Annotated in this window: 56 protein-coding genes (1 of these 56 only partly in view); 32 read left to right on the plus strand and 24 right to left on the minus strand. The window is 73.9% G+C overall.

Annotated features, from left to right (window positions below; all coding sequences use genetic code 11):
• Positions 1-140: 140 nt before the first annotated feature.
• The gene (locus tag P3T35_RS29215; protein WP_218976635.1) at positions 141-749 is read left to right on the plus strand and encodes a hypothetical protein; all 609 of its coding nucleotides are present in this window, start codon (positions 141-143) and stop codon (positions 747-749) included.
• A 105-nt stretch (positions 750-854) separates the two neighbouring features.
• Here P3T35_RS29215 and P3T35_RS29220 read toward each other — a convergent pair whose 3' ends face one another.
• On the minus strand, positions 855-1,631 hold the full coding sequence (locus P3T35_RS29220; protein WP_101379165.1) for a lysophospholipid acyltransferase family protein: 777 nt from the start codon (positions 1,629-1,631) through the stop codon (positions 855-857).
• 282 nt (positions 1,632-1,913) lie between these two features.
• Here P3T35_RS29220 and P3T35_RS29225 point away from each other — a divergent pair, with 282 nt between their 5' ends.
• The 4 genes from P3T35_RS29225 to P3T35_RS29240 all read left to right on the plus strand — a co-directional run bounded on the left by P3T35_RS29225 (position 1,914) and on the right by P3T35_RS29240 (position 5,772).
• Positions 1,914-2,225: a thioredoxin family protein gene (locus tag P3T35_RS29225; RefSeq protein WP_280708407.1), complete on the plus strand. Its 312-nt coding sequence runs from the start codon at positions 1,914-1,916 to the stop codon at positions 2,223-2,225.
• A gap of 279 nt (positions 2,226-2,504) precedes the next feature.
• Positions 2,505-3,290, plus strand: a complete 786-nt coding sequence (locus tag P3T35_RS29230) for an electron transfer flavoprotein subunit beta/FixA family protein (protein WP_101379163.1) — start codon at positions 2,505-2,507, stop codon at positions 3,288-3,290.
• A 42-nt stretch (positions 3,291-3,332) separates the two neighbouring features.
• Complete coding sequence (locus tag P3T35_RS29235) at positions 3,333-4,295, plus strand: electron transfer flavoprotein subunit alpha/FixB family protein (protein WP_101379162.1); 963 nt, start codon at positions 3,333-3,335, stop codon at positions 4,293-4,295.
• Between the two features lie 73 nt (positions 4,296-4,368).
• Positions 4,369-5,772 (plus strand): acyl-CoA synthetase, encoded by a 1,404-nt coding sequence (locus tag P3T35_RS29240; protein WP_101379161.1) that lies wholly within the window; start codon positions 4,369-4,371, stop codon positions 5,770-5,772.
• Between the two features lie 185 nt (positions 5,773-5,957).
• On the opposite strand, the gene P3T35_RS29245 is transcribed toward P3T35_RS29240, so the two are convergent.
• Positions 5,958-6,467 carry a hypothetical protein gene (locus P3T35_RS29245; RefSeq protein ID WP_101379160.1) on the minus strand — a complete coding sequence of 170 codons (510 nt, stop codon included), beginning with the start codon at positions 6,465-6,467 and terminating at the stop codon, positions 5,958-5,960.
• Positions 6,468-6,971: 504 nt separating this feature from the next.
• Here P3T35_RS29245 and P3T35_RS29250 point away from each other — a divergent pair.
• Positions 6,972-8,039: an NUDIX domain-containing protein gene (locus P3T35_RS29250; RefSeq protein ID WP_101379159.1), complete on the plus strand. Its 1,068-nt coding sequence runs from the start codon at positions 6,972-6,974 to the stop codon at positions 8,037-8,039.
• A 189-nt stretch (positions 8,040-8,228) separates the two neighbouring features.
• Positions 8,229-9,017 (plus strand): DUF4184 family protein, encoded by a 789-nt coding sequence (locus tag P3T35_RS29255; RefSeq protein ID WP_180356337.1) that lies wholly within the window; start codon positions 8,229-8,231, stop codon positions 9,015-9,017.
• Between the two features lie 22 nt (positions 9,018-9,039).
• Here the strand turns inward: P3T35_RS29255 and P3T35_RS29260 are convergent, their stop codons facing one another.
• Complete coding sequence (locus P3T35_RS29260; RefSeq protein WP_101379157.1) at positions 9,040-10,404, minus strand: dipeptidase; 1,365 nt, start codon at positions 10,402-10,404, stop codon at positions 9,040-9,042.
• 241 nt (positions 10,405-10,645) lie between these two features.
• Here P3T35_RS29260 and P3T35_RS29265 point away from each other — a divergent pair, with 241 nt between their 5' ends.
• From P3T35_RS29265 to P3T35_RS29280, 4 genes are all read left to right on the plus strand, one after another.
• The gene (locus P3T35_RS29265; RefSeq protein ID WP_280708460.1) at positions 10,646-11,845 is read left to right on the plus strand and encodes a geranylgeranyl reductase family protein; all 1,200 of its coding nucleotides are present in this window, start codon (positions 10,646-10,648) and stop codon (positions 11,843-11,845) included.
• Positions 11,846-11,981: 136 nt separating this feature from the next.
• Positions 11,982-13,229, plus strand: coding sequence for a sensor histidine kinase (locus P3T35_RS29270; protein ID WP_101379155.1), 1,248 nt, complete (start codon positions 11,982-11,984; stop codon positions 13,227-13,229).
• Positions 13,226-13,897, plus strand: a complete 672-nt coding sequence (locus P3T35_RS29275; protein ID WP_101379154.1) for a response regulator transcription factor — start codon at positions 13,226-13,228, stop codon at positions 13,895-13,897. The genes P3T35_RS29270 and P3T35_RS29275 overlap by 4 nt, the downstream gene beginning before the upstream one ends.
• Positions 13,898-14,019: 122 nt before the next feature.
• Positions 14,020-14,280 (plus strand): hypothetical protein, encoded by a 261-nt coding sequence (locus tag P3T35_RS29280; RefSeq protein WP_143676738.1) that lies wholly within the window; start codon positions 14,020-14,022, stop codon positions 14,278-14,280.
• A gap of 106 nt (positions 14,281-14,386) precedes the next feature.
• Here the strand turns inward: P3T35_RS29280 and P3T35_RS29285 are convergent, their stop codons facing one another.
• Positions 14,387-16,057, minus strand: a complete 1,671-nt coding sequence (locus P3T35_RS29285; protein ID WP_101379152.1) for a hypothetical protein — start codon at positions 16,055-16,057, stop codon at positions 14,387-14,389.
• A gap of 186 nt (positions 16,058-16,243) precedes the next feature.
• Between P3T35_RS29285 and P3T35_RS29290 the strand changes: the two genes are divergently transcribed.
• From P3T35_RS29290 to P3T35_RS29320, 7 genes are all read left to right on the plus strand, one after another.
• Positions 16,244-16,483 carry a hypothetical protein gene (locus P3T35_RS29290; protein WP_280708415.1) on the plus strand — a complete coding sequence of 80 codons (240 nt, stop codon included), beginning with the start codon at positions 16,244-16,246 and terminating at the stop codon, positions 16,481-16,483.
• Positions 16,484-16,500: 17 nt separating this feature from the next.
• On the plus strand, positions 16,501-17,211 hold the full coding sequence (locus P3T35_RS29295) for a hypothetical protein (RefSeq protein ID WP_101379151.1): 711 nt from the start codon (positions 16,501-16,503) through the stop codon (positions 17,209-17,211).
• Positions 17,212-18,123 carry a hypothetical protein gene (locus tag P3T35_RS29300; RefSeq protein WP_101379150.1) on the plus strand — a complete coding sequence of 304 codons (912 nt, stop codon included), beginning with the start codon at positions 17,212-17,214 and terminating at the stop codon, positions 18,121-18,123. It begins immediately after the preceding gene.
• The gene (locus P3T35_RS29305) at positions 18,120-19,145 is read left to right on the plus strand and encodes a serine hydrolase (protein WP_101379149.1); all 1,026 of its coding nucleotides are present in this window, start codon (positions 18,120-18,122) and stop codon (positions 19,143-19,145) included. The genes P3T35_RS29300 and P3T35_RS29305 overlap by 4 nt, the downstream gene beginning before the upstream one ends.
• Before the next feature lie 145 nt (positions 19,146-19,290).
• Positions 19,291-20,070: an enoyl-CoA hydratase family protein gene (locus P3T35_RS29310; protein ID WP_101379148.1), complete on the plus strand. Its 780-nt coding sequence runs from the start codon at positions 19,291-19,293 to the stop codon at positions 20,068-20,070.
• A gap of 69 nt (positions 20,071-20,139) precedes the next feature.
• Positions 20,140-20,892, plus strand: a complete 753-nt coding sequence (locus P3T35_RS29315; protein WP_101379147.1) for an acyltransferase — start codon at positions 20,140-20,142, stop codon at positions 20,890-20,892.
• Positions 20,893-20,897: 5 nt separating this feature from the next.
• Positions 20,898-21,323 (plus strand): GNAT family N-acetyltransferase, encoded by a 426-nt coding sequence (locus P3T35_RS29320; RefSeq protein WP_101379146.1) that lies wholly within the window; start codon positions 20,898-20,900, stop codon positions 21,321-21,323.
• A gap of 7 nt (positions 21,324-21,330) precedes the next feature.
• Here P3T35_RS29320 and P3T35_RS29325 read toward each other — a convergent pair whose 3' ends face one another.
• The 4 genes from P3T35_RS29325 to P3T35_RS29340 form a co-directional block, all read right to left on the minus strand.
• A complete protein-coding gene (locus tag P3T35_RS29325) occupies positions 21,331-22,029 on the minus strand; it encodes a nucleotidyltransferase domain-containing protein (RefSeq protein WP_101379145.1) in 699 nt (232 codons plus the stop codon).
• On the minus strand, positions 22,026-22,511 hold the full coding sequence (locus tag P3T35_RS29330; RefSeq protein WP_101379144.1) for a HutD family protein: 486 nt from the start codon (positions 22,509-22,511) through the stop codon (positions 22,026-22,028). Before P3T35_RS29330 ends, P3T35_RS29325 begins: the two co-directional genes overlap by 4 nt.
• A gap of 18 nt (positions 22,512-22,529) precedes the next feature.
• Positions 22,530-22,850 carry a hypothetical protein gene (locus tag P3T35_RS29335; protein WP_180356336.1) on the minus strand — a complete coding sequence of 107 codons (321 nt, stop codon included), beginning with the start codon at positions 22,848-22,850 and terminating at the stop codon, positions 22,530-22,532.
• Between the two features lie 75 nt (positions 22,851-22,925).
• On the minus strand, positions 22,926-24,182 hold the full coding sequence (locus P3T35_RS29340) for an MFS transporter (RefSeq protein ID WP_101379143.1): 1,257 nt from the start codon (positions 24,180-24,182) through the stop codon (positions 22,926-22,928).
• A gap of 17 nt (positions 24,183-24,199) precedes the next feature.
• Here P3T35_RS29340 and P3T35_RS29345 point away from each other — a divergent pair, with 17 nt between their 5' ends.
• The 3 genes from P3T35_RS29345 to P3T35_RS29355 all read left to right on the plus strand — a co-directional run bounded on the left by P3T35_RS29345 (position 24,200) and on the right by P3T35_RS29355 (position 27,107).
• Positions 24,200-25,465 carry an ROK family protein gene (locus P3T35_RS29345; RefSeq protein WP_101379142.1) on the plus strand — a complete coding sequence of 422 codons (1,266 nt, stop codon included), beginning with the start codon at positions 24,200-24,202 and terminating at the stop codon, positions 25,463-25,465.
• Positions 25,466-25,603: 138 nt separating this feature from the next.
• Positions 25,604-25,888, plus strand: a complete 285-nt coding sequence (locus P3T35_RS29350; RefSeq protein ID WP_101379141.1) for an SHOCT domain-containing protein — start codon at positions 25,604-25,606, stop codon at positions 25,886-25,888.
• A 106-nt stretch (positions 25,889-25,994) separates the two neighbouring features.
• Complete coding sequence (locus P3T35_RS29355; RefSeq protein WP_101379140.1) at positions 25,995-27,107, plus strand: PLP-dependent cysteine synthase family protein; 1,113 nt, start codon at positions 25,995-25,997, stop codon at positions 27,105-27,107.
• A gap of 28 nt (positions 27,108-27,135) precedes the next feature.
• On the opposite strand, the gene P3T35_RS29360 is transcribed toward P3T35_RS29355, so the two are convergent.
• The 5 genes from P3T35_RS29360 to mscL form a co-directional block, all read right to left on the minus strand.
• Positions 27,136-27,933 (minus strand): DeoR/GlpR family DNA-binding transcription regulator, encoded by a 798-nt coding sequence (locus P3T35_RS29360; RefSeq protein WP_101379139.1) that lies wholly within the window; start codon positions 27,931-27,933, stop codon positions 27,136-27,138.
• A 51-nt stretch (positions 27,934-27,984) separates the two neighbouring features.
• A complete protein-coding gene (locus P3T35_RS29365; RefSeq protein WP_101379138.1) occupies positions 27,985-30,378 on the minus strand; it encodes a right-handed parallel beta-helix repeat-containing protein in 2,394 nt (797 codons plus the stop codon).
• Between the two features lie 78 nt (positions 30,379-30,456).
• Positions 30,457-31,314, minus strand: a complete 858-nt coding sequence (locus tag P3T35_RS29370; RefSeq protein ID WP_101379137.1) for an MOSC N-terminal beta barrel domain-containing protein — start codon at positions 31,312-31,314, stop codon at positions 30,457-30,459.
• A 163-nt stretch (positions 31,315-31,477) separates the two neighbouring features.
• Complete coding sequence (locus P3T35_RS29375; protein ID WP_101379136.1) at positions 31,478-32,050, minus strand: DUF6643 family protein; 573 nt, start codon at positions 32,048-32,050, stop codon at positions 31,478-31,480.
• A 194-nt stretch (positions 32,051-32,244) separates the two neighbouring features.
• Complete coding sequence (gene mscL, locus P3T35_RS29380) at positions 32,245-32,742, minus strand: large conductance mechanosensitive channel protein MscL (protein WP_180356335.1); 498 nt, start codon at positions 32,740-32,742, stop codon at positions 32,245-32,247.
• Between the two features lie 219 nt (positions 32,743-32,961).
• Between mscL and P3T35_RS29385 the strand changes: the two genes are divergently transcribed.
• Both P3T35_RS29385 and P3T35_RS29390 read left to right on the plus strand, forming a co-directional pair.
• A complete protein-coding gene (locus P3T35_RS29385) occupies positions 32,962-33,648 on the plus strand; it encodes a thiol:disulfide interchange protein DsbA/DsbL (protein ID WP_101379134.1) in 687 nt (228 codons plus the stop codon).
• A gap of 59 nt (positions 33,649-33,707) precedes the next feature.
• Positions 33,708-34,583 carry an alpha/beta hydrolase gene (locus tag P3T35_RS29390; RefSeq protein WP_101379133.1) on the plus strand — a complete coding sequence of 292 codons (876 nt, stop codon included), beginning with the start codon at positions 33,708-33,710 and terminating at the stop codon, positions 34,581-34,583.
• A 7-nt stretch (positions 34,584-34,590) separates the two neighbouring features.
• Here the strand turns inward: P3T35_RS29390 and P3T35_RS29395 are convergent, their stop codons facing one another.
• Complete coding sequence (locus P3T35_RS29395) at positions 34,591-35,748, minus strand: glycosyltransferase (RefSeq protein ID WP_280708428.1); 1,158 nt, start codon at positions 35,746-35,748, stop codon at positions 34,591-34,593.
• A gap of 68 nt (positions 35,749-35,816) precedes the next feature.
• Between P3T35_RS29395 and P3T35_RS29400 the strand changes: the two genes are divergently transcribed.
• Entirely contained in the window at positions 35,817-36,596 is a 780-nt protein-coding gene (locus P3T35_RS29400) for an aspartate/glutamate racemase family protein (RefSeq protein WP_101379131.1), read from the plus strand.
• Between the two features lie 531 nt (positions 36,597-37,127).
• Here the strand turns inward: P3T35_RS29400 and P3T35_RS29405 are convergent.
• Both P3T35_RS29405 and P3T35_RS29410 read right to left on the minus strand, forming a co-directional pair.
• Positions 37,128-38,132, minus strand: coding sequence for a polysaccharide deacetylase family protein (locus P3T35_RS29405; RefSeq protein WP_280708431.1), 1,005 nt, complete (start codon positions 38,130-38,132; stop codon positions 37,128-37,130).
• 155 nt (positions 38,133-38,287) lie between these two features.
• Positions 38,288-38,803, minus strand: a complete 516-nt coding sequence (locus P3T35_RS29410) for a PTS fructose transporter subunit IIA (protein ID WP_101379130.1) — start codon at positions 38,801-38,803, stop codon at positions 38,288-38,290.
• A gap of 247 nt (positions 38,804-39,050) precedes the next feature.
• Between P3T35_RS29410 and P3T35_RS29415 the strand changes: the two genes are divergently transcribed.
• The 3 genes from P3T35_RS29415 (at position 39,051) to P3T35_RS29425 (ending at position 41,804) form a co-directional block, all read left to right on the plus strand.
• Positions 39,051-39,248: a DUF397 domain-containing protein gene (locus P3T35_RS29415; protein ID WP_228718766.1), complete on the plus strand. Its 198-nt coding sequence runs from the start codon at positions 39,051-39,053 to the stop codon at positions 39,246-39,248.
• Between the two features lie 734 nt (positions 39,249-39,982).
• Positions 39,983-40,477 carry a hypothetical protein gene (locus P3T35_RS29420; protein WP_101379128.1) on the plus strand — a complete coding sequence of 165 codons (495 nt, stop codon included), beginning with the start codon at positions 39,983-39,985 and terminating at the stop codon, positions 40,475-40,477.
• A 142-nt stretch (positions 40,478-40,619) separates the two neighbouring features.
• Positions 40,620-41,804 carry an acyl-CoA dehydrogenase family protein gene (locus P3T35_RS29425; protein WP_101379127.1) on the plus strand — a complete coding sequence of 395 codons (1,185 nt, stop codon included), beginning with the start codon at positions 40,620-40,622 and terminating at the stop codon, positions 41,802-41,804.
• 24 nt (positions 41,805-41,828) lie between these two features.
• On the opposite strand, the gene P3T35_RS29430 is transcribed toward P3T35_RS29425, so the two are convergent.
• Positions 41,829-42,818 (minus strand): aminoglycoside phosphotransferase family protein, encoded by a 990-nt coding sequence (locus P3T35_RS29430; RefSeq protein ID WP_228718767.1) that lies wholly within the window; start codon positions 42,816-42,818, stop codon positions 41,829-41,831.
• A 656-nt stretch (positions 42,819-43,474) separates the two neighbouring features.
• Between P3T35_RS29430 and P3T35_RS29435 the strand changes: the two genes are divergently transcribed.
• The gene (locus P3T35_RS29435; protein WP_101379125.1) at positions 43,475-44,941 is read left to right on the plus strand and encodes a hypothetical protein; all 1,467 of its coding nucleotides are present in this window, start codon (positions 43,475-43,477) and stop codon (positions 44,939-44,941) included.
• 12 nt (positions 44,942-44,953) lie between these two features.
• On the opposite strand, the gene P3T35_RS29440 is transcribed toward P3T35_RS29435, so the two are convergent.
• Entirely contained in the window at positions 44,954-45,130 is a 177-nt protein-coding gene (locus P3T35_RS29440) for a hypothetical protein (protein WP_180356334.1), read from the minus strand.
• 182 nt (positions 45,131-45,312) lie between these two features.
• Complete coding sequence (locus tag P3T35_RS29445) at positions 45,313-45,672, minus strand: hypothetical protein (RefSeq protein ID WP_101379124.1); 360 nt, start codon at positions 45,670-45,672, stop codon at positions 45,313-45,315.
• A gap of 279 nt (positions 45,673-45,951) precedes the next feature.
• Here P3T35_RS29445 and P3T35_RS29450 point away from each other — a divergent pair, with 279 nt between their 5' ends.
• The gene (locus tag P3T35_RS29450) at positions 45,952-47,376 is read left to right on the plus strand and encodes a hypothetical protein (RefSeq protein WP_101379123.1); all 1,425 of its coding nucleotides are present in this window, start codon (positions 45,952-45,954) and stop codon (positions 47,374-47,376) included.
• A gap of 67 nt (positions 47,377-47,443) precedes the next feature.
• Here the strand turns inward: P3T35_RS29450 and P3T35_RS29455 are convergent, their stop codons facing one another.
• From P3T35_RS29455 to P3T35_RS29475, 5 genes are all read right to left on the minus strand, one after another.
• Positions 47,444-48,487 (minus strand): MerR family transcriptional regulator, encoded by a 1,044-nt coding sequence (locus P3T35_RS29455; protein WP_101379122.1) that lies wholly within the window; start codon positions 48,485-48,487, stop codon positions 47,444-47,446.
• A 55-nt stretch (positions 48,488-48,542) separates the two neighbouring features.
• Positions 48,543-49,403 (minus strand): biotin-dependent carboxyltransferase family protein, encoded by an 861-nt coding sequence (locus tag P3T35_RS29460; protein WP_101379121.1) that lies wholly within the window; start codon positions 49,401-49,403, stop codon positions 48,543-48,545.
• On the minus strand, positions 49,396-50,013 hold the full coding sequence (locus P3T35_RS29465) for an allophanate hydrolase subunit 1 (RefSeq protein ID WP_101379120.1): 618 nt from the start codon (positions 50,011-50,013) through the stop codon (positions 49,396-49,398). The genes P3T35_RS29460 and P3T35_RS29465 overlap by 8 nt, the downstream gene beginning before the upstream one ends.
• Before the next feature lie 188 nt (positions 50,014-50,201).
• Positions 50,202-50,978, minus strand: a complete 777-nt coding sequence (locus tag P3T35_RS29470) for a 5-oxoprolinase subunit PxpA (protein ID WP_280708437.1) — start codon at positions 50,976-50,978, stop codon at positions 50,202-50,204.
• A gap of 132 nt (positions 50,979-51,110) precedes the next feature.
• Complete coding sequence (locus tag P3T35_RS29475) at positions 51,111-51,695, minus strand: hypothetical protein (RefSeq protein ID WP_280708439.1); 585 nt, start codon at positions 51,693-51,695, stop codon at positions 51,111-51,113.
• Between the two features lie 139 nt (positions 51,696-51,834).
• Here P3T35_RS29475 and P3T35_RS29480 point away from each other — a divergent pair, with 139 nt between their 5' ends.
• The 3 genes from P3T35_RS29480 to P3T35_RS29490 all read left to right on the plus strand — a co-directional run.
• Positions 51,835-53,355 (plus strand): hypothetical protein, encoded by a 1,521-nt coding sequence (locus P3T35_RS29480; protein WP_280708441.1) that lies wholly within the window; start codon positions 51,835-51,837, stop codon positions 53,353-53,355.
• A gap of 212 nt (positions 53,356-53,567) precedes the next feature.
• Positions 53,568-54,419: a hypothetical protein gene (locus P3T35_RS29485; protein ID WP_101379119.1), complete on the plus strand. Its 852-nt coding sequence runs from the start codon at positions 53,568-53,570 to the stop codon at positions 54,417-54,419.
• Positions 54,420-54,482: 63 nt separating this feature from the next.
• A protein-coding gene (locus P3T35_RS29490; protein WP_101379118.1) for a hypothetical protein crosses the window boundary here: on the plus strand, positions 54,483-55,602 show its 5' portion. 3,434 nt of this gene lie beyond the right edge of the window; only the first 1,120 of its 4,554 coding nucleotides appear in the window; it begins with the start codon at positions 54,483-54,485; the stop codon falls past the right edge of the window.

Below are 55,602 nucleotides of genomic sequence, written 5' to 3' on the forward strand. Positions count from 1 at the left end.
GGAAGCTAAGCCTTACAGCGCCGATGGTACTGCAGGGGGGACCCTGTGGGAGAGTAGGACGCCGCCGAACAATTCTTCAGAAGAAGCCCCCACCGAATATTCGGTGGGGGCTTCTTCGTTTTTCTGCCACAATCCAGGCCGTGACCGAGAACCAGCTCATAGAGCCCAGTGAGTACGTCCGCAGCCTCCCCATCGGTGAGCGGATCCCCCTGCCGACCGACGGCATCCCGTTCTGGGAGGTCTTCCCGTACGAGGGCGACATCCAGATCAAGGTCCTGGAGCCGCCGGTGCTGCCCGAGCCGCCGCGGAACGGTGAGCACGGCACCGAGGACTGCTTCACCTGCAAGCGCGGTGAGGACGACCCGACGGTGATCTGGGCGAACGAGAACTGGATGGTCCGCACGGTCTCCGAGCCGGCCGCGCTGCCCGCGATGCTGATGCTGGTCCCGCGTGCTCACCACGACCTCGTCGATCTGCCGCCCGAGCTGGCGGTGGAGATGGGCGGGATGATCCAGCGGGTGGAGCGCGCGATCCTCTCTCTCGGCGGGATCGCCCGGGTGCACGTCAACCGGTGGGGCGACGGCGGCGCGCACCTGCACTGGTGGCTGATCGCCCGCCCCGAGGGCATGATGCAGCTGCGCGGCACCTGTCTGCCGCTCTGGGACGACGTGCTGCCCAAGCAGTCGCCCGAGGCCTGGGCGGAGACCAACCGCCGACTCGCCGAGGCGTTGGCGGCCGACGGCCGGTAGCGCGTGATCGGCAAGCGCACCAAGACGCCTGATGGCGTGTCACCAGTCGCGGTGACACGCCATCAGAACGGTGCTGAAGCAGCTGAAGGGCTCAAGCAGAGGCGTTCAACCGCTGACCGCGGCGGCCCGCCGCGCGGCCTTGGCGGTGGCCTCGGCCTCGTCCAGGGCCTCCGCCTCCTCCAGAGTGGGTGCCGTGCCCCCCAGGTGAGCCGGCAGCCACCAGGAGTCCTCGGAGCCCTTGGGGCGCGCCGGGTACTCCCGCTGGGCGCGGTCCAGCATCTCGCTCATCGCGGCCCGCAGCCGCCGGGTGACCATCACCGGCTTGTCGGTGGGCGCCAGGTGGATCGGCTCGCCGATCATGATGGTCACCGGCACGTGCCGCTTGGTGAGCGTCTTGGGCCGACCCTTGGTCCAGAGCTGCTGGGTTCCCCAGAGGACCACCGGCAGCAGCGGGGCGCCGGCGTCGGCGGCCATCCGGGCGGCGCCGGTCTTGAACTTCTTCAGCATGAACGAGCGGCTGATGGTGGCCTCGGGGAAGACGCCGACCACCTCGCCGGCCCGGAGCGCGCTCACGGCGGCGTCATAGGCGGGCTGCCCGTCCGTGCGGTCCACCGCGATGTGCTTCATGCCGCGCATCAGCGGGCCGGAGATGCGGTGCTTGAAGACGTCGTCCTTGGCCATGAAGCGGGTCTTGCGCTTGGCCACCTTGAAGGCGCCCATGCCGGCGAAGATGAAGTCCAGATAGCTGATGTGATTGCTCACCAGGACCGCGCCGCCAGTGACGGGGACATGCTCGGCACCCTGGATGTCGAACCGCACGTCCAGTGCCTTGAAAGCAGCCAGCGCTGTCCGGATCACCGGTGGGTACACGAATTCTGCCACGGTCAGCCCTACGTTCTTCCGACGGGCCCTGGCCCGGTGGGACGGCCACCCGGGTCGGTGCTGCGGCAGGCCGGGGCGCTGGGCCGCGGCACGCCGCGGCTGCCACGGGTGATTCTGCGATGAATAGTCCCTCGTGAAGGGGTGTCCTGTCACCCGAGGGGACAGGGCCGACGGGAGATTGTCGTCACACCCGTCGACACCGGCGTACCGTGACGGTGCAAAGGTGCGCTGGACAGGCGTGCGAAGGCGTCCTGGACGGGAGCGGGAGAGGGATCTGGCGTAGTGGAGCTGTCGGCCGCCGAACTCGGCGCAGGTGTCGTTCTGGGGGACCGGGCCACCCTGGTGCAGTTCTCCACCGCCTTCTGCCAGCCGTGCCGGGCCACCCGCCGGGTGCTCGCCCAGGTCGCGGCCCTGGTGCCGGGTGTGGCGCACGTGGACATCGACGCGGAGCGGCACCTGGAGCTGGTGCGCCGCCTGGAGATCCTTCGCACCCCCACCACACTGGTGCTGGACGCGCACGGCACGGTCGTCCACCGGGCCGCCGGGCAGCCGCGCCGGGCCGCCGTGCTGGCCGCTCTCGCGGACGCGCTCTGACCTGCGCTCCGACCGGGGAATTCCCGGTGGGTTGCCCCTTGTGGAGTGGAGAGCTTCGTCACAATGATCAGGGGATACGGAGCCCCGTTATTGCGGCAAGATATGGGCGACCGGTATTTAGATACTGACGAGTAACCAGAGCGGGATGCTGCCGAGTATGCTGCCGGAAGTGCCGGTCGGGGCAGCGGGAATGCGCTGTCCGAAGCGGGTGCCATCATGTGCGCTCCCGCCCGTTGCACCGCCGCAGCCGCCGGACGAGACCAGTACAGGAGACAGGCCGTGAGCTTGAGGATCGTTGTCTGTGTGAAGTACGTGCCCGACGCGACCGGGGACCGTAGCTTCGCTGATGACCACACCACCGACCGGGACGCCGTGGACGGCCTGCTGTCGGAGCTCGACGAGTATGGCGTCGAGCAGGCGCTGCGGATCGCCGAGGCGAACGAGGGCACCGAGGTGACCGTGCTGACCGTCGGCGGTGACGACGCCAGCGACGCGCTGAAGAAGGCCCTCTCCATGGGTGCCGACAAGGCCGTCCACGTCAACGACGACGACATCCACGGCTCGGACGTGATGGCCACCTCCGCGATCCTGGCCAAGGCCCTGGAGAAGACCGGCTACGACCTGGTCGTCTGCGGCATGGCCTCGACCGACGGTGGCATGGGTGTGCTGCCGGCCCTGCTGGCCGAGCGCCTGGGCCTGCCGCAGGTCACCCTGCTCTCCGAGGTGTCGGTCGAGGGCGGCGTGGTGAAGGGCCGCCGTGACGGCGACGCCGCCACCGAGCTGGTCGAGGCCGCGCTGCCGGCCGTCGTCTCGGTCACCGACCAGTCGGGCGAGGCGCGCTACCCGTCCTTCAAGGGCATCATGGCCGCCAAGAAGAAGCCGGTTCAGAAGTACGACCTGGACGACCTCGACATCGACGCGGACGAGGTCGGCCTGGAGAACGCCTGGACCGCCGTCGAGACCGTCACGGCGCGCCCGGCCCGCACCAAGGGGACCATCGTCACGGACGAGGGCGAGGGCGGCAAGCAGCTCGCCGCGTTCCTCGCCGAGCAGAAGTTCATCTGACCCGCCGTTCGGACCCCACGTTCCGTCAGGAGACAAAACATCATGGCTGAGATCCTGGTCCTCGTGGACCACGCCGACGGCGCCGTCCGCAAGCCCGCGCTGGAGCTGCTCACCCTGGCCCGCCGGATCGGCGAGCCGTCCGCGGTCGTCCTCGGCGCCGGTGCGGCCGCCGCCGACATCGCCGCCAAGGCCGCCGAGTTCGGTGCCGCCAAGGTCTACGTGGCCGACGGTGCCGAGTTCGCCGACTACCTGGTCGTGCCCAAGGTCGACGCGCTCACCCAGATCGCCAAGGCCTCCTCGGCCGCCGCCGTTCTGGTCACCTCCTCCGGTGAGGGCAAGGAGGTCGCCGCCCGCGTCGCGCTGCGCCTCGGCTCCGGTGTGATCACCGACGCCGTCGACCTGGAGGCCGGCGCGGACGGCCCGGTCGCCACCCAGTCGGTCTTCGCCGCCTCGTTCCAGGTGAAGTCCAAGGTCACCAAGGGCGCGCCGGTCATCACCGTCAAGCCGAACGCCGCCGCCCCCGAGGCCGCCCCGGCCGCCGGCGCGGTGGAGAACGTCACCGTCGAGTTCACCGGCAACGCCGCCAAGGTCACCTCGCGCAACCCGCGCGTCTCCTCCGGCCGCCCGGAGCTGACCGAGGCCGCGATCGTGGTCTCCGGCGGCCGTGGCGTCGGTGCCGCCGAGGGCTTCGGCGTCGTCGAGGAGCTGGCCGACGCGCTCGGCGCGGCCGTCGGTGCCTCGCGCGCCGCGGTGGACGCGGGCTGGTACCCGCACAGCAACCAGGTCGGCCAGACCGGCAAGCAGGTCTCCCCGCAGCTCTACGTCGCGGCGGGCATCTCCGGTGCCATCCAGCACCGGGCCGGCATGCAGACCTCCAAGACCATCGTCGCGATCAACAAGGACGAGGAGGCGCCGATCTTCGAGCTGGTCGACTTCGGTGTCGTCGGCGACCTGTTCGACGTGCTGCCGCAGCTGACCGGCGAGGTCAAGGCGCGCAAGGGCTGATCCCCGCGAAGCTGGTGCCGCAGGGCGCGCTCCCCATCACGGGGGCGCGCCCTGCGGCCGTTAGAGTGCCGCTGTGAACCTCTTGACGGCACTTCAGGACGGCCACGGCGACGCCGCCGACGCGCTGCGGATCGACGGCCGGGCGCTCAGCCGCGAGCAACTGCTCGGCGCGGCCGGCGCGGTCGCGGGCCGGGTGGGCGGGGCCCGGGCGCTCGCGGTGCTCGCCCGGCCCAGCGCGGAGACCGTGGCGGCGGTGGTCGGCGGGCTGCTGGCTGGGGTGCCGGTGGTGCCCGTCCCGCCGGACGCCGGGCCGGTGGAGCGGGCGCACATCCTGCGCGACTCCGGCGCCGAACTGCTGGCTGGTGCCGACGAGCCGTCCGAGGAGCCGGGCATCGAGGCGCTTGCGGTGGACCTCGGCGAGCGGCACGACTACGGCGGCCCCGAGCCCGCGCCGGAGCGCCCCGCCTTCGTGCTCTACACCTCCGGCACCACCGGCCCGCCGAAGGGCGCCCTGCTCTCCCGGGCGGCGGTCGCGGCCGACCTGGACGCCCTGGCCGAGGCCTGGGCCTGGACGCAGGACGACACGCTGGTGCACGGACTGCCGCTGTTCCATGTGCACGGGCTGGTGCTCGGCGTGCTGGGCGCGCTGCGGATCGGCAGCCGCCTGGTGCACACCGGCCGCCCGACGCCGAAGGCCTACGCCGAGGCGGCCGGCAGCCTCTACTTCGGGGTGCCGACGGTCTGGTCCCGGATCGCCGGTGACGAGGCGTCGGCCCGGGCGCTGGCCGGGGCCCGGCTGCTGGTCTCCGGCAGCGCACCGCTGCCGGTGCCGGTCTTCACCCGCCTGACCGAGCTGACCGGGCTGCGGCCGATCGAGCGCTACGGCATGACCGAGACCCTGATCACCGTCTCCACCCGCTGGGACGGCGAACGCCGGCCCGGCAGCGTCGGGCTGCCGCTGCCCGGCGTGGCGACCCGCCTGGTCGGCGAGGACGGCGCACCGGTGCCGGCTGACGGGGAGAGCGTCGGCGAGCTGCAGGTCAGCGGGCCGACCCTGTTCGACGGCTACCTCAACCGGCCGGCGGCCGACGCAGAGGTGCGCACCGCCGACGGCTGGTTCCGCACCGGGGACGTCGCCGTCATCGGCCCGGACGGGTTCCACCGGATCGTCGGCCGCGCCTCGGTGGACCTGATCAAGAGCGGCGGGTTCAAGATCGGCGCGGGCGAGGTGGAGGCCGCGCTGCGGGACCACCCGGGGGTCGCCGACGCCGCCGTGATCGGGGAGCCCGACCCGGACCTGGGCCAGGCCGTGGTCGCCTTCGTCATCCCCGCCGGGCCGGTGACGGGCGATCAGCTCACCGCGTTCGTCGCCGAGCGGCTCTCGGTGCACAAGCGGCCGCGCCGCGTGGTGCTGGTCGACGAACTGCCGCGCAACGCGATGGGCAAGGTGCTCAAGAAGCGACTGCTGGAGGGCTAGGCGTACCGCCCCTCTCCGGGCTCCGGCGCGGAAACGGCGTCGGTCCAGTGCAGCGGGTTGGCCACGGGGGTAGGAAGCCCAGCTGAGCGGCGTCGGCCCGTTGCCGCAGCTCGCGTACCAGCTCACGCCGGTCCTGCTCCTGGCCGATCCTGGCCCGCAGGCTCTCGGGAGAGGCCACGCCGAGTTCACCGGGCAGCCCGAGGAGCTGCGGATCGTTCAGCCAGGGGTGCAGGGTGGCGAGCGACCAGAGGGCCCAGCGAGGTCAGGAGCCAGCGCGGCCAGGCCACGGCCGCCGGGCGCACACGCGAGGCGAGGCTGCTGACCAATGCGAGCAGCAGGATGCCGATCGCGGCCGGCAGCAGGATGCGGCCAGCCGGGCTGAGCCAGTCGTCGTGGAAGTACTGCCCGTTGGAGGCGGCAGCGGGCAGGATGTGGCCCCGCAGCCGGTCGACGGTGGCCAGGCCGGCGGCCGCGTCGGCATTGGCCTGGTCCTGCCGCCGGGCCCGCCGGAACTCGTACCGGGCCCGGTCCGGTTCGCCGCGGTGCAGGTACGACTGCCCCTCCAGCACCCCTTTCGCGGCGATGTCGCGCTGCCGGTCCAGCTCGGCCAGCTCCTCGGCCACACACGGGTCCTCGCCGGGGCTGGGGAGCGCCGTGAGGATCGCCTTCGCCTGGTCGAGGTCGCCGTCGTCCACCTGCCGGTCCGCCGTCCGGCAGGCGATGGCGGCCGGGACGGGGGCGGGCGCGGTCGGTCGGGGTCGGGGTCGGCGGCCCGGGCGGAGCCGGGAAGGGCGAGCGCCACCGCGAGGGCGATCAGCAGCGCGAGGAGCAGCGCGGTGGCGCTCGGCCCTGGGCACGGCTGCCGGGCCGGGTGCGCCATGGCGGGCCTTTCGGGCGGGGACGGGCCGCGCGGGGACGGGGCCGCGGTTCTCCGACCCTAGGGGGCGGTGCGGGTGCGGGCCCGTGGGTGGCGGCGTCCGGGTGACTGATCGTCAGATAGGGTGCTCGGTCAGACGACGCAGGGGCGCGCCGGGGCGCGCGCCCGCGTGCGAGGCGGCGTGTGGCGCACGCGTGCCACTCCGGTGTGGCCGCGCATCGGATCGTCAGGTATGAGAAGTCGGGCGGTGGGGGTACCACCCGAACGGGTGCCGGGCTGCCCAGCAGTGGGGGACCGGGCTGGGCCGAGGTCAGGGGATGTCGTGATCGTCTGGGTCAATGGGACGTTCGGTGCGGGCAAGAGCAGTGCCTGCCGGGAGCTGGTGGAGCTGCTGCCGGGCAGCACGCTCTTCGACCCCGAGGAGGTCGGCTACGCCCTGAAGCAGTGGCTGCCGGCCCGGCGGCTGGCCGAGGTCGCCGACTTCCAGGACCTGCCGTCCTGGCGCCGCCTGGTGCCCGAGGTGGCCGCGGCCATGCTGGACGAGGCCCCGGGCACCCTGGTGGTGCCGATGACCCTGCTGCGCGAGGCCTACCGGGACGAGATCTTCGGCGCCCTCGCGGCCCGTGGGATCAGCGTGCACCACTTCGTGCTGGACGCTGAGGAAACGATCCTGCGCAGCCGGATCACGGCCTGCGAGGAGTACCCCGACAACCCGGAGGCCAGCGCCCGCACCCGCCGCTGGCGCCTGGACCACCTGCCCGACTACCGCGCCGCCCGGGACTGGCTGCACCGCGACGCCCACGTCGTGGACATCGCCGAACTGACGCCACGTCAGACAGCCGAAACCCTGGCCGCGTTGGTCAAGGACGGCACCGCACGGTGCCCGATCGTGCGCAGCTCCACGGCCCGCGGCGACACCGTGGCCGCCGCAGTGCTGCTCTTCGACGAGCAGGACCGGGTGCTGCTGGTCGACCCGGTCTACAAGCCGGCCTGGGAGTTCCCCGGCGGCGTGGTGGAGCTCGGCGAGGCGCCCACCGACGCCGGGGTGCGCGAAGTCGCGGAGGAGCTCGGCCTCGAACTGGAGCCCGCCGCCCTGCGGCTCCTCGCCGTGGACTGGGAGCCGGCCACCGACGGCCGGCGCGGCGGCCTCCGGCTGGTCTACGACGGCGGCCGGCTGACGCCGGGTCGGCGGGCCGCCCTGCGGCTGCCGCCCGACGAACTGCGGGCCTGGCGGCTGGTCAGCACGGCGGAGGCGGCGGACCTGCTGCCGCCGAACCGGCACCGCAGGCTGCTGGCGGCACTCGCCGCGCGCAGCGGCGACGCCCCGCAGTACCTGGAGGCCGGGCAACCGGCGGCGCTCGGCCTGCCCGCGGGGTCGACGGCGGGGTGAGGCGGGAGTGTTCGGCTGCCGCGTTCGGTGTGACTGCGGGGTCGCCGGTGGGGTGAGGCTGGGGCGGCGGTGGTGCGTTCGGCTGCCGCGTTCGGTGGGGCTGCGGGGTCGACGGCGGGCTGAGGCGAGGGTGTTCGACCGTGGGGTGAGGCGGGTGCGTTCGGCGGCGCGGTGGGCCACCATGGGGACGTGCCGTTCACCTTCAGCCATCCGGCCGCCGTGCTGCCCCTGCTGCGCGGGCTGCGGGGCCGGGGGCCGCTGATCGCCTCCGGCCTGGTCGCCGGCTCGATGGCGCCGGACCTGCCGTTCTTCGCCGCCTCCTGCCGCCCCGGGCTGTTCCGGCACGGCGCCCTGACCCACCGCTGGTGGGCGGTGCCCACGGTGGACGTCGCCCTGGCCGGTGCCATGGTGCTCGGTTGGCGGACCGCGCTGCGCCGCCCGCTGCTCGGCGCCCTGCCGATGCCCTGGGCGGCCGCCGCCATGGCCGCCACCGCCGACCGCGGCGAGCCGCCCCGGGCCGCCGCCTTCGCGCTGTCGGCGGCGATCGGCGCCGCCAGCCACATCGGCTGGGACTCCTTCACCCACCCCGGCCGGGCCGGTGTGCGCCTGCTACCCGCGCTGACCCGCCCGGTGGCGGGCGTGCCGCTCTGCACCCTCGCCCAGTACGGCGGTTCCGCCCTCGCCCTGGCCGGCCTGGGCCGCCACCTGGCCCGCGAACTACGCGCCCTGCCGCCCGCCGAGCAGCTGCCGCCACCCGCCGGCGGCCGTCGCCGCCGTGCCCTGCTCGGCGCGTCCGCCGCGCTGGGCGCCGGGCACCGGGTGCTGCGCGGGCGGCGCCTCCCCGGCCGGACGGGCCTCGACGACCTGGTGTCCGACCTGTGCTTCGGCGCCGGCGCCGGGGCGGTGGCCGGCGCCCTGGTGCTGAGCGCCGTCGACCGGGTGGGGCGCGGCCGGTACGTGCCGCGGGCGTTCGACTAGCCGCGCCCCACCCGGGATCGGGCTACTTCCCGAACACCTTCGGGTAGTCGCGCAGGAAGAGCGCCTCGGCCAGGGCCATGTGCTCCAGCTCCGCCGGGTCCAGGCTCTCGTTGAGCGCGTGGATCTGGGTGGTCGGCTCCTCCACGCCGATCAGCACGATCTCCGCGTCCGGGTAGAGGCCGGCCAGCGTGCTGCAGAGCGGGATCGAGCCGCCCATGCCGGCCAGCGCCAGCTCCGTGCCGTAGGACTCGCGCATCGCGCCCTTCAGCGCCTCGTAGGCGGGACCGGAGGTGTGGGCGCTGAACGCCGAGCCGATCGAGCCGGCGGTGACCGCCAGCTGGACCTGCCAGGGGGCGACCGACTCCAGGTGGGCGATCAGCGCGTCCTGCGCGGCCTTCACGTCCATGCCCGGCGGCACCCGCAGGCTGAGCTTGGCTCGGACGCCGGCCTGTACCGAGCTGGTGGAGCCGACCACCGGCGGCACGTCGATGCCGAGCACGGTGACCGCCGGGCGGGCCCACAGCCGGTCGCCGATCTCGCCGGTGCCGATCAGCTCGACGCCGTCCAGCACCCGCGCGTCCGCCCGGAAGCGGTCCTCGGGGTAGCTGACGCCGGGCCAGGTCTGGTCGCAGGGCAGGCCCTGGACGACGGTGCCGCCGTGCTCGTCGTAGAGCGAGTCGAGCATCCGGATCAGCGCGGCCAGCGGGTCCGGCGCGGCGCCGCCGAACTGCCCGGAGTGCAGGTTGCCCTCCAGCGCGCGGACCTCCACGGTGACGTCGCAGACGCCGCGCAGCGAGGCGGTGGCGGTGGGCTGCCCGGCCGCGAAGTTGCCCACGTCGCCGATGATGATCGCATCGGCGGTCAGCAGCTCCGGGTGGGCCAGCGCGTACTGCTCCATGCCGCCGGTGCCCTGCTCCTCGGAGCCCTCGACGATCACCTTCAGGTTGACCGGCAGCGCCCCGCCGGTCTCGCGCAGCGCCCGAACCGCCGTCAGGTGCATCAGGATGTTGCCCTTGCAGTCGGCCGCGCCGCGCCCGTACCAGCGGCCGTCGCGCTCGGTCAGCTCGAACGGCGGGCTGGCCCAGCCGGCGGCGTCCAGCTCCGGCTGCACGTCGTAGTGGGAGTACAGCAGCACCGTCGGAGCGCCGGGGGCGGCGAGCAGCTCACCGTAGACGGAGGCGGTGCCGTCCGGGGTGTCCAGCAGCCGAACGTTCGTCAGGCCCTCGGCCCGCAGCGCGTCGGCCACCCACTCGGCGGCGGCCCGGCACTCCCGCTCCAGCCCGAGCTGGGGGTCGGCGATCGACGGGAAGGCGACCAGCTCGGCCAGCTCCTGGCGGGCTCGGGGCATCAAGGCCCGGACGGCGGCGGCGAGATCGGGTTCGGTCATCGGGGTCTCCGGATAGATGAGGGGTCCAACTGCCCGTCGAGCATAGGTGGCGCTCGCACGGGTGCGCGGGCCGTGGTGGGGTGGACTGCCGTGTCGGCGCATAAGATGACTCGACGTGAGAGATTCCGGTTACGCGCCCGAGCCAGAGCACACCACGCCCGCCGACCAGACCGGCGACGATCGAAGCGCGGCCGGCGACACCGAACCCGATCCGCTGGACGGCGACACTGCCAGCGATCCGCTGGGCGGCGACACCGAGCCCGATCCGCTGGCCGGCGTCTGGGACGTGGTGGTGGTCGGTTCGGGTCCGGCCGGCTCCTCGGCGGCCTACGCGGCCGCCGGGCAGGGCCGCCGGGTGCTGCTCCTCGACAAGGCCGAGCACCCGCGCTACAAGACCTGCGGCGGCGGGATCATCGGGCCGTCCCGGGACTGCCTGCCCGACGACTTCAAGATCCCGTTCCAGGACCGGGTGAACGCCGTCACCTTCGCGCTGAACGGCCGCTACAACCGCACCCGGCGCTCCCGGCGGATGCTCTTCGGCCTGGTCAACCGCACCGAGTTCGACCAGCGGCTGGCCGAGGCGGCCCAGCAGGCGGGCGCGGTGCTGGTCACCGGGGTGACCGTGACCGGCGTCGAGCAGGGCGGCCCGGACCGGCGCACCGTCGCGGTGACGCTCGCCGACGGCCGCTCGGTGCGGGCCCGCGCGGTGGTCGGCGCGGACGGCAGCGCCAGCCGGATCGGACGGCACGTCGGGGTGACCTTCGACCAGATCGACCTGGGCCTGGAGGCCGAGATCCCGGTGCCCGAGCGGGTGGCCCGCACCTGGGAGGGGCGGATCCACCTGGACTGGGGACCGCTGCCCGGCTCCTACGGCTGGGTCTTCCCCAAGACCGACTCCGGCACGCTGACCGTCGGCGTCATCTCGGCCCGTGGCGACGGCGAGCAGACCAAGCAGTACCTGGCCGACTACATCCGCCGACTGGGCCTGGCCGAGTTCCGGCCCGCCGTGGAGTCCGGGCACCTGACCCGCTGCCGCGCCGAGGACTCGCCGCTCTCCCGGGGCCGGGTGCTGGTCGCCGGGGACGCGGCCGGGCTGCTGGAGCCGTGGACCAGGGAGGGCATCTCGTACGCGCTGCGCTCCGGGCGGCTGGCCGGGGAGTGGGCGGTGCAGGTGGCCGAGGCGGGCGTGCCCCAGGAGGTGCGCCGGCAGGCCCTCAACTACGCGTTCGCGGTGAAGGCCGGGCTGGGCGTGGAGATGCGGGCCGGCAAGGTGATGCTGGCCGCGTTCGAGCGCCGGCCGCACCTGTTCCACCTGGCGATCTGCCTGATCGGGCCGGCCTGGCGGGCGTTCGCCCAGACCACCCAGGGCCACACCACCTTCGCCCAGATCCTGCGCCAGTACCGGGCCGCGCGGCGGCTGTCGGCGTGGGCGGCGCGCTGACCACTGGTCGCGGGTACTCCCCAGGGAGTACCCGCGACCACCCCGGCGGGCTGATGCCGGGCCGGGGCGACCTCGCCTAGCCTGCGCACATGAGCACCTCGGACGTCCGCAACCCGAGCGACCCGGACCGTGCCGGATGAGCGGCGAGCAGCCCTGGCGCGGGCCCGGCCCCTGGCACGGGCGCGGCCCCTGGCGGTTCCCGTGGGTCCGGGCGGGCTGGCCGGTGCTCTCCTCGGTGGTCATCGCCGTGATCCAGGTGGCGGGCAGTGGCGCCGCCGCACGCCACCAGGTGCCGCCGCGCCATGCGCTGGACGCCTTCGGGTACCTGCTGCTGCTGGCCGGGCCGGCGCTGCTGGTGCTGCGCCGGCGCCGGCCGGTGGTCGCGGTGGCCGGCACCGGGGTGGTGCTACTGGTCTACCTGGCGGCCGGGTACCCGTACGGCCCGGTCTTCGCCAGCTTCGCGGTGGCCTACTGCGTCGCCGTCCGGCTCGGGCACCGGCGGGCGGCCTGGGCGACCCTGGGCGGCGTCTACCTCGGGCATCTGCTGCTGACCTTCGCGATGCCGGCGGGCTGGCTGCCCGGCACCGGGCACGGCGGCTGGTGGCAGGAGCTCGGCGTCACCGCGCTGGCGCTGCTGCTCGCGGCCGTCGCCGAGCTGGTGCGGTTCCGCTTCGAGCAGATCGTGGCCCGTCGGGCCGCCGAGGAGGCCGCCGTGCGGCGCCGGGCCGACGAGGAGCGGCTGCGGATGGCCCGCGAGCTGCACGACATCCTGGCGCACAGCATCTCGCTGATCCATGTGCAGGCGGGGGTGGCGCTGGAGCTGATCGACGACCAGCCGGAGCAGGCCCGCTCGGCGCTGGTCACCATCAAGGCGGCCAGCAAGGAGGCGCTCGGCGAGGTGCGGCAGGTGCTCGGCACGCTGCGCGGGCCCGGCGCGGCCGCACCGCGCCGGCCGGCGCCGGGGCTGGACCGGCTGCCGGAGCTGGTCGAGCAGGCGGCGCACGCGGGGCTGACCGTGACGGTGCGCAGCAGCGGCACGGCGCGGGCGCTGCCCGCCGGGGCGGGGCTGGCGGCGTTCCGGATCGTCCAGGAGGCGCTGACCAACGTGATCCGGCACTCGGCCGCCCGCCGGGCCGAGGTGCTGCTCGACTGGACGGTGCCCGAGGGGCTGACCGTGCGGATCGACGACCCGGGCCCGGCCGCGCAGCCCGAGCCGGCCGAACCGCCGGGCGGCGGCAACGGGTTGGCCGGGATGCGCGAGCGGGCCGAGGCGCTGGGCGGCACCCTGGCGGCGGGGCCGCACCAGGGCGGCTTCCGGGTGCTGGCCTGGCTGCCGGCGGGACGGACGGCTGACGGATGGCGACGGGACGAGGCTGACCGATGATCACGGTGCTGCTGGCGGACGACCAGGTGCTGGTCCGGGCGGGCTTTCGGGCACTGCTGGACGCGCAGCGCGACATCACCGTGGTCGGCGAGGCCGACGACGGTGAGGCGGCGGTGCGGCTGACCGCCGAACTGCGACCTGACGTGGTGCTGATGGACATCCGGATGCCCGGGACGGACGGCCTGGAGGCCACTCGGCAGATCACCGGCCGGCCCGAGCTGGCCGCGGTCAAGGTGGTGGTGCTGACCACCTTCGAGTTGGACGAGTACGTCTTCGAGGCGCTGCGCGGCGGCGCGGCCGGCTTCCTGGTGAAGGACACCGAGCCGGCCGACCTGCTGCGCGCGGTGCGGGTGGTCGCGGCCGGCGACGCGCTGCTCTCGCCAGGCGTCACCCGGCGGCTGATCGGCGAGTTCGCGGCCCGTTCCAAGGCGCCGGCGGGGACTGCGGGGCCCTCGCTGGACGTGCTGACGGAACGCGAACGGGAGGTGCTCACCCTGGTCGGGATGGGGCTGTCCAACGACGAGATCGCCCGCCGGCTGGTGGTCAGCCCGCTCACCGCGAAGACCCATGTCAGCCGCACCATGGTCAAGCTGGCTGCCCGGGACCGGGCCCAACTGGTGGTCCTCGCCTATGAGTCGGGCTTGGTCAGGCCCGGATGGCTCGGCTGACGGGGCGCGCGGCGCGGGCTTCGCACCGGAACGCCATGTACATGGCTGGCGACGGAAGGTAGTCTCGGGTCTGCGATCGCCGGAGGACTCTGCCACGGCAGCCTTGCTGAAGGAGAGCACTTATGGAGCGCAAAAAGGTCCCAAGAGTGATCGAGGGCACCCACACCTTCGTCATCGACCCCTCTGACGTCGAGGTGCTGGACGTCGACGCACTGGACATCGACGCGTTGGACGTCGATGCGTTGGATGTCGACGCGGACGACGTCGACACGAGGCACCTCGGTGCGAGCGGCCTCGGTGCGGGTGACCTCGGTGCGAGCGGCCACGGCGCGGCCGGCCGCCGCTCGGAGGACGCGGCCGACGACGACGGCTCGGCCGCCTGACGGTCCGTCGGCTCCCCGCCTCCCCCCTGTGGGCGGGGCGCCGACGACCCGGCCGACCGCTCCGACCCGGCGCGGCCCGGTGGCCGGGTGGCCGGGCAGCCCCGGCTCAGCAGGCCGAGCCGCGCGGCCAGCTGTAGCGGCCGTCGATCCGGTACCGCCCGGGCGCGGTGGTGGTCAGCCTGGTCCAGTCGCCGTCCTGGCGGAGGCAGGCGCCGGCCGGGCCGTGCGCCACCAGCCACGGCGACCAGGGGATCCGCACCGTGACCGAGCCGGCCGCCGGCACCGTCAGCGCCACCTCACCGTCGTCGGCGTGCTCCACCGCGGCCGGGGCCGGCACCATCGGCTGGGCGTCGGTGAACCGGAACAGCTGCCAGTGCTGGTCCTGCCAGACCGGCTCCAGCCACGCGGGACGGGCGCGCACCACCGCGCCCTCCTTGGTGCCGGCCACGTCCAGCCGCCCGGTGGGCAGCACCACGTACCGCACCGACCACTGCTGCAGCCAGTCGTGGTAGCGCGCGGCGGTCAGCGAGCCGTCGTAGAAGAACGGATTGCGCTCCACATCCGCCTGGCGGTTCCAGCCGCGGGCCAGCTCCACCGTGGGCAGCAGGCGCCAGGACTCCCAGTGGTCCAGCCTCGGCACCGCCTCCACCCGGGCCTGCTCCGCGTGCAGGGCGCGCAGCTCGATGAGCAGCCCGTCGGCCTGGTTCGCGGGCGGTGCCTGCGGGATGCCGACGACGTCCGCGTTGACCGTCCAGCCCAGGGCGAGCACGCAGGTGACCGCCAACGCCACCCGGCGCGGGCGTCCGGCTGTGCCCCAGGTGTCCGAGCAGACCATGGCGAGCAGCACCACGCCGCCGAACAGCAGCCCGAGCCGCTGCACGTTCCCGCCGATCGGGCTGGTGACCAGGGCGGTCAGCACGGTGCCCGCCGCATAGAGCCAGCTGCCGATCCGCACCGCGCGCCACCCGGCCGGGCTGAGCAGCGCGATCGCGACCGCGAACAGGGTGGTGACGATCACCGTTGAGAGCGGGATCGGGTAGACCCCGTCGAACGGGAACGCCAGGCTCGGACCGATCACCAGCACCGGCGGCGGCACCCCCAGCGCCACCGCGACCCGGCGCCGCCCGCTGAACAGCAGCGCCGCCGCCAGCACCTCGACGAACAGTCCGGCCACCGGGCTGCCGATGGTGGCCAGCGCCGCCAGGGCGGCCACCCCCGCCAGCCGCCACCTGCCGACCGCGCGGCCGGGCCCGGGTAGCGCCGCCACCGCCGCGGCCACCGCGAACGCCAGCCCCACCGCGAAGGTGACCCGCCCCGCGATGACGTTCGCCGCCATCGCGAACGCACCCCAGAGTGCCACCGGCAGCGGCCGGCGCACCGCGGGCATCCGCCGCACCAGCACGGCCAGCAGCGCCGCCGCCCCGACCGCGGCGGCCACCCCGACCGCCGGCACCCCGACGGCAGCCATCAGATACGGCGTCAGCGCGCTGTACGAGACCGGGTGCACGCCGCCGTACCAGCCGAAGTCATAGGCCGCGCCGGGGTGCCGGGCCGCGAAGTCGGCCCAGGCCCACTGGGCGGAGAGATCTCCCACCGGTCCGGCCAGCCGGCAGGCCCACCCCACCCCGAGCAGCAGCGCCAGCGCCGCGGCCGCCCAGACCGGAGTCCAGGCCCGGCGGGTCGGGGCAGCGCCCGGCGGCGCCTGGCGCTGGGTTGGCACCGGTGCGCCCGGGGGCAGTCCGGCCGGCGCGGTCGCGGCACTCTCGTCGTTGATCACGGCCAGAACGTTACGTGGTCGACGGCGCGGGCCGTGGCGCGGTCCTGATGGTCAGTCAGGTCGGTCTCTCGCGCCGGGGGCTGCCGAGCCGGCATACCCGAATGGCCTAACAGGAGAGCCCAGCCCCGGCTCGTTCGGCGCAGCGTGGAAGTACCGGACCCGACTTTGCCCAAGGAGGTAAACGGTATGTCTGTCCTGGAAACCTACGACTTCGTGGTCCCTGGTAAAGGGGACCAGGAGGCGGTGCGCCACCTGGTCGCCACCAGCGAGGCCTCCAAGTCCTACGGCCCCGGCTCCGCCGATGGCCTGGCGCTGCTCCTGATCGCGGCCGCCCTCCTGCTGGAGGCTGACCCGCGGAAGAAGGAGCCGGTCGAGGACGCCTTCGTCGGCTCGGTCCAGAACCTCGCCTGCGCGGCGGCGTTCTAAGAGGACCCGGAAGCCCCGTGCCCATCAACCACGAGACGGTGTCTGGCGCGGTCGACTCGGCCGCCCAGGCACTGGCCGCCGACCTGGTCGAGGCGATCAGCGGCACGGCTGACCCGTTCAGCCTGTACCGCAAGATCGCCCAGCAGCCCGAGCAAGTGCCAGCGCTGGCCGCCATCCGGGTACTCGGTGCCGATGTGCTCAGCGTGTACCTGCTGGCCGGCCACGCGTTTCCGGCCGCCGACGCCCAACTGGTTCACGCCGCCGTCGGCGCCTTCCCCGCACCGCCCGGCACCGACCCCGACGGCGCCCTCTGGGCGCTGCGCGATCAGGCGCTGAGCGCCGCACTGGCCGAACTCGGCGTGGCCGCCGACGGCTGGCCCGGGTTGGCCGGGACCGCGGTGGCGCCGACCGAGGTGCCGCACTGGGCCGCCTGGTCCACCGAACTGGTCCGCTGCTCATCGCTGGCGCTCCCGCCGGTGGCCAGCCCGCTGCGAGAGCAGGCCCGCCGCCGCCGGCTCGACCTGGTGCGCGGTGTCAGCCGCGCGCTGCTGCGCCGCGACTACCCGAGCGCCGCCAAGCTGGCCCGCTGGCTGGCCCTGGACGAGCAGCAGGCCCCCGAACCGCTGCTGGCCCCGGCCCTGGAACACCTCGAATTCCTCGCCGCCGACCAGCCGCGCACCATGCTTGACGTCGCGTTGGCCCGCCGGTTCGCCCGAGGGGAGAGCTGAATGGACGTCACCACGGTCCGTCAGGCCCAGCACGTCGCCGACCAGGCGATGGCCTGGCTCGGGCGGATGCGCGCGAGCTTCGCGCTGCCTCGGGACGTGCCGTACTGGGAGATACCCGGCAACTCCCTCAAGGCGCTCGCCGAAGTGGCGATGGCCGCGGCGGTCGTCCGTCGCGAGGCGGTGGCCGGACCGGAGACCGCGCGGACCGCCGAGGAACTACTGGACTTCGCCTGGCGCGAGTACGGCGACGGTGAACTGCTCCACACGATGCAGCGGCACACCCCGCCCGCCACCCACCCGCTGGAGATCTACTCCAACTTCGCCATGGCGGGCCTGCACCACCCGCCGCTGGAACGCTTCGTCGCCCATCTGGCGGGTCTGCGTGCGGCCGCCGTGCCCGAGCACGTGCCCAACCGGCGCCTCGCAGTGGTGGCGGCCCAGCGGCGGATCGGTCTGCCGGACCGTGATGACGTGCCGGCCCTGGTCGCACAGACCTGGTTGGGCGGTACCCCCGAACCCTGGATGCTCGACACCTACAACGCCTACGGCGTCACCCACACCGTCTTCCACCTCACCGACTGGGGCAGGAATCCGGACGGCATCGACCCGCGGCTGCAGGAGTACCTGCACCGCTGGCTGCCGGTCTGGGTGGAGGTGTTCACCGAGACCCGTTCCTGGGACCTGCTCGGTGAGCTGCTGGCTGTGGACGTCTGCCTGTCCGAGCCCGACTGGTATCCGCAAGCCTGGGAGCAACTCGCGGCAGGGCAGCGGGAGGACGGGATGCTGCCCAACGGCATCACCCGCCCGTCCGACGACCCGCTGCATGCCTTCACCAACCACAACCACCCGACCATCGTGGCCGCCGTCGCCGGCACCCTGACCGTCTCCCGGGCCCTGGCGGTGGCGTCATGACCGCCGCCACCGGTGCCGGCCTGGCCGACCTGCTGGCCGGGCAGACCGCCGCGCTGCTCGCCGAACGGCAGGTGCCCGGGCTGGCTGCGGCCGTCGTCCAGGGCCCGGAGCAGGAGCTGCTCACCGCAGGCTGGGCGGCGGCCGGGCGGCTGGTCGGCCCCGGCACCACGTTCGCTCTCGGGTCGCTCACCAAGACCTTCACCGGACTGCTGCTCGCCGACATGGCCGAGCGCGGCGAGGTCCGCTACCACGACTCGATCTCCGTCCACCTGCCCGGTTACGCGGCGCCGGCCACGACGGTCACCCTGCTGGAGCTGGCCACCCACACCGGCGGCCTGCCCAGGGTGCCGCCCAGCCTCTACCGGCGCGCCGCCCGGCACTGGTTGAGCAACCCGTACCGCCGCTACCGCCTGCAGGACCTCTACCACGACGCCGCACGGCTGCACTCCAGGCGGCGGGGCCAGGTCCGCTACTCCACCTTCGGCGTCGGCCTGCTCGGGCAGCTGCTCGCCAACGCCGCCCGCACCGACTACGCGACCCTGCTGACCGAACGGGTACTGCGGCCGCTGGGCATGCGGGACACCCTGGTCGCCGGGCCGCACGAGCTGCTGCCAGGGGCGGCCACCGGCTACCACCACGGCCGCGCCGTCGAGCACTGGACGTTCGACGCCCTGGTCGGCGCCGGCGCGATCTACACCAGCGGCCCCGATCTGCTGCGCTTTCTGCAGGCCCAGCTGCGGCCCGAGTCGGTGCCGGAGCTGACCGCCGCGCTGATGGCGAGTCAGCAGGAGCGGGCGCGGCCGGAGCACGGCGCCAACCAGGTGGCGCTGGTGTGGAACCGGCGGGAGACGGACGGCCGGACCCTGCTCTGGCACACCGGTGGCACCCGCGGTTTCACGGCCTACCTGGGGTTCAGCCCGGACGCGCGGGCCGGTGCGCTGGTGCTGGCCAACGCCGGGCCGACACTGCCGCAGCCGGTGGTGCGGGCCGGACGCCGACTGCTGAAAGCCGTGGTGTTCTGAGCGGGGTGCGGTCCGGTTGACCATGGTCTTCTGAGCCCGGTGTGGTCCAGTCGACCATGGTGTTCTGAGCCGGGGCATGCCAGAGTCTTTCCAGTTCGTCCGACCCACCCTCACATCGGATTACTGGAAGGCAGGTCCCACCCTGATGACCAGCGCACCCGCAGGCCCGCTCGTCCGCGTCAGCACGGCCGGCTCCGTCACCACCCTGGAGCTCGACTCGCCGCACAACCGCAACGCGCTCTCCACCCGGTTGATGGCCGAACTGACCGAGGGCCTGGCCCGGGCCGCCAAGGACCCGCAGGTGCGGGCCGTGGTGCTCGGCCACACCGGCAAGGTGTTCTGCGCGGGCGCCGACCTGTCGGAGGCGACCGGTGACGATCCGACCGTCGGGCCGCGCGGCTTGGTCGACCTCCAGCGCGCCATCGTGGAGTGCCCCAAGCCGGTGATCGCCTACGCCAACGGGCACGTCCGGGCCGGCGGGCTCGGCCTGGTCGGCTCGGCGGACCTGGCGATCGCCGGACCGGCCTGCACCTTCGCGTTCACCGAGGTGCGCCTCGGCCTGGCTCCCGCGGTGATCTCGCTGCCGCTGCGGCCCAAGCTGGAGCCGCGCGCCGCGGCCCGCTACTACCTGACCGGGGAGACCTTCGACGGCGCCGCTGCGGCCCGGATGGGCCTGGTGACGATCGCGACCGACGAGCCCGAGCAGGCGCTCGCCCAGGTGCTGGACGCCCTGCGGCTGGCCTCCCCGCAGGGGCTCGCCGAGACCAAGCGCTTGGTCAGCGCCGAGGTGCTGGCCTCGTTCGAGGCCGACACCGAGGCCCGGGTGGCGCAGTCGGCGCGGCTGTTCGGCTCACCCGAGGCCCAGGAGGGGATGCGGGCGTTCCTGGAGCGCCGCCCCGCGCCGTGGGCGGTGCCCGGCGCCTGACCCAGTGACCTGCTGTGATGTTCGTCCCCCGGCGCTCGGGCGGGTGCCGGGGGCGGCTACGGTGTGCGCATGCCCTTTGCCGCCCGCCTGCTCGCCACCGTCCGCACCCGGGCCCGCCACGCCACCGGGCGGGCCGTGCACCGGGGCTGGCGCTGGGTGCAGACCCGTGGCGCGGTCAGCAGCGCCAGCCCGGGCCCGTACCGGTTCGGCGAGTTGGGCGACGGCAGCACCCTGGCCTTCCCGACCGGCACCATATTCAACGAGAGCTCGATCAGGATCGGCCCGTTCTGCATCATCGGCGAGCGGGTCACCCTGTCGGCGGGCTTCCTGCCCGGCCTGGACCTCGGCCCGGAGCCGGTGATCACGATCGGCGGCGGCTGCGTGATCGGCCGGGGCAGCCATCTGGTGGGCCATCAGTCGATCGTCCTCGGTGACGACGTCTGGACCGGCCCCAATGTCTACATCAGCGACCAGGCGCACGAGTACCGGGACACCACGCTGCCGATCGGCAAGCAGTGGCCGCGCAACGAGTCGGTGGAGATCGGCTCCGGCAGCTGGATCGGCACCGGCGCGGTGATCCTGCCGGGTGCCCGGCTGGGCCGCAACGTGGTGGTGGCCGCCGGCTCGGTGGTGCGCGGCGAGATCCCCGACTACAGCGTGGTGGCCGGCGCCCCCGCCAAGGTGGTGCGCAGCTTCTCCGACGTCGACGGCTGGCAGCCGCCGTTCCGGCACGCCGCGCCCACCCCGCTGCCGGACGGCATCACCGCCGAGCAACTGCGGGCCCTGGTCGGCTGGGACCTGCGGCCGCCGACCGGGGAGTGAGCACGATGACGAGCAGTGTCGAGCTGCGGCCCGCCGAACTCGGTGACCTGGAACCGATCGTCGAGCTGCGGGCCGCGGTGATGCGCCCCGACCTGGAGCGCCTGGGCCGCTACGACCCGCACCGGGTCCGGCAGCGGATGCGCGACGCCTTCCAGCCCGAGCACACCAGCGTCATCCTGGTGGACGGCGCCTTCGCCGGGAGCGTCGCACTCCGTCCGGCCGACGACGGCCACTGGCTGGAGCACTTCTACCTCGACCCGACGCTCCAGGGGCGCGGCATCGGGACGGCCGTGCTGGCACGCGTCCTGGCGGACACGGGACTGGTCCGCCTCAACGTCCTGCAGGGCAGTCCGGCCCGCCGGCTCTACGAGCGCTTCGGCTTCGCGCAGGAGCGGGCGGACCCGGTGGACGTGTTCATGGTGCGGGGCTGAGGAGCCGTCAACTCGCTTGCCAGGGGCGGTAATAGCCCTCCCGCAACGGGCCACCGACTTGGTCCAGCACTTGGCCGGCGTGCTCCAGGAAGGCGGCCGGGTCGGTGGCGGCCGTGCGGCGCGCGGTGAGTAGCGCGGTGCCCAGCTGCGGGTCGGCGGCGCGCAGGCGGCGGGGGAGCCACTTGCCACTGCCGGTCCAGGCACGCCGGTGGTCGCAGAGCAGGTCGGCCGCTTGGCACAGGGCGTGGTCGGCGAGGGTGCCGCGTTCGTCGGGGTCGGCGGCATCGTCGAGGTCGTCGAGTACCTCGGTGAGGGCGTAGCGGAGGGCCTCGCGCTGAGCGGCGGTGAGCGGTGACGGGCCGGCGGATAGCTCGGCTGCGGCCGCCGCCTGGAACTGGGCGACCTGGCCGCTCGGGTCGAGGAGCACCACGCCCTCGGCGTACATCCGCTGCATCACCCCGCGGCGGTCTGCCCGCCCGGCTGCGAACAACTCCGGTAGGACCTCCGGGGTGTGGGCGAACAGCTCGATGACGCGGCCCTCGAAGCGCAGGGTCTGCCGGTAGCTGGCCCCGGTCACCAGCACTGCCAGGTCGAGGTCGCTGGTGGCCGTCTCTCGTCCCTGCGCGGCCGAACCGGCCAGCACGGCGCCAACTGCCTTGACGACGTGGGTGCTGATGAAACGCCGGGCCTGGTCGATGGCGGTCACAGGGTGAGCACCGCGCAGGGGCCGGCCGGGGTGGGGGTTGGGGTGGTGCTGGGGTGGGTGATCAGGGTGGCGTCGAGGGTGGTCAGGTCGATGGCGAGGTGGGGGCGGCCCGGGGCGGGGTGCAGGGTGGCCGGCGGGTGCAGGGTGATGGCGGGGTCCGGGTGGCGGGTGATCAGGTTGAGTGCGGTGACCGGGCCGCCGAGCAGTCGGCAGGCGGTGGCCGCGCCGCCCGGGAAGGCGAAGGGCTGCAGCGGCGGTACCACGACCGGCGGTGCGTCCCCGATGGTGAGCTCGATGCCCTCGCCGGACAGCACCGTGAGGATCCGCTGCTGGTCGGGGAAGGCGGAGAACGGGCCGTCGGCGGCGATCTCCGCGAGGCTGACGCGCGAGAAGTCGGTGCTGACGACTTCTCGCGTCACCCCGCCGCCGTTGCGCCAGGGGGTGGGGTGACGGTCGGCCGCACGCAGGTGTTCAACAGGCATAGCGGGCACCTTAACCGGCTACCCCCGCCACCAGTGGCGCAGGCGGGCGATGGGGCGCAGGCGGGAGGGCCGGGCCGCTCCCTGGCGGAGCATGGCGAGGCCGTTCCACCGCGGGTCGTCGGGGGAGAGGGCCGGCGTCCGGCGCTGCGCCTGGGCGCGGATCTCCTGGTGGGCCTCGTAGGAGGTGACGCGCATCGAGTGCTCGAAGGCGACCAGTGCACCCTGGAGCGCCGAGCCCGCACTCCCGCGCCGGCGCACCACACCCCGCAGCCAGGTCAGGACGCCCAGCAGCGCGAGCAGCGCCCCGAACACGATGAGGTCGGGTAGTAAGTCGCTCATGCCCGCTCAACTCCTCAGCGTGCGACCGAGTTCCGCGAACCGGCCGGGCCGGCCGCGAGGTTGTCGCCGCAGCGGTCAACTCCGGGTGGCCTGCGGGCGGTTGACCACGAGGGAGAGGCCGGCCGCGCCCGCGCCGGCGGCGGCCACGGTGGTGAGGGCGAGTGGCAGGCCGGCGGCGTCGGCGAGGAACCCGATCACCGGCGGACCGATCAGCATGCCCCCGTAGCCGAGCATGGAGGCGGTGGCCACGCCGCCCGGGCCGCCGGTCTCGCCGGCCCGGGCGATGGCGAGCGGGAAGAGGTTGGAGAGCCCGAGGCCGACCAGGACGAAGCCCAGCAGCACCACCGGCACCGACGGGGTGAGTGCGGCCACCAGCATCCCCGCCCCGGCGAGCAGGCCGCCCGCGACCATCAGCCGGGCCGGCCCGAACCGGATGGACAGCCAGGTCCCGGCCAGCCGGCCGGCGGTCATCGCGAACGCGTAGGTGGCGTAACCGAACGCGGCGACGGCGGCACTCGCGTGCGCGTCGTCGGTCAGGTGCAGAGTGGCCCAGTCCGCCAGCGAGCCCTCGCCGTAGGAGCTGCAGAGCGCGGTGAGGCCGAGCAGCAGCACCAGCAGGCGGGCATGCGGCACTCGGACGCCAACGTCGACCCGGTCGACTTCCCGTGCGCCAGCACGCGTGCCCGCGCCCGGGTCGGCCGCAGCCCCCGGTGCCCCGCGCAGCAGGACCGCCCCCGCGAATCCGGTGACCAGCAGCCCCAGCAGGCCGCTCAGCGTCAGTGCCCAAGTGGCCGTCAGCGGCCCGGCGAGCAGCCCGCCGACCGCCGCGCCGAGCAGCCCGCCGAGGCTGTAGCCGGCGTGGAAGCTGGGCATGACGGGCCGTCGCAGCTCGGCGACCAGCTCCACGGCGGCGCTGTTCATCGCGACGTTGGCCGCGCCGTAGCCCGCGCCGAACAGCAGCAGCACCGCGCCGAGCACCGGGACCGAGTGGGCGTGCGGCGGCAGCATCACCGCGGCGCTGAGCAGCGCGAGCGAAGCCACGGTGGTGGGCCGGGTGCCGAACCGCAGGCAGAGCCGGCCGATCAGCGGCATGGTCGCGACCGCGCCGGCCGAGACGCAGAGCAGCGCCAGCCCGAGGGCGGAGTGCGAGGCGTGCACCTGGGCGCGCACATCGGGGATGCGCACCACCCAGGCGGCGAACAGAAAGCCGTCGACGGCGAAGAACGCGGTGAGCGCGAGCCGCGCAGCCGTCCTGGCCGAGGGGTCCGCTGAGCCGTTCGGGTGAGATTCGAGGGGGTGAGAGCGGGCGGGCTTTTTGTTTAGGAGCGGCACAAAGTCAGAATAGAGGAGTGCCGAACACCTCGACAAGCCGATTCGAGCCGGTCCGCCGGACCGCTCCGGACCGTGGCCGCAGCCTGCTCGGGCCGGCCCTGGAGCTGATCCACACCGGCCGGGCCCCCACCCGGTCGGCGCTCACCGCCGCGCTCGACGTCACCCGCGCCACCGCCGGGGCGATCGCCGCCGAGCTGGCCGCGCTCGGCCTGGTCACGGTCGACGCCCACCCGATCGGCAGCGGGCGCGGCCGCCCCTCGCACCGGCTGGCCCCGGCGCCCGACGGACCGGTGGTGCTGGCCGCCCAAGTGCACGCCGACGGGCTGTCGGTCGCACTCAGCGGGCTGGGCGGCGTGCTGAGCGGGCGCGGCGGCACGCTCGGCGAGGCCGTCTACCACCCGCTGCCTGCCAGCACCGAGCCCGAGCAGGTGCTCAGCGCGATCGCCGCCGCCGGCGCCGAACTGGTCCGCGCCGACCGCCGCCGCTGCCTGGGCGCCGCACTCGCCCTGCCCAACCCGGTCCGCGAACCCGAGGGCACCGCCCTGGCCGCGCTGACCTTCGGCTGGCCCGGCGGCACCCCGGTGGCCGAGCTGTTCGCCACGGCGGTCAACGCACAGGACCTGGGCCTGAGGGCCCGCCACCCGTTGCCCACCGCCGTGGGCAACGACGCCAACCTGGTGGCGCTCGCCGAGCACCGGCACGGCGCCGGTCGGGACGCCCGCCACCTGCTGCTGGTCACCTCCGGCCACCGCGGGGTCGGCGGCGCCCTCGTGGTGGACGGGCGGCTGCACACCGGCAGCGCCGGACTCGCCCTGGAGGTGGGGCACTTGACGGTGGATCCGCTCGGCCGGCCGTGCCCGTGCGGCAACCGGGGCTGCCTCAACGTCGAGACGGACCCGGAGGCGCTGTTCGCCGCCGCCGGCCGCACCCCGAACCCGTCGCTGCCGCTGCTCGACCAGGCCCGCGAGCTGGCCCGTTCGGCCGACCGGGACCAGGCGGCCCGGGCAGCCGTGGACCGGGTGGTGGACCGGCTGGGGCTCGGCCTCGCCGGCCTGGCCAACATCCTCAACCCCGACCGGATCGTGCTCAGCGGGCTGCACCAGGACCTGCTGGAGGCGGCCCCCGAGCGGCTGCCCGAGGTGGCCATGCGGCACAGCCTCTGGGGGCGCTGCGACCAAGTACCGCTGGTCGCAGCGCAGTTGTGCCACGCCGGACTGCTCGGTGCGGCGGAGCTGGCCTGGGAGCCGTACCTGGCGAACCCCCAGGAGGTACTGGCGAAGTAGCCGGACACCGGCTCGCGTACTCCCCGGGTGGTAGTCGCACTGCCGCCGCCGAGGCGACGCGCCAAGGGGCGGGTCGGCGGGACGCTCAAGGGGACAGGTCCGGTGGAGGCCGGGCCGACCCCGAGGAGATGGATCCCCATGCACACGACCGCCGCAGCCACGGTGCTGGCCACGCACGCCTGGCACCCGTGGTTCCTGTTCTTCCCGTTCTTCTGGCTGCTGTTCCTGGTGATCGTCTTCGTGGTGCTGCGCCGCACCGTGTGGCGCCGGGGTGGCTGCTGGGGGCCGTACCAGGCCGGCCGGCAGGGCCCGCTGGCGGTGCTCGGTGAGCGCTATGCCCGCGGTGAGATCGACGAGGAGGAGTACCGGGCCCGTCGGGCCGTGATCATCGAACGGCCGAGGGAGGGTGACGGAGAGCGATGAGGCCGGTGGGGCGGCGGGGCAGCGCCCCTGTCGCCCCTCACGCGCCGTGCTCTATAAGCGGAACCACTACCCCTCAGAATGACTACTTTCCGTTACAATAGATCACATGACAGAAACCCTGGGAAGCGCCCTGGACGTCGACCGCTCCGACGCCGACTACCGCCGCTGGCTCAAGGAGGCGGTACGCAGGGTGCAGGCCGACGCCAACCGCTCCGCCGATACGCACCTGCTGCGCTTCCCGCTCCCGTCCGACTGGGGCATCGACCTCTACCTCAAGGACGAGTCCACCCATCCGACCGGCAGTCTCAAGCACCGGCTGGCCCGCTCGCTCTTCCTCTACGGGCTGTGCAACGGCTGGATCAGGCCCGGCAAGCCGGTGATCGAGGCGTCCAGCGGCTCCACCGCCGTCTCCGAGGCCTACTTCGCCAAGCTGGTCGGCGTCCCGTTCATCGCGGTGATGGCCCGCAGCACCAGCCGCGCCAAGATCGAGCTGATCGAGTTCCACGGCGGCAGCTGCCACCTGGTCGACAACCCGGGCGAGGTCTACGAGGTCTCGGCCCGCCTGGCTGCCGAGACCGGCGGCCACTACATGGACCAGTTCACCTACGCCGAGCGGGCCACCGACTGGCGCGGCAACAACAACATCGCCGAGTCGATCTTCGCCCAGCTGAGCCTGGAGCCCCACCCCGAGCCCAGCTGGATCGTCGCCACCGCCGGGACCGGCGGCACCTCGGCGACCATCGCGCGCTATGTGCACTACCAGCAGTTCGACACCCGGATCTGCGTCGCCGACCCCGAGAACTCCTGCTTCTTCGACGGCTGGGTCAACCACGACCCGGACGCCAGCGTGGCCACCGGCTCCCGGATCGAGGGCATCGGCCGCCCCCGGATGGAGCCCAGCTTCGTGCCCGGCGCGATCGACCGGATGATGAAGGTGCCCGACGCCGCGTCGATCGCCACCATCCGGGTGCTGGAGCGGGTGCTCGGCAAGCGGGCCGGCGCCTCCACCGGCACCGGCCTGTGGAGCGCCCTGCGGATCGTCGCCGAGATGCGCCGGCGCGGCGAGCGGGGCAGCGTGGTCACCCTGATCTGCGACCCCGGCGACCGCTACCTCGACAAGTACTACTCGGACGCCTGGCTCGCCGAGCAGGGCCTGGACATCGCGCCCCATCAGGAGGCCCTGGAACGGTTCCTGGCCGGTGCCGCCTGGTCGGAGTGACCGCAACTCGGGCCACGGCCACGCCCGTTCAGGCGATGACCAAGTCCCGGATGTACTCCCGGGCCGACTCCGCCGCCGTCTCGGGCAGCTCCGAGTCGGTCACCCAGGTGTCCACCTCGGCCAGTTCGGCGAAGGTGGAGAGCCCGACCACGCCCCACTTGGTGTGGTCGGCGACCACCACCACCCGCCGGGCCGAGGACACGAAGTTGCGGTTGGTCTCGGCCTCCGCCAGGTTCGGCGTGGAGAGCCCGGCCTCCGGGGCGAGCCCGTGGGTGCCGAGGAACAGCAGGTCGAAGTGGAGCGAGCGGATCGCCCGGTCGGCGATCGGCCCGACCAGCGAGTCCGAGGGCGTGCGCACCCCGCCGGTCAGCACCACCGTGGTGCCGCCCGCCTCGCCCTGCCGCTGGGCCCGCTCGAAGACGTCCGCCACCCGCACCGAGTTGGTCACCACCGTCAACTGACCCACCGCCACCAGGTGTTGGGCCAGCGCAAAGGTGGTGGTGCCGCCGGAGAGCGCGATCGCGCTGCCGGGCGCCACCAGCGCCGCGGCGGCCCGGGCGATCTCCTCCTTGGCGGACAGCTCCAGCGAGGACTTCGCCTCGAAGCCGGGCTCATGGGTGCGGGCCTCCTCCACCGGCACCGCGCCGCCGTGCACCTTCTCGATCGCGCCGACCTTGGCCAGGGCGTCGAGATCCCGGCGGATGGTCATGTCGGAGACGTTCAGCCGCCGGGTCAGCTCATTGACCCGGACTCCACCACGCCGGCGAACCTCGTCCAGGATCAGTGCCCGGCGCTGCTCGGCCAGCAGGTTGCTGTTGTCGGCCACGTCCTATCGCCCCGCCTCGTAGATCTTTCAATGGGATCATCCTGCCACGACTCAGGCCGGGTGCGGATGCGGGAGCGGGAGGTCGGCCGGAACCAGGAGTTGGAGGTCCTCGGTGGACGGGTCGGGCAGCTGCGCCACCCGCATCGCGTGCCGCTCCACCATGGTCTCGAAGACCTGCCGGGCGGTCCGCCCGTTGCCGAAGCTCGGGCCGCGGTCCAGGGTGGCGAAGTGCTTCAGCAGCGCTCCGGCCGTGGCCTCGGCCAGCTGGTACTGGTGCTCCACGCACTGGGTGCGGGTGATCTCCAGCAGCTCGGCATCGGTGTAGTCGGGGAACGCGATGGTGCGGGAGAACCGCGAGGACAGGCCCGGGTTGGCGGCGAGGAAGCGCTCCATCTCGGCGGTGTAGCCGGCCACGATCACCACCACCTCGTCGCGGTGGTCCTCCATCAGCTTCACCAGGGTGTCGATCGCCTCCCGGCCGAAATCCCGGGCGCCGTCCTCGGGCGCCAGCGTGTAGGCCTCGTCGATGAACAGCACCCCGCCCCTGGCCTGGTCGAACGCGGCCTGAGTGCGGATCGCGGTGGAGCCGATGTGCTCGCCGACCAGGTCCACCCGGGCCACCTCGATCAGGTGCCCGCGCTGCAGCACCCCGAGCGAGGCCAGGATCTCGCCGTACAGCCGGGCCACCGTGGTCTTGCCGGTGCCCGGGGAGCCGGTGAAGACCAGGTGCCGGCGCAGCGAGGGTGCCTTGAGCCCGGCCTGCATCCGGCGCCGTCCCACCGAGATCAGGTCGATCAGCGTGCGCACCTCCTGCTTCACGGTGGCCAGGCCGATCAGCGCGTCCAGTTCGGCCAGCGCCTCGTCGGCCGGGCGGCAGTCCGGGATCGGCGAGATCTGGGGCGGGGCGACCAGCGGCGGGGCGGCCGAGGTCAGCTGGGCGGCGCGCTGGGCCGGCAACTCGGCGGGCGGCGGCGGGGCCACGTCGTCCGAGGTGCAGCCCTCGGCGATCGGGCCCGGCTCGGAGAACTCGAAGCCGGCCCGGCGGTTCTGCTCGGCACGGCAGCGGGTGAGCACCGTCCGGCAGCCGTCGATCACATGGAAGCCGAAGCCCCGGCCCTGGATCGCCCGGCACTCCTCGAAGCTGCCCCGGCCCTGGGCCGAGACGTAGACCGCGGCCTCCGCGCTGCCGCGCACCACGCAGCCGCGCAGCACCGGATCGGCGCCCTTGGTGACGATCACCCCGGTGGCCACCTCGGCGATCTCGCAATCGGTGAGCCGGCCGCCGCTGCCGTGGTCGCGGAACCACAGCCCGGTCCCGGCCTCCTGCACCCGGCAGCGGGCCAGTTCCACCGTGGCGCCGGAGCTGACCGACACCGCCGAGCTGCGGATCCGGCTGAACGAGGTGTCGGTGACGGTGGCCCGGGAGTCCCGGTCCAGCACGAAGAGCGCGTCCGGCAGGTCGTGCAGCGCGCAGTCGGTCAGGGTCAGCTGGGCGCCGTCGCTGACCCAGATCGCCGGGTAGTCACCGGTGCTGTCCTCGATCTCGCAGCCGGTGGCCGCCACCCGGGTGCCCGGGTCCCAGATCGACAGCGCGCCGCGCCCGAACGCCCGCACGGCGCTGCGCTCCATGGTCAGCGCGGCCCGGCCGCGCAGGTCGGCGGCGTTCTCCGGCAGGTCGTGCAGCCGGCACTCGGTCAGCTCCAGCTCGGCCTCGGTGTCCAGGGTGAGCCCGTTGCCGGTGACCCGGTGGATCTCGCAGTCCGTCAGCCGGCCCACCGCCCGGGACTCCGCCTGCACGCCGCTGCCCCGGATCTCGAAGATCTCACAGCCCGTCAGCTCGGCCAGGCTGCCCGCGTCGCTGAGCAGCACGCCGGCCCCGGCCGCATGGTGCAGCCGGCAGCGGTGCAGCCGGGCGCCGGAGCCCTCCAGCACCGCGAGCCCGGCCTGCCCGGCGGCCGACACCTCGCACTCCTCGAACCGCGCCACCGCCTCGCCGCGCAGCCGCAGGCCCAGGCCCGAGGGGTTGGCGACGGTGCAGCCGGTGAGCAGCACCTCGGCCTGGTCGGTCACCTCGATGCCGACCGCGGCATGCCCGTCCACCCGGCAGCCGACCAGGCTGGCGGTGGCCTTCGGTCCGGCGATCAGCACCGCGGGGGCCGAGCTGTCGCAGCCCTCGATCACCAGGTCGCGCACGGTGGCGCCGGCGGTCACGGTGAGTGCGGTGCCGGACGGCGGGTCGATCCGCACGGTGCCGGGGCCGTCAGCCGTGACCACGTGCACCGGCTTGTCGAGCACCACGTTCTCGCGGAACACGCCCCGGCGCACGGTGACCGTGTCACCGGGCTCGGCGACGGCCAGCGCCTCGGTCAGCGTGGCATATTCCCCGGCGCGCCGCCGCCAGCGGGAGCCGCTGTCCTGCGTGACCCGGACCCGGTTCTCACTCATGACGCTCGGTCGTCCCGCCTTCCCGCTGCTCGACCTGTGCTTTCGTCCGGCCCACCGTAGCGTGCTCGGCTGAGTCGGCTATGCCGCCGGCAATCGCTCGCCGCGGGACAGCACGGTCACTTCGTCGCCCAGCCGGAGGGTGCCGAGTGCGTCGCCCGTCACCCCGTCGGGTCGCTCGGGGATCAGGTTGACGCCGAAGGCCGCCTTCTTGTCGAACCGGCGGCGCTTCTGCAGGGTGCGCAGCGGCTCGGCGCCGCGCCGCTCGCCGACCTCCTGGTCGGTGGTGGTGACCACGCAGCGGCCGCACAACTTGACGGCACGGAAGGTCAGTTCGCCGATCCTGAGGCGGCGCCAGTGGTCCTCCTCCCAGGGCTCGGTACCGTCGATCACCACATTGGGCCGGAACCGGGAGACCGGCAATGCCTCGCCGCCGCCGGCCACCAGCCAGTCGTTGAGGGCCGCCAGCGAGGCGGTGGTGACGGCCAGCAGCGGGTAGCCGTCGGCCATGCTCACGGTTTCGCCCGGCTCGCCGAACGCCGGGTCGATCGGCCGGGCCCGCGGGTCGGACAGGTGCAGCAGGCGCAGCTCGGGGTCGTCGAGCCGCTCCCGGAACCAGAGTTGGGCCTTCTCGTCGGCCTCGGCGGCGGCGAAGGCCCAGCCGAAGACCTCACCGCGGACCGATGGCGTGCGGGGCGCGGGCACGTGCAGGGTCGCGCCGTCGGGGTCGGTGATCAGCAGGCCGCCGTCCTCCGCCGGCTCGGGGCGGAAGCCGGCCAGCGCGGGCAGGTCCCGCTGGGTGACGGCGAGACCGGAGGGTCGGGCCAGCATCCAGCGCCGGTCGCCGCGCAGGCCCCACGGCTCGACCACCGCCTCCCGAGGGCTCAGCCGGTACAGCGACTTGACGGGGTATCGGTGGAGTCCGAGCAGTGCAGGCATGTCGACATCCTGCCAGGCTAGGCTCGCCGAGTCGTCGTCGGGTAACGCGCGTAGCGGACCCGGCAGGGTGCCCAGATGCGAGGACCGCCCGGCAGGCCCGTGGTGGCGTGCCGGGCGGTCCGTCGATGACCGTCCCCCTCGGTCGGCTGACCGTGTCGCTCGGTCAGTAGACCTGTCCCGGGTAGGGCTGCTGCTGCTGCGGGTAGGGCTGCTGCTGGCCGAACTGCATGGTCGGCTGCGGCGGTTGGGGCTGCTGCTGGCCGGGCTGCTGGAAGAACTGCTGCGGCGGCATCGGCCGCACCGGGGCCATCGGCGCCTGGCCGACGGGCGCGGCCGGGCGGAACTGGCCGGGCTGCTGGTCCCAGGGCTGCGGCGCGGCCGGCTGCGGATAGCCGGGCGGCATCGGCGTACCCGGCACCCGCGGGGCGGGCACGTAGCCCTGGCCGGGGTAGCCGGGCGCGGGCGGGGCGGGTTGGTAGCCGCCACCGGTGCCCGGGCCGAGCGCGAGGCGGGCCGGCGGCAGCGCCGGCAGCAGGCTGGTGGACTCCATCGCCGGGGCGTAGGCCTGGGCATAGGAGGGGGTCGCGGCCGGAGCCGGCGGCAGGGCGGCCGGCACGTTGATCGGCGCGATCTGCGGGACTCCGCGCTCTGCGACCAGACTGTCGTAGATGGGCGTGCCCGACGAGAAGGACGGAGGGTAGTAGCCGCTTCCGTCGTAGGAGCGGGGCGAGGTCATGGGGCATACCGTAAGCCCAGAATGCGCCCCTGAGGAGACTGGGAGGGGTGGTAGTTCGAGATGTTTACGCACTCTTCGCCAGTGCAAACTCCTCGAATGGCCGGAGATCGGACATATCGGCAGCGCTTTCCGGACATTCTATGAATTTCCTGGGAGTGTGCGCCCCGCGCTCCGGGGCGCACACCGGCGCGCGATCAGCCGCGCTGAGCGGTCTGAGCAGGCAAGCCCGGCAGCCCCGCCACCTCGGAGGTGCAGAACGAGCAGCGCACCGCCGCGGCCGGAATCCGGCTCAGGCACTGCGGGCAGTCGACCTTGGCCGGATCGGCGGCCCTGGGCTTCTCCAGCCTCGCCTGAAGCTTCGTCACCGGGACCACCACCACGAAGTAGATGACCGCCGCGACCAGCACGAAGCTGATCAGCGCGTTGAGGAAGGCGCCGTACGGGAAGGTGGTGCCGACCAGCGTGAAGGACTCCTTCGAGAAGTCGCCCACCGCGCCGGAGGCGACGCCGACCAGCGGGGTCAGGAACGCGGTGACGAACCCGGTGACCACGGCGGTGAAGGCCGCCCCGATGACGATACCGACCGCCAGGTCGACCACGTTTCCACGCAGCAGGAAGCTGCGGAACCCTTTCAGCACGGCTCTCTCCAGGGGTCTGTGCGGGCCGACGGCCGCCCGCTCTGCAGCGGCCATCCTGGCCACCTCCGAGACGCCCGGTCCACCCGATGTCACTCGTACCAGTGGTTCCTGAGTACCGAAGTTGACGGTCTGTCGGATGCTTTGGACACGCACGCGCCGGACCGGCCACCGGCGTCGCCGCTGTCCGGCGGTCGGGCGGATCGGCTGCCCCGTTCGGGGGAACCCCGGAATGTCGGCTGGAGCCGCTCGCGGGCGGTTTGACACGGTGCGCCCATGACACCTGTTGCTCGTGCCGCCGCCGTGCTGGTCACCGCGGTCATCGGTCTTGCCGGGGTTCCGACCCAGGCCACCGCCGACGGCACCTACGCCCCGCTGAACCACCCCCAACCCGTCACCCAGGCCAACACCCGTGAGGTCGTCGAGTTCTTCTGGTACGGCTGCAGCCACTCCCAGGCACTGGAGAAGCCGCTGGAGGACTGGGCCGCCAAGCAGCCCAAGGACGTCGTGCTGCGCCGGATTCCGGCGGTCTGGTCGAGCGCGCCGGACCAGGACGTGGAGCGTGCGCACGCCCGCCTCTACTACACACTCGAACGCCTCGGCCAGGTGGACCGGCTGCAGCTCTCGGTCTTCCAGGCGGTGCGGGACCAGGGCCTGGACCTGACCACCGAGGGCGCGGCCGCCCAGTGGGCCGAGCAGCACCAGGTGGACCGCGGTCAGTTCACCGCGGCCTACGAGTCGCCCCAGGTGGCCCAGGAGGTCGAGCAGGCGCCGCAGGAGATGGCCCGCTACGAGGTCAACGAGATCCCGGCCGCCATCGTGCAGGGCGCCAACCAGACCACCCCCAGCCGGACCGGCAGTGCCGAGCAGATGGTGACCGTCGTCGACCAGATGGTGTCCCAGCTGCCGGCGCAGTCCGACAAGCACCAGGTGCCGATGAAGTCGGGACTACCGCCTAAGTGATTTTTGATGGTTAGATTCGAGATGTCAGGACGACGCTCGAATCCAAGGGGGCGGCCACCATGGCCGAGTTGCGGATACCGCAGGTCCACCACCGTTTCGCCGAGGTCAACGGCTTGCGGATCTTCTACCGGGAGGCGGGGGAGCCGACGGCGCCCACCCTGTTGCTGCTGCACGGGTTCCCGGCTTCCTCGCACCAGTACGCCCGGTTGATCGACGCACTCGGCGCGGACTACCACCTGGTCGCCCCCGACTACCCGGGCTTCGGGCACAGCGACTGCCCGGACCCGGCCGAGTTCGACTACCGGTTCGACAGCCTGGCGGACGTGATCGAGGGCTTCTGCAAGGCCCTCGGCCTCGACCGGTTCGCCCTCTACGCCTTCGACTTCGGGGCACCGGTCGGCCTCCGGCTGGCCGTCCGGCACCCGGAGTGGATCACCGGTCTGGTGGTCCAGAACGGCAATGCCTACCTGGAGGGCCTGTCGCCCGCCGCGCAGGCCATGACCGCCAACCGCCCCGGCGTGCCCGGGGCGGAGCGGGCGGTCCGGCAGATCCTCACCGCGGAGGTCACCCGCGACCAGTACGAGGGCGGCACCGGCGACCCGTCGCTGGTCAGTCCCGACGGCTGGACCATGGACCAGCACTTCCTGGACCTGCCCGGCCGCAAGGAGATCCAGGTCGAACTGGCCCTGGACTACCACAGCAACCTGGCGCGCTATCCCGAGTGGCAGCAGTGGCTGCGCACCCACCGGCCGCCGGCGCTGATCATCTGGGGCGTTGGCGACCCGTTCTTCGTCGAGGCGGGGGCCCGCGCCTACCTGCGGGACCTGCCGGACGCCGAGCTGCACCTGCTGGACACCGGCCACTTCGCGCTCGAGGAGAAGCTGCCCGAGATCGCCCCGCTGGTGGCCGCCTTCCTGGACCGGCTGCCCCGCTGACGGACCGTCAGTAGGTGCGCCCCTTCCAGGCCGCGCCACGGCCGCGGTAGTGCTGCACCGCCGAGTCCACCGTCATCAGCAGGTAGAGCAGGGCGGTGAACGGCAGCAGCAGCGCGGCCGGGGCCGGGCGGTCGTAGTAGCGGGTCATCGGCAGATACGTCCCCGTCATCAGCAGCCAGGCGGCGGCGCCCGCGAGCAGCACCGGCAGCTGACCGGTGGCCAGGCCGACCGCGGTGGCGACCGGCGGGACCAGGTAGATCAGCGCCAGGCCGAGCACCGTCCCCAGCAGCAGGGGCGGCGAGTGGCGCAGCTGGGCGTAGGCGCTGCGGGAGATCATCCGCCACAGCGGCCCGAGCCCGACATAGGGCCGCACGCTGCGGACCGTCAGCTCCGGGTCGCGCTCGGCCAGCCCCAGCCAGGTGCGGCCGCCGGAGCGCTTGACCGCCCGGGCCAGCGACACGTCGTCGATCACCGCGCCGCGGATCACCGCCACCCCACCGGCCCGCTCCAGGGCGTCGCGGCGGACCAGCGAGCAGCCGCCGGCCGCCGCGGCGGTGCGGGAGCCGGGCCGGTTGCTCCAGCGGAACGGGTAGAGCTGGGCGAAGAAGTAGACGAACGCCGGCACGACCAGCCGCTCCCAGCCGGTCTCGGTGCGCAGCCGGGCCATCTGCGAGACCAGGTCCAGCCGCTGGGTCTCGGCGCCGGCCACCAGGGCCGCCAGCACGCCGGGGCCGTGGGCGATGTCCGCGTCGGTGAGGAAGAGCAGCTCCGCCTCGCCGGCCAGCTCCACCCCGTGCCGCACCGCCCACAGCTTGCCAGTCCAGCCGGACGGCAGCGGCGGGGGCGTGGTCACGGTCAGCGGCAGGCCGCCCGCCTCGGCCAGCCGGCGGGCCGTCTCGGCGGTGCCGTCGCTGCTGTGGTCGTCGACCAGGATCACCCGGGCCCGGCCGGGGTACTTCTGCGCCAGCAGGCCGGGCAGGCTGCGGGGCAGCACCTCGGCCTCGTCGCGGGCCGGGACCACCACGGCCACGTCGGGCCATCTGTCGGGGTCGATCCGGTGCGGCGGCAGGCGCTGGTCGGTGCGCCAGAAGAAGCCTTGGCCGACGGTCAGCCAGCACCAGCAGGCCGCGGACAACAGGGACACGATGATCCAGAACGGCGTCACTCCCGCAGTCTGCCGCAGCGGCGCGGCCCGGATGGGCCACATCGCCGGATCGGCTAGGGTCAATCACTGTGAAGATCGCACTGATGGACTCAGGAATCGGGTTGCTGCCCGCCACCGCGGCCATTCGTGAGCTGCGCCCGGACGCCGACCTGGTGATCTCCAACGACCCGGAGGGCATGCCCTGGGGCCCGCGCACCGTGGCGGACCTGACGGAGCACGCGCTGTTGTGCGCCCGCGCGGCGGCGGCGCTCGAACCCGATGCGCTGGTGGTGGCCTGCAACACCGCGTCGGTGCACGCATTGGACGCCCTGCGCGCCGAACTGGAGCCGCGGATTCCGGTGATCGGGACGGTGCCGGCCATCAAGCCGGCCGCCGCGTCCGGTGGCGCGGTCGCGATCTGGGCCACGCCGGCGACCACGGGCAGCCCCTACCAGCGCGGCCTGATCGCCGAGTTCGGCGGCACCGCGGACATCACCGAGGTGCCCTGCCCGGGCCTGGCGGACGCGGTCGAGGCAGCCGACGAGGCCGCCATGGACCGCGCGATCGCCGCCGCTGCCGCGCTCACCCCGGTCGGCACCACCACCCTGGTGCTCGGCTGCACCCACTACGAACTGGTCGCCGACCGGATCCGCGCCGCGCTGGCCGGCATCGCCGTGCCGGACCTGGTGATGCACGGCTCGGCCGCCGCGGTGGCTGCCCAGGCGCTGCGCCGCCTGTCGGCCGAGACGCTGGCCGACACCGGCGGCGGCACCCTGACGGTGCTGGCGAGCGGCCGCCCCGGCGCCCTGCCCGCCGCGGCCGCAGCCTACGCCGAGGGCCGGGCCCTGCTCGCCGTCCCGGTGCGCTGACGCCTACGCCGCGCGGCGAAGGGGGCTTGGCTCCGCGCTGAGCTGCGAGGCAGCTCCGGTGGCTGACCCGTGCGGTGGCCTCGGGGGCCGCTTCGGCGGGTTGGCCGTGCGCTGACCCTCAGGGACAGCTCCGGTGGCTGACGCGTGCGGTGGCCTCGGGGGCCGCTTCGGCGGGTTGGCCGTGCGGTGACCCTCAGGGACAGCTCCGCCGGCTGACCTGTGCGGTGGCCTCGGGGGCCGCTCTGGCGGGTTGGCTGTGCGCTGAGCTGCGAGGCAGCTCCGTCGGCTGACCCGTGCAGTGGCCTCGGGGGCCGCTTCGGCCGACTGGCCGTGGGCTGACCCCCGGAGGCCGTGCCGGCAGCTCACCGGTGCAAGGGCCTCCGGGCCCGCTCTGGCGGGTTGGCTGCTGCGCTGGCCCCGGAGACCGCGCCGCCGGGACGACCCGTGCACTGCCGTCGTAGGCCCGGGCCACCCGCTTGCCCGTGCGCGGACCTCACAGGCCGCGCCGGGGGCTTGGCGGGTGCGCTGAGCTCAGAGGCCGCGCCAGCGCCTGACGGCCGACTGCAGGCCTGACAGCACCGCCTCGAAGTGGTCCCGGGGGAAGCTGGTGTCCACCGACAGCCGGCTCACCCGCAGTGCCTCCCTGGGCAGTCGTCGGTTCAGCCGATGATCGGTCAGGAACGCCGCCCGATAGCCCAGCTCGGCCAGCACCCGGGCGGCCCGCGGCTCATGCCCGCCGCCCGGGTAGGCGAACGCGGTGGGCGCCGCGCCCAGCCAGGCGGTCAGCTCCCGGTGTGCGCTGCGCAGCTCGGTCGCCACCGTCTCGTCGTCGCACCGCCCCAGCTCCGGCGCGCCCAGGCTCTGGCTGCCGATCGCCACCCGCCCGGCCAGCAGCCGCCGCAGGTCCTGCGGGGTCAGGCGCTGGCGGCGCGGGGCCTGCGCGGTGGCGCTGACCTGCAGCTCGTGCATGCTGCGCCGGCGGTCCGGGTCGGGCAGCGCGGCCAACTGCTCCAACCGGCTGTACCGGGCGTCCGGCACCAGGGCCCGGGCCTGCCCGCGGTGGGCCAGCAGGAAGGCCGCCTCGTCACGCCAGGACGGCCGGTCGGTGCCGATCAGCTCGGTCACCACGAAGGCCACCGCCGGCAGCCCCCGAGCGGTCAGGGCGGGCATGGCGTGCTCCAGCACGGTCCGGTCGGCGTCGTCGAAGGTGATCAGCACGCTGCGCGGCGGCAGCGGCCGGCCGACCGCCACCGCCTGCTCCAGGGCCGGCAGCGAGATCGGCACCGCGACCTGGCAGAGCCGGTCCAGCTGGGCGCCGAAGGCCCGCTGGTCGGTGACCCGGCTGTAGGCGAGCACGGCCAGCCGGCGGGCGGCGTGCGCGCGGAACAGCGGATGGGCGGGGGAGTGGCGCAGCCAGTGCACCAGGCGGTCGGCGGCGGGCACGGCGGTGAGTGCGGGCGCGCGCAGTGGCATGAGTGCGCTGCCACGCGGCGCGGAGGACGTCAGGTCCGGCGTGGTGGTGTCCGATCGCGGCACGGTGCTCCCCAGGCGAGGCCGGGCTGACCCGGCGTGTGATCCCTCGACGCAGTGCTGACTCCTGCGCCGCGCGGATGGTTGTACGCGGTGGGGCGGACATTTTCGGCCTCCCTCGGCCCTCGGCCGGGGGAGCCCGGTGCACGGCCGAAGGAGGCTCAGACCTTGCGCTGTCTGTACATCTCTTCGGCGGCGTCGACCACCGCCGCCAGGTCGCCGCCGGCCGAGGCGGTGGCGACCGCCGCGACCGCGCCCTCCACGAACGGTGCGTTGGCGAACCGCACCGGGAACGGCAGCCCGTGCTCGTCCGCCCTGGCCAGCAGCGCCAGCACGGTGCGCACCGCGCCCGGCAGGTCGGCCAGCACCGCCACCCCGTGCCCCTGGTCCACCCGGCGGGCCGCGGCGGCGATCAGCAGCGCGCTGCTGCCCAGCCCGTCCCCCGGCTGGCCGCCGGTGGCCGCCACCGCTGACGGGTCGTCGGTCTGGGCCAGCGCCCGGGCCAGGTCGGCGGTCTCCTGCGCCAGCTCGCGGCTGTGCGAGACCAGCACCACGCCGACCCGGCCCAGCGCCGCCGAGCGGGTCGGGGCCTGGCTGGGCACCCGGGTGGCCGACGGTGCCTCCCCGATCGGGATGACGTCCGCTCCGGCCCCGCCTCGCGGGGAGATCTGCCCCATCGGCTGCTCCCAGTTCTGCCGCGTCCTGCCGTCCGGTTCCTGCCACGGCCACTCTCCCAAACCCGGCCCCGCCGAGCCCGCCGCCCGCGCCGGGGGGCGTGGAAACCGCACCCCGGCCCACGGGTTGGCCGATACGCTGGCGGTCCTGAAACACCGTCCGGGAGGAGCACCACCAGTGGCAACGGAAACGGGTAGCGGCGAGGCCGCAGCGGGCGCCGAGGCCGTCGCACCGTCCCCCAAGCCGAAGTTGGACACCACGGGGGCCGAGTGGCTCTCCGCCAGGCAGGAGGACGGTTCGCCGGGCGATGTGCAGATCGCCTTCGTGGACGGCTACATCGCGATGCGGGACGGCCGGTTCCCGGACGGGCCGGTGCTGGTCTTCACCCAGGCGGAGTGGGACGCGTTCGTGCTCGGCGCCCAGGACGGCGAGTTCGACCTGGACTGAGTCGGGTGGCCGCGGCCGGCTGACACCCCGTCGGCCGGTCCGCGCCGGCTCCCCGGCGCGGCCGGCTGACACCCCGTCGGCCGGTCCGCGCCGGCTCCCCGGTCCGCGCCGACTCCGAGGACGGCTGGAACCCGCGCCGACTCCGAGGACGGCTGGAATCCGGGCCGGCTCCGACGGCAGATGGCTCAGACAGGCAGACGCCGTGCCGACCGCCCCCACGCGGTCGTGCACGGCGTCTGCTGTGCTACCCGGCTCGCGACGCCGGGCGTCCTCCCGCGGTTCCCCGGGTCGACTGCGCGCGCAGTCGGCCGTCGCCGGGAGGTGGCGGCGGGGCAGAGCCCTGGCCGCCGGTGCTCGGGATCCGAACGCCCCCACGCGTCGGTGTCCCGGGCGTGGCCCGCAGGTGCGACAGAGTCGGGGAACCCACGAACCAGGCTTTGGGTGAAGGGTGCTTCAGGTGAATGGTGTGCTGAACTTGCAGCCGTCGCACGACGATGTGCCATAGCGGGGGGACGCGAGCGCACGCGAATGCGCCACAGCAGGCCACCCCCACATGGACAGGTCCACAGCAGCTGCCGTACATCGCGACCGTAGCCCGGACGGTTGCTCAGCGTCAACATTCGTCTCGGAGCGTGGAGCCGACGCGTCTGTGAACCGCCTTCGAACGTGGTTCGAACGAGCCAGCCCGGCCTGCCCGGTGCGGCGCGCGCCGAGCGGACACGTACCATGGCGGCATGTCTTTTCTCCGCCGACGTTCCGGCGCGCCCGCGGGCCCGGACTTCGACGTGCTCGCCATGGACCCGGGTGACTGGCCGGGGCTCTTCGGCGCCGCGATGATGTCCGGCCCGGACGGCTCGTGCCAGGGGATCTTCCTGCGCTACGACCTGTTCGGCGGCCGGGGCCCCGCGATGTTCATCGGCAACCTGCCGGAGGGCTCGCCGGCCCGGGACACCCCCGACGGCGTGCCGTTCGAGGTCAGACAGCTGCTCGCGGCGCTGGAGATCGAGGAGCCGGTGGACTTCGTGTCGGCCGAGGACTTCCCGGTGATGCTCCGGGACGACCTGCTGATCGTGAAGAAGATCAAGGTCTCCGAGGGGCGGGTGTTCTGCGCCCAGTTCGACCGCAGCGACCAGGTGCAGGTCACCATCGCCTCCTGGGACCGGCCGATCGCGGACGATCTGTACCAGCTGCTCAAGCCGCTGCCGGCCGATCTCTTCCAGCAGGGCTGACGGCAGGGCCGAATCGGGGCCGGGAGGCTGTTGCGCGCCTTTCGGCCATTCCGCACGCCCCCGTCACGCGTACGCCCCCCATCGCGCGACGCGCCCCCGAGTCGGCCGTCGCGCCCCAGTCGGCCCCCGGAGGCAGTGAGCCATGACCAGCACCCCGACCGACACCCAGCCGCCCGCCGCGGCCGCGCTGCGCGGGCTGCCCCGGGTGGTGGACCTGCTGGCGGCCCGGGCCGAGGAGCACGACCGGGATGCCACCTTTCCGTACCAGGGCGTCGAAGCGGTGCACGAGATAGGCCTGCTGACCCTGACGGTCGGCCGGCAGTACGGCGGCCCCGGCGCCGGCCTGGCCGAGGTCGTCGAGGTGCTGGCCGAACTCGGCCGCGGCGACGCCTCGGTGGCCCTGCTCGCCGCCAACACCTTGCTGCACCACGCCGAGCAGGCCCGCACCGGCGGCTGGCCGAATCCCGTCTATCGACGCCTGCTGGCCGAATCGCGCCGCGGCCCGGCACTGGTCGCCGCGGTGGACGCCACCGCCGATCCGCTGATCGCCCGACCCGGCCCATGGGGTTCCCGCGGGCCGAGGGCCCAGGGCGGGTCCTCCGAGTCGGAGGCCCAGGGCGGCTGGCGGCTCAGCGGCCGGCTGACCGGCTGCCCGGGCGTCGAGGCGCTGGCCTGGCTGGCGGTCCGGATCCGCACCGCCGAGCCCGAGCCGCGCACCGGCACCTTCCTGATCCGCGCCGAGAGCCCCGGGCTCGAGGTCGACCCGGTCGGCGACCAGCTCGGGCTGCGCGCCGCCACCTGCCACGAACTGCGGTTCACCGAGGTGGCGGTGCCCGCCGAACTGGTGACCGGACTGCGCCTGGATGACATCGGCTCCGCGACCACCACCGCCTGGCGGGACCTGGCGCTGGCCGCCGTGCAGATCGGCGTGGGCCGGGCCGCGCGCGACTGGCTGGTGGGATTCCTGAGCCGGCGCACGCCCGGCGGTACCGGCGAGCCGCTGGGTGCGCTACCGCACTACCAGGCCGCGCTGGGCGAACTGGAGAGCGCGCTGATCGGCGCGGAGGAGCTGGTGACGGGGCTGGCCGGCCGGATCGACGCCGGCGACGAGACCGCGGTGGCCCGGACCGGCCCGGCCCACCTGCTGGTCTGCCGCGCGGTGGTCGACGCCGTCCGGGCGGCCGTGGAGCTCACCGGCAGCGCCGGCCTGAGCCGCCGTCAGCCGCTCGAACGCCAGCTGCGCGACGCGCTCAGCGGCCAGGTGCACGGCCGCCCCCCGCAGGCCGTGCTGGAGACCGCCGGGCGCGCCGCGCTGGACCGCGGGTAGCCGTGCCCCATGGGGCCGGGCGGCTCAGCGAGTCCCCACCGCGGCCCGGACCGCGCGCCGCGCCAGCGCCGCGTCGTCGTACAGCCGACGGATCATCAGCCGCTGCTCCTCGCCGGCGCCCGGCACGTCGTAGATCCGCAGCTCGCGCATCAGCACCAGCACCAGGTTGACCAGGAACGCGTCCCGGGCCAGGGTGCCGCCCACCTGCGCCAGCTGGCTGATCTGCCGGCGTGCTGCCGTGTCCGCCGAGAGCACGCTCCACAGCACCGCCAGGTCGTAGCCCGGCAGGTACCAGCCGGCCTGCTCCCAGTCGAGCAGCACCGGGCCGGACGGCGCCAGCATGATGTTGCTCAGCAGCGCGTCGCCGTGGCAGAGCTGCCAGCCGGTGTGCGACAGGCCGTGCAGCAGCTGGCGCAGATCGCCGGCGTCCCGGTCGGTCAGCTGCCCGACCGAGTGGTAGCGGCTGATCTCGAACTGGTAGTCCAGCGGCGCCTGGAAGACGTCGGTCGGCGGGCGCCAGAGGTTGAGCGCGCGCACCGCGCCCAGCATGGCCCGCACCTCGCCCGGGGTCGGCGCGTCGGCCGGGTGCCGTTCGAGTGCGGCGATCCGGCCCGGGATCCGCTCGATCACCAGCACGCAGCGGTCGTGGTCGGCGGCCACCAGGCGGGGCATCCGCACCGGCGGGCGGTGTCGCACGAAGGAGCGGTAGACGGCGACCTCGCGGCGGAACCGCTCCACCAGGAGCGCCCGGTTGTCGCCCTGCACGGCTTGCGGGGAGAGGCACTTGGCGACCACGGGGGTGCGCCCGATCAGCCCGGTGATCAGGATGTGCGCCGCATCCTCGCGCAGCACCTGACGCGCCGAGAACGCGGGACATATCCGCGTGATGTGGGCCAGCGCGGCCCGCACCGACGGCGCCGCCAGTGCGGCGTTGTCGACCCGGCCCCACCCCTCGGAGACGGGGACCGACTGGGGCGCGCGGGGGCGCAGCAGGCGCTCACCGGCGCGCGGGATGAACCCCGGTGCCTCGATGCGCCCCACCGGGCGGGCTGGGGGGAGCGCGGGCTTCAGCCCGGGCCGGCGGACCGTCCCGGCGGCCGGTGGCCGTGGCGCGGTTCCGATCCGGGACGCGGTGGGGGAAGTCGCTGAGGAGTACATGAGGGGGCGGATTTCCCTTCCTTGCCGATGGCATATGACGGCCAAGGCGGGGGCCCTGGCAAGGTCGACTGGCGGCGTACGCCGGGGCCACAGGGGAGTGCGCCGGCGCACCAAGGAGTGCGGATCCGAGCGGTCGCCACCCGCGCTGGGTGGGGTGGGCGGGCGACCGCGCCGGGGGAGCCACCCGAGCCGACCCCGGCCGGCCGGACCGCTCGACGCATCCTGGGGAAATGCGCCGGTCGGACCGGTCGGCCGGGAGCGGCGCCAGGCGCGCCACCCCTTTGCGCCACCCCTGCCCCCGGGCCGCCGAAGCGGTCCGCGAGCGGCTCCGAGAGGTCGTGGAGCCCGCATTTCCGGGCCAGTTGGCCCGGTGCGTGGTGGCGCATCTCTACCTGACACCTACGCAGGCATGGCTTGCCAGTTGGCGCACCCTGGCGAAGCCTGGCGAATGCTCGCGTGGCACATGACAGCTCGTTAGGCTCGAACTCAGCCGAGACCCTGGGGGCTTGAGAGTGGGCAACGGACCCAACATCCGACTCGCCGATCTGTTCGAACTGACCGGATGGTCGAAGGGTGAACTGGCTCGGCTGGTCAACCGGCGAGGTGCGGCGATCGGACAGCAGCAGCTGTCCACCGACACCTCGCGGGTGCGGCGGTGGATCGAGTGGGGCGAGGTCCCGCGCGACCCGGTACCGACGCTGTTGGCCGCCGTGTTCACCGAGCGACTCGGCCGTGTCGTCTCCATCGAGGACCTCGGCCTGACCCGGCAACGGCGCAGCGGTGCGACCCCCCAAAGAGGGGCCGCGACCCCGGAGCCGGATCGTACGGCAGAGATCCTCACCGAGTACACCGGAATGGATCTCATGCTCAACCGACGCGGACACACCGAAGCCGGCCCGGAGTTGCCGGGCGCCGGCGTCATCCCCGACTCGCTCTACTCCTGGCTCTCCGGAGCCTCCGTCGCCCAGGCCGCGGCCCGCCCGGGCCCGCGGCAGCCGATCACCGCCGCCGCCCGCCTGATCGTCGACGTCTATGAACCCGGCCCGGCCGGAGCTGAGGAGGTCGCGGCGCTGGAGCACTCCTTCGAGGTGTTCCGGGCCTGGGACGCCTCACGCGGCGGCGGGCTGCAGCGCAAGGCCGTGATCGGCCAGCTCAACGAGGTCGGCGGGCTGCTGACCCACCGTCATCCGCCCGAACTGGCCCGCCGGCTCTGGCTGGTGGCGGCCAACCTGGCGGTGCTGGCCGGCTGGATGTCCCACGACGTCGGCCTGGAGCGCACCGCCCAGCGGTACTTCGTGATCGCCGCCCAGGCCGCCAAGGAGGCCGGCGACCGGCCGCGGGCCGGCGAGGCGATCTCCCGCACCGCGCGCCAACTGCTGCACCACGGCCGGGGTGCGGAGGCGCTGGAGCTGATGCGGCTGGCCCGGGCCGGCGCGGGGGACGGCACGGCTCCGCGCACCCGGGCGATGTTCAACACCGTGGAGGCCTGGGCCCAGGCCACCCTGGGCAACCGCACGGAGGTGTCGCGGCTCCTCGGCGAGGCCGAGGAGTACTTCGTGCTCGACTCGACGGAGCCGCAGCCGGTCTGGATGCAGTCCTTCAACGAGTCCGAGCTGCACGGGATGGAGTTCCTGGTCTACCGCACCCTGGCGGAGCACGACCCGCGCGCGGTGCGGCCGGCGCTGACCCACGCCGCCGCGGCGATGGGGCTGCGGGCAGTCAAAGGGCAGGAGCGGTCCACCCTGCTCGACCTGGTGACGCTGGCTTCCGTGCAGTGGCTCGCCGGGGAGCCGGAGGCTGCCCACGAGTCGGCAACGGCCGCGCTGGCCAAGATCGGTGACACCTCGTCGCGCCGCACCTGGGACCGGCTGCGCCGGATGTACCGGCTCTCCGAGCCGTTCGCGGGGGAGCAGGCCGTGGCCGAGCTGCGGGCGCAGATCAGGGCGGCGGTTCCGCCGAGCCGCCGCCCTGCCGGATAGCCCCCTCGGGGCTCAGATGTTGTCGACACCCGCGGTGTGCACCTGGTCCCAGGCCTCCTGGACGTAGCGCTCGCGCTCCACCAGGGTCAGGACCGGGAAGTACTCCTTCAGCCGCTCGACCACGACGTTCTCCGGCTCGTGGCACTCGTGCAGCAGGAACGCGGCCTTGTGAAGAATCTGCTTGTCCATCGGAACGGTCCTCCCTTGTGCAGGTCCGCCCTGTTGCCGACACTGCGGCGGACAGCATATGTGCGCTGGTTGGCAAGCATTCGGCGGGGGCAGGCAAGACGCCATCCGGCCGGGGCGGGCCTCGGTCGGACCGGGTCGAGCACCATTGGGCACCTTGCTCGGACGCATTGGGGCCACAGTGCTCAGAGCGCGTTGAGGACCATGCGCAGCGCGACCACCTGGCCGTCCGTGCCCCGGTCGGCCCGGCCGGTGCAGGCCACGGCCCGCGCGCTCGGCGAGTCGGCGACCCGCAGCACGCCCGCCACCGGGCGCCCGTGCACCAAGGCCTCGGTGACCATCCGGCGCAGCACCGGACGGTCCTCGGGCAGCAGCTGGCCGGGCAGCTCGTCGAGGGTGAGCGGGCCGAGCGCCGGGTCCCTGGCCAGCAGCTGGTAGGCGGCCGGGGACCACCGCACGGCGTCCCGGACCAAATCCCACTCGACGGCCGCCGCCTCCTGGACCGGGGCCGGTGCGGCCGCTGTACGGAGCGGATGGTGGCTCATCGGCCGTCCCGTCGGTGAGGTTCGGATGGCGGTTGCTGTGAGACGACTGTCTCACAAGATCACGCAGCGTGTGGGTGGAATGACGGAGCTGATTGGAAATCTCATCTGGCATATGCCAAACGTCGAAATTCGACCGGTCGCGGCACTGTGTGCATACCGGGCAGGCAGGCGGTAACCTACGGTGCTTCCGGCGCCCGGGCGCCCGTACGACCAGACCAAACAGACCCCGGCGACGGAAATCCCGTTGCCACGACGACCGCCGCAACGGATGCTGACCTCATGTTCGAGCCCGTGATAGCCCCCAGTGCCAGCCTCCTCGGCTTGCTTCAAAGAGGACGCGGCGACGGGCAGCTGCATGCGCTCGCAGCCGACCGTGACGAAGCGATCGCCGCCCTTGAGGAGTGTGTCACCAGCGACCCGCGCAGCGACTGGCAGGTCGAGAACCGCTCCCTCTACTACGCCCGGGTCTACATGGACCTGGAGGCTCCGCTCGGCGGCATCGAGCGGCATCTCAACTGTTCCGACGACCTCACCGACCCCGACGACAACCGCACCGGCCTGGCCCTGTCCGTCCTCGGCCACCTGGCCGGCTACGGCCGCCGGGACGCGCTGCTGCTGCTCCGCCAGTACGCGGCCACCGGCAGCAACTGGGCATGGGCGCTGGACGAGTTGGCGCTGCGCGACGACGACGCGGCGCTGCTCGCGCTGGCCCCCGCCGTGCTGCGGCGGTTCCCCGCCGACCCGCAGGGCGAGGCCGAGTTGCGGGCCGCGATCCGCGGCGCCTACGAGCCCCGGCCCTGGCGGCTCTGGGCCGCCCAGCACCCCCGGATCGCCGCCGCCGGCGAGCAGTCCCCGTTCGACCTGTGGCAGCGGCAGTTCCAGCGCCCGGCGGTGACGCCCGGCTGGAGCGTGGCCGACGTGCTCGCCTGGGCCGACCAGTGCGAGCCGGAACCGGGCGCAGTGGAGCGCCGGGCCGCCGCCGCGGCCCGCTGCCTGGCCGCCGTCGCCCGGCCCGAGGACCGCGAACTGCTGCACGCCGCCGCCCGCGACGGGGCCGAGGGCCCGCGCCGGGCCGCCCTGCGCCACCTGGCCGACCAGGACGATCCCGCGCTGCCGGCGCTGATCGAGGCCGCCGCGGCCGCCGCCGACGAGCGAGTGGTCGCCGCCGCGCTGGACACCGTGGGCCGGATGCGCGGCTCGCAGGCGCTGCCGGCCGCCCGCCGCTGGGCCGACCCGGCCACCGGTGGCACGGACAGCGCGCTCGGCGAGGCCGCGATGCTGCTGCTCGCCGACATCGGCGAGGCGTGCGACGCGCCCGCGGTGGTCACCGGGCTGCGCCGCTGGCTCCAGGTGCACGGGGTGCGCGGCGCCGGGCTGGCCGCGCTGGTCGACGGCGCGGGGCGGCTGGCCGCCGCCGACGCCGTGCCGACGCTGCGGTACATCTACGGCGAGGCCGCCTCGTCCGACCTGCGCGGCCGGGCCGCCCAGGCACTGGCCCTCACCGACCTCTACTTCGCCTGCGGGCCCGCGGTGGAGTGCCTGTGGGACTGCGAGGAGGCGACCCGTGAGCTGGCCGCCCGCCATGTGGTGACCACCGGGGACGCGCGGGTGTTGGAGCGGCTGCGCCGGCTGGCGGCCGATCCGGCGGAGGAGGCCGAGGTGCACGCGGCGGTGCGGGGGCGGCTCACGGCGCGGGATCGTTGAGGAGTGACTGGTGAGTCGGCTGCGCGCCACGTAGTGCCCGCTCGGGTCGTCCGGGTGCGGGGGCGGCTCACGGCGCGGGATCGCTAGGGATCACATCGGCCAGGGCGCAGGCGATGTTGTCCGGTCCGCCCGCCCGGTTCGCCAGGTCGACCAGCTGCTGCACGGCCCGCTCGGGGTCGGCGACCGTGCTGAGCACGGTGTGCAGGTGCTCCTCGCGGACCACCGCGCTCAGGCCGTCCGAGCAGAGCAGATAGCGGTCGCCGGCCCGGGCGGTGAACAGCGTCAGGTCCGGCCGGCCCGGGGCGGTGCTGGTGAGCGCGCGCAGCAGCAGGGTGCGCTGCGGGTGCGAGGCGGCCTCGGCCGGGGTGAGCCGGCCCTCGTCCACCATGGTCTGCACCAGGGTGTGGTCGTGGGTGATCCGGAACAGCTCGCCCTCGCGCAGCAAGTAGGCGCGGGAGTCGCCGATGTGCACCAGGGCCAGCTGGTCGCCGCAGGCCAGCAGTGCGGTCAGGGTGGTGCCGATGTCCTCGGGCGTGTCGGCGACGCTCTCCCGCACCGCCTGGTCCAGCGCGTTCAGCAGCCCGCCCGGCCCGAGCGCCGTCGGGTCCACGGCGCGCAGGGCGGCGATCGCGGCGCCGCCCGCGCTGGGGCTGCCGTAGCCGTCGGCGACCGCGAGCAGGCCGGCGTCGGCGTAGGCGGTGTCGTCGTTGCGCTCGCGCACCCGTCCCAGGTCGGAGCGGGCGGCGCAGCGCAGCGTCAGGGCGCCGGTCAGTACCGGCGGGCGGCCGCGCAGGTGGTCGACCAGGTGGGTGACCAAGTCCTGGCGGGCCGTCGTCTCGGCCAGCACCTGCCGCCAGTAGGCGGTCAGCTCGTCGGCGGCCAGATCCGGCGGCAGCTCCAGCACCCGGCGGATCCGGGCCAGCGGCACGCCGATCCGCCGTAGATGGGCGACCAGCCGGGCCGGTTCGAGCTGCTCGGGCCGGTAGTAGCGGTAGCCGGAGACCCGGTCCACCCGGTCCGGGCGCAGCAGTTCCAGCTCGTCGTAGAGCCGCAGCGCCTTCGCCGACAGCCCGCAGGCCCGCGCGAACGCCCCGATGGTCAGCTCCGTCATCCGTTTCCCCCCTTTGCGGATGCCGCTCATGCTGGACCCTCACCCTGGGGGAGGGTCAACCCATGATCGGTATGAACCGTACCGGGGTGCCCGGGCGGGCCTGCGCGGCGGCCGGCAGGTCGGCCTCCGGCACCACGCCGATCACCGGGTAGCCGCCGGTGGTCGGATGGTCGGCCAGGAAGACCACGGGCTGCCCGTCCGGCGGCACCTGCACCGCGCCCAGCACCATGCCCTCGCTCTCCAACTCGCCGTGCCGCGCCCGGATCAGGGCCGGCCCCTCGCTGCGCAGCGCGATCCGGTTGCTGGCGGTGGCCACCCGGTAGCGGGCCCGGGCCAGCGCGACCAGTGAGCCGGGCAGCAGCCAGTCGGCCCGTGGGCCCGGCAGCAGCCGCAGCACCAGCTCGGTGGGCATCGCGGGCAGCGGCACCAGCTCGGCGGCGGGTGGGCCGTGGGTGGTGCCGACCGGCAGCCGGTCGCCGTCACGCAGCGGCGGCGGGCCCAGGTGCGCCAGCAGGTCGGCGGAGCGGCTGCCGAGCACCGGCGGCGGGACCAGGCCGCCGGCGACCGCCAGGTAGCTGCGGACGCCCGAGTCGGCGGGGCCGACGTTCAGGGTCGCGCCGGCCGGGAGGAAGACCGGTGCGCCCCAGGCGGCAGGTTGACCGTTGACGGTGATCCGGGCCGGGGCACCGGTGACCGCGACCAGCAGCGGGCTGCCGGTCGCGGTCACTGCCGCGCCGCCGAGGGTGGTCTCCAGGACGGCGGCCCCGGGGGCGTTGCCGACCAGCCGGTTGGCGGCCAGGTAGGCGGGTTGGTCCAGGGCGCCGGCGCGGGGGACGCCGAGGTGGGCGGTGCCGTGGCGGCCGTGGTCCTGGACGGTGGTGAGCGGGCCGGCGCGGGTGATCAGCAGTTCAGGCATCGGCGGACCCCGCCACCGGCACGAAACGCACCCGGGTGCCCGGGGCCAGCAGCGCGGCGGGCTCGCGGGCGGTGTCCCAGAGCCTGGCCTCGGTGCGCCCGAGCAGTTGCCAGCCGCCCGGTGAGGCGCTCGGGTACACCCCGGTGTAGCGGCCCGCCACCGCCACCGAGCCGGCCGGCACCGAGGGGCGCGGGGTGGCCCGTCGGGGCACCGCCCGCTCGGGCGGCAGCCCGGTCAGGTAGCCGAACCCCGGTGCGAAGCCGCAGAACGCCACCCGGTACTCGATCGCGCTGTGCAGGCGGACCGCGTCCGCCGGGCTGACTCCCCAGTGGGCGGCGACATCAACCAGGTCGGCGCCGTCGTACACGGTGGGCAGCTCCAGCAGCGGGCCGTCGGTCGGTGCGGTGGCCGCCACCGACCAGCCGGCCAGCAGCTCGGCGAGCGCGGCCGGCTTCGGCACGCCGTCGAGCAGCACGGTGCGCGCGGCCGGCACGATCTCGGTCGGCCCGCCGCCCAGGGTGCCGTCCGCCCGGGCCGCCAGCAGCTGGGCGTACAGCGCGCCGACCTGCTCCGGGTCGTCTACCTCCAGGAGCAGGGCCTGCTCGCCCATCCGGCGAACGGTCAGGTCATGAGCTCTGATAATGGCCCCCATTAATAATGGCTCGCATTAATGCTGCCGTGCCCGCCTTCCTCGATGGCTCTCGTTGCCGGCTCTCATTAATGGCTCCCATTAGGTGCACCAATGGCTCCCGTTGGGCGCACCGCCAGGCCCGCCACTAGGCGCATTAATGGCTCGCATTACGTGAAGGCCTCCACCCGGATCCCGGCGGAGGCCAGCGCGCCGCGCACCCGCCAAGCCAGCTGGGCGGCCCCGGGCGTGTCGCCGTGCACGCAGAGCGAGCGGGCGTCGATCGCCACCGGCTCGCCGCCGATCGCCGTCACCAGGCCGTCCCTGGCCATGCCGACCGCGCGGGCGATCACCGCCTCCGGGTCGTGCACCACGGCGTCGGGCTCCTTGCGCGGCACCAGGGTGCCCGACCAGGTGTACGCGCGGTCGGCGAACGCCTCGGTGACCACCGGCAGCCCGACGCCCTCGGCGACCTCAAGGAGCCGGGAGCCGGGCAGCCCGAGCACCGGCAGCGGGCCGTCGCAGACCGCCCCGGCCCGCAGCACCCCGGCCACCACGGCCTCGGCCTGCTCGCTGTCGGCCACCACCCGGTTGTACAGCGCGCCGTGCGGCTTGACGTAGCTGACCCGGGAGCCGGCGGCCCTGGCGAACACCTGCAGCGCCCCGATCTGGTAGGCGACCTCGTCGGCGAGTTCCTCCGGTGGCACCTCCATCGCACGGCGGCCGAAGCCGGCCAGATCGCGGTAGGAGACCTGGGCGCCGATCCGCACCCCGCGTTCGGCGGCCAGCGCGCAGACCCGGCGCATCGTGGACGGGTCGCCCGCGTGGAAGCCGCACGCCACGTTGGCGCTGGTGACCACCGACAGCAGTGCCTCGTCGTCGGTCAGCGTCCAGCGTCCGAACCCCTCGCCGAGGTCCGCGTTGAGATCGATCACCGCACCGGTCACGCCGACTGCCTCCCACTGTCAGAGCTGCTGCGGATCGCCTGAGGGGATCGTAGGGCTTTCCGGGGCTCCCGGACCGCCGCGGCCACTCCCTTGGCGGACCGTCAGCCAAGGTCCGCCAGGCTGCCGCGCCCGTCAGGCGGTCGCGACGGCGGCGGCCGCCCGCGCCGCGTCGAGGCGCTTGATGCCGCGCAGCACGATCAGCAGCGGCACCGCCCCGACGATCCCGAACGACATGTCGACACAGCTCCAGAAGAACGGGATCCCCCGCACCGGCCCGCAGATCAGCGCCAGTGGCACGATCCCGGCGCAGGCCCCGAGCGCCCACCGCACCACGAACACGTTGCGCACCGGATCGCGCAGCGGTCCCCAGAACGCGCCGGCGATCACCAGGTGCGCGAACGCCAGCCAGTCGGTGCCGTAGGCGAGGAACGGGTAGCGCCGGTCGGTCTCGGTGATCCCGGTGTGGATCCGCTCCAGCCAGTCGAGTACCGGCCCGGGCGTGGGCAGCCGATGGGCGGCGTCGACCAGCAGAGTGCTCTCGGCGTGCAGCGGGAACGCGGTCAGGCCGCTCAGCGCCAGGCAGACGATGAAGATCCACAGCCAGCGGCGCACCCGCCGCAGCTCGACGCCCGCGGTCCCGGTCGGCCCTGCGGTCCCGGTCGGCCCTGCGGTCTCGGCCGTCCTCGCGGTCTCGGCCGTCCCTGCGGTCTCGGTCATCAGAGATCCCCTCCTGAGTAGACGGCCAGCACTCTAGAGGTAGTTTTGAACGTGTTCAACTCTGCCGAAGCCGCTGGGTAAACCGGTGCAACAACCCCGTTTCGGACACTGTCCCCAGCTGGCCCTAGGCTTGTCCCCCGTGACCGTCATCGCCGCCCAGCCCGCCGAGCCCGAGCTCAGGCCCGCCGCGGCCGCCCGCCCCGCGCCGGGGCCCGCGGCCGACGAGGGGCTGGCCCGCCGCCTCAAGGCGCTGGCCTGCACCGCCCCGCTGCACGACTTGGACAGCCGCAAGGTCAACCTGGCGGGCGAGTACGGCGGGTACGCGATGGCCGAGGTCGGGCTCGCCGCGATCGACCTGGTCACCCTGAACATGGACTTCGACACCGGCGCCGACCGGGAGACCGTGCTCTCGCGCCTGCTGCCCCGGGTCGCCGCCCAGCACCCCGGGCGCCCGGCCGCCGAGCACCAGCGGGTGGCCCGCTGGGTGCTGGAGTCGCTGATCAACGTCGGCAGCGTGGACCGCGGTTTCCGGGCGGTCTACGGCACCTTCGGCGCGGACGGTGGCTATGTGCGCCGCGACTACGACTTCAAGCTGATCGAGGAGGTGCCGGGCCCGGACGGTGGCGTCTACCTGCGCACCACCGACGAGGCGGTCAACGTCCTGGTCGGCGCGCTGGACACCGATGTGACCTCCGCTCAGATCGCTGCCGAGGTCAAGCTGGAGGTGCTGATCCGGCGCGGCCGGCTCGCCGACGCCCAACTCGCCGCCGAGCAGGCCCGCTACCGCACCGTGCAGTACGCCGAGACGCTGCGCCGTGCCCTGGAGGCCACCCGCCGCAACGTCCGCGCCGTCGACTGGATGCAGGCCGTTCCCGACCTGATCGACGAGGCGCTGGAGCACATCGCCGACCGCTACCGGCACGAGAACGCGATCCTCACCAACATCCGCCGGGCCCGCGACGAGGCCGAGGGCACGGACCACAAGCGCCAGGCCGCCGAGCTGGTCGACATCGTCAAGGACTGCATCCGCCGCCACACCCAGCTGCAGACCAGGCTGCTGGAGGCCGGGCCGCTGTTCCGTGCCGAGCAGGACCGGCAGGCCTTCGCCGCGCCCACCGCCCGCGCCGGCATCGACCTCTACGGCCAGCTGCTGGCCCCCGTGCTGGAGCTGCCGATCGAGCGGGCGATCCGGCCCACCGACGCCTTCTTCGGGCGCGGCATCGGGTTGCGCAGCCCCGCCGTGGTGCGGCTGACCGATCTGGTGGAGCTGCTTCTCACCCCGCCGGTGGAGCGCGAGCACCTGGGGGTTGAGCTGCCCGATCCGGATCTGGTCGCCACCCCGGACGACAGCCGGTTCTCCGAGGCCCAGCTGGAGGCCGCGCTGCAGCTGCTCGACCTGCCCGCCGACGCGCCCCGGCGGCTCTCCGGACTGCTGGCCGACGCCCGCAAGCAGGATCCCGAGCTGCCCTACCTGGTCGCCCTGCTCGCCGTGCACGCGGCCAGCCCGCCCGTGGGCACCGCGTACCGGCAGGGGGAGGAGCGGCTGCTGTTCGCCGTCGACGACGGCACCCAACTGCACGACCCGGAGTTCGGCGGGGCCGACCTGATCGTCGGCAGCGCCCTGCTGGACGCGGTCGGCATGGCGGCGGACCGGCAGTAATCGTCGCCATTAATGACCTGCATCAGCCTGAGTCAACCTCAATCAATCCGAATCAACCTGACCGGACCCGCCAGACGCCGCCACTAGCCACCGCCGTTAATCGCTACCATTAAGTTAATTACTGCCATTAATCCCCGATATTAATCCACATTAATGGCCCACATTAATAGCCCCCATTGACCGCCCGTCAGTACGCAAGTGGAGCACCAGGAATGACCACCCCCCAGGACGCGTCAGCCACGCCGACGGTGACCGCGGCCGATGTCGCCGACGCCGCCCGGCTGGTCTCCTTCGGCCTGCAGGCCAAACTGCTGCCGGCCCGCGACACCGAGTACACCGAGCTGGTCCGCCGCTACCGGGAGGACCCGCAGTTCGCGCGGCTCGCCGACGCCGTGGCCACCGGCCTCGGCCTGGTGGTGCTGGAGGTCTCGCCGCGCGCCGGAATGGCCCTGGCCGGCGCCGAGGACTCGGTGTTCGCCGTCAAGATGGGCGACTACTCGCGCCGCGCCGCCTCCGAGACCACCGACCGGTTCCTGCACGGCCTGGCCCACCTCGCCGTGGCCGCCATGGCCTTCCCGCGCCCCGAGGACCTGGCCGACGACGGCTACCTCGGCCGGATCACCGTCAACGGCGTGGACGCCTTCGTCCGCCAGGCCTGCCGCCGCCTGGAGGAGCGCGCCGAGGCCGCCGGCGACAACACCGACCCCACCAGCGACGCACCCGGCCTGGAAGCCGCCTGGCGGGTCTGGGCCCGCCGCTCCACCACCGGCGCCACCAAGGACGCCCGCCGCCTGGCCGGCTCCACCATCGGCATCACCGGCAAGGCGGTCGCCTTCCTGGTCGACTCCGGTTTCCTGCAGAAGGCCTCCGACGACGCCGGCGGCACCTACCGCACCACCGCCCGCTACCAGTTGCAGGTCCGCGAGCTCGCCGCCAGCGCCGCGATGGCCGAACTGCTGGACCTGGGCGTGGTCCCGGTCAGCGACGGCACCGCCACCCTGCTGCCCGCCGACCACAGCGAGGAACTGGTCGCGGACGCCGGCCTGCCGTTCCACTCCCTCTGACCGACTCACCAACCCGCCAACCCGCCAACTCGTCACTTCTCGAAGACTTCTCGAAGGCTGCACATGTACGAGCTCAACCGGATCCGCCTCTACTCCATCGGTCCGGCCGGCGCCCGCTACGCCGACACCGTGCTGGACCTGCGAGGCGTCGGTGAGCCGGTGGCCAACCCCGCGCCGCTGCAGCTGGGCATGTTCGGCGAGGAGCCGGCCGGCCCCCAGCGCCGCCCCGCCCCGGCCGGCGTGCTGTTCCTGGAGAACGGCGGCGGCAAGTCGGTGCTGCTCAAGCTGATCTTCTCGGTGATGCTGCCCGGCCACCGCAACACCCTGGGCGGCGCCAGCTCCGGCGTGCTGCGCAAGTTCCTGCTGGCCGACGACTGCGGGCACGTCGCGCTGGAGTGGCAGCACACCGTCACCGGTGAGCTGATCGTGGTCGGCAAGGTCAGTGAGTGGCGCGGCCGCCAAGTCTCGTCCGATCCGCGCAAGTTCGCCGAGACCTGGTACTCGTTCCGCCCCGGCCCCGGCCTGACCCTGGACGCGCTGCCGGTCGCCGAACGCGCCAACCTGGGCGACCCCGACTCCCGCCCGCGCGGCCGCCGTCGCACCATGAAGGGCTTCCGGGACGCGATGACCGAGGCCGCCAAGGCCTACCCGTACCTGGACCTCACGTTCGAGGACGGCCACGACCGCTGGACCGAGCACTTGGGCGAACTCGGCCTGGATCCCGAACTGTTCCGCTACCAGCGCGAGATGAACGCCGACGAGGGCGAGGCGGCCGGCCTGTTCGCCGTCAAGCACGACGCCGACTTCACCGACCTGCTGCTGCGCGCCGTCACCGACACCCGGGACACCGACGGGCTGGCCGACCTGGTGCACGGCTTCGCCGCCAAGCTCGGCCGCCGCGCCGAACTGACCGCCGAACGCGACTTCACCGCCGGCTCGTTGGAGCTGCTGGAGCGGATCGTCGAGGCCACCACCGCCCGCGAGTCGGTCCGGGAGACCCACCGCACCGCCGAGCGCCGCACCCGCCGGCTCGCCCAGGCGCTGGCCGGCCGGGCCGGCGCGGAGCGCGAGCGCGCCCAGGACCTGGCGATCGAGGTGGCCGCCGCAGCCTCCGCCGTCACCGCCGCCGAGGCTGACCGCACCCGCCACTCGCTGATCACCGCCGAGCTGACCCACCGCCACG

It is taken from the genome of Kitasatospora sp. GP30 (assembly GCF_029892145.1).
Lineage (GTDB): Bacteria > Actinomycetota > Actinomycetes > Streptomycetales > Streptomycetaceae > Kitasatospora > Kitasatospora acidiphila.

Coding starts and splice junctions, on each gene's coding strand:
- P3T35_RS29235 (WP_101379162.1), top strand. CDS start 3,333: ATGGCTGAGATCCTGGTCCTCGTGGACCACGCCGACGGCGCCGTCCGC.
- P3T35_RS29260 (WP_101379157.1), bottom strand. CDS start 10,404: ATGACCGAACCCGATCTCGCCGCCGCCGTCCGGGCCTTGATGCCCCGA.
- P3T35_RS29270 (WP_101379155.1), top strand. CDS start 11,982: ATGAGCGGCGAGCAGCCCTGGCGCGGGCCCGGCCCCTGGCACGGGCGC.
- P3T35_RS29275 (WP_101379154.1), top strand. CDS start 13,226: ATGATCACGGTGCTGCTGGCGGACGACCAGGTGCTGGTCCGGGCGGGC.
- P3T35_RS29280 (WP_143676738.1), top strand. CDS start 14,020: ATGGAGCGCAAAAAGGTCCCAAGAGTGATCGAGGGCACCCACACCTTC.
- P3T35_RS29290 (WP_280708415.1), top strand. CDS start 16,244: ATGTCTGTCCTGGAAACCTACGACTTCGTGGTCCCTGGTAAAGGGGAC.
- P3T35_RS29300 (WP_101379150.1), top strand. CDS start 17,212: ATGGACGTCACCACGGTCCGTCAGGCCCAGCACGTCGCCGACCAGGCG.
- P3T35_RS29305 (WP_101379149.1), top strand. CDS start 18,120: ATGACCGCCGCCACCGGTGCCGGCCTGGCCGACCTGCTGGCCGGGCAG.
- P3T35_RS29310 (WP_101379148.1), top strand. CDS start 19,291: ATGACCAGCGCACCCGCAGGCCCGCTCGTCCGCGTCAGCACGGCCGGC.
- P3T35_RS29315 (WP_101379147.1), top strand. CDS start 20,140: ATGCCCTTTGCCGCCCGCCTGCTCGCCACCGTCCGCACCCGGGCCCGC.
- P3T35_RS29320 (WP_101379146.1), top strand. CDS start 20,898: ATGACGAGCAGTGTCGAGCTGCGGCCCGCCGAACTCGGTGACCTGGAA.
- P3T35_RS29330 (WP_101379144.1), bottom strand. CDS start 22,511: ATGCCTGTTGAACACCTGCGTGCGGCCGACCGTCACCCCACCCCCTGG.
- P3T35_RS29335 (WP_180356336.1), bottom strand. CDS start 22,850: ATGAGCGACTTACTACCCGACCTCATCGTGTTCGGGGCGCTGCTCGCG.
- P3T35_RS29350 (WP_101379141.1), top strand. CDS start 25,604: ATGCACACGACCGCCGCAGCCACGGTGCTGGCCACGCACGCCTGGCAC.
- P3T35_RS29355 (WP_101379140.1), top strand. CDS start 25,995: ATGACAGAAACCCTGGGAAGCGCCCTGGACGTCGACCGCTCCGACGCC.
- P3T35_RS29365 (WP_101379138.1), bottom strand. CDS start 30,378: ATGAGTGAGAACCGGGTCCGGGTCACGCAGGACAGCGGCTCCCGCTGG.
- P3T35_RS29370 (WP_101379137.1), bottom strand. CDS start 31,314: ATGCCTGCACTGCTCGGACTCCACCGATACCCCGTCAAGTCGCTGTAC.
- P3T35_RS29375 (WP_101379136.1), bottom strand. CDS start 32,050: ATGACCTCGCCCCGCTCCTACGACGGAAGCGGCTACTACCCTCCGTCC.
- mscL (WP_180356335.1), bottom strand. CDS start 32,742: ATGGCCGCTGCAGAGCGGGCGGCCGTCGGCCCGCACAGACCCCTGGAG.
- P3T35_RS29385 (WP_101379134.1), top strand. CDS start 32,962: ATGACACCTGTTGCTCGTGCCGCCGCCGTGCTGGTCACCGCGGTCATC.
- P3T35_RS29390 (WP_101379133.1), top strand. CDS start 33,708: ATGGCCGAGTTGCGGATACCGCAGGTCCACCACCGTTTCGCCGAGGTC.
- P3T35_RS29410 (WP_101379130.1), bottom strand. CDS start 38,803: ATGGGGCAGATCTCCCCGCGAGGCGGGGCCGGAGCGGACGTCATCCCG.
- P3T35_RS29420 (WP_101379128.1), top strand. CDS start 39,983: ATGTCTTTTCTCCGCCGACGTTCCGGCGCGCCCGCGGGCCCGGACTTC.
- P3T35_RS29425 (WP_101379127.1), top strand. CDS start 40,620: ATGACCAGCACCCCGACCGACACCCAGCCGCCCGCCGCGGCCGCGCTG.
- P3T35_RS29440 (WP_180356334.1), bottom strand. CDS start 45,130: ATGGACAAGCAGATTCTTCACAAGGCCGCGTTCCTGCTGCACGAGTGC.
- P3T35_RS29445 (WP_101379124.1), bottom strand. CDS start 45,672: ATGAGCCACCATCCGCTCCGTACAGCGGCCGCACCGGCCCCGGTCCAG.
- P3T35_RS29450 (WP_101379123.1), top strand. CDS start 45,952: ATGTTCGAGCCCGTGATAGCCCCCAGTGCCAGCCTCCTCGGCTTGCTT.
- P3T35_RS29455 (WP_101379122.1), bottom strand. CDS start 48,487: ATGACGGAGCTGACCATCGGGGCGTTCGCGCGGGCCTGCGGGCTGTCG.
- P3T35_RS29460 (WP_101379121.1), bottom strand. CDS start 49,403: ATGCCTGAACTGCTGATCACCCGCGCCGGCCCGCTCACCACCGTCCAG.
- P3T35_RS29465 (WP_101379120.1), bottom strand. CDS start 50,013: ATGGGCGAGCAGGCCCTGCTCCTGGAGGTAGACGACCCGGAGCAGGTC.
- P3T35_RS29475 (WP_280708439.1), bottom strand. CDS start 51,695: ATGACCGAGACCGCAGGGACGGCCGAGACCGCGAGGACGGCCGAGACC.
- P3T35_RS29485 (WP_101379119.1), top strand. CDS start 53,568: ATGACCACCCCCCAGGACGCGTCAGCCACGCCGACGGTGACCGCGGCC.